This window comes from Acetobacter sp. ESL1128, from assembly GCF_058505085.1.
Genome location: NZ_CP196369.1, coordinates 1,257,672 through 1,315,342 on the forward strand (window position 1 = coordinate 1,257,672; position 57,671 = coordinate 1,315,342).

The window sequence follows — 57,671 nt, forward strand, 5'->3', positions numbered from 1 at the left end:
GGCTCGTTAACCGGGCAGGCTAACCTGACCGCCGCGTCTCTCCTCAATATAGGCAGATTGGTAGCGGCCCAACAGGTCAATGCAACTCTGACTGGTTCTGCCGTGAACACGGGGCTGATTTACGGCACGCAGGGCATAAACCTGAAGAGTGGGGAGCAGATTGATAATACGAATGGTCGTATCGGGGCCAATGGCACCATTGCGGTATCAGGGGCCAGCCTGACCAACACGAGTGGGGACATTATTACCGGGGTCGGAGCTCTGCTGGTGTCAGCGGCAGGCGGCGTGAGTAATGAAGAAGGGGTTATTCAGGCAGCAGGTGATGTTACGCTGACTGCCGCCTCGCTTGATAATGAGAACGCAGGGAAAATCATCAGTAATGCTGGCACCCTGAATATCCAGAACATAGGTGGTCAGGCAATGACGCTGATCGCCAATAACAACGGCGCACTGCAGGCAGAGAACAATATTGTTCTCGTGGCCAATAATCTCAATAACGGATCCGGTGCATTAATTAATGCAGTAAGCGGTGGCCTGACTATCTCCGCAGGAGGCCCGACTGCAACTGCCAAAATCAATAATGCCAAAGGCACTTTGCAGTCATTGAATGATCTGGGCCTGACGGTGGCTGGCCTGGACAATGACGGTGGCAGTATCATCGAACGCTCAGGAACACGAACGCTTTTACTGACAAATGGAAGTGGGAGTGCGGTTAATGATTTTAGCGACGCTGGTGGTATTTTGCAGGCTGCAGGTGACCTGAAAATTGATACCACTTCCCTTGATGGGGCATCCAGACTGGTTGCGGGACGCAATCTTGACGTCACTGTCAGCAGCGATCTGAGCAGTGATACTCTGTTCCAGTCTGGCGGTGATGCCCGTCTGACAGTCGCCGGGAATTATACAGCCGCTTCCGGTGGCGGGCTATCCGCTGGAGGTAATGCCAGCATTCTTGCCTCGGCAGTGACAAATAATGGCGCATTGATGGCTAATGGTGGCGTTCTCGATGTAGCATCGGGCAGTGCGATCTTTAACACAGGCCTGATTGATGGTGCTGCTGGTGTTACGCTGGAGCTGCCTGGAACATTGACTAACCAGTTGGGAGCCATTCTTTCCCAGAATGGATCAATCGGGATCGGTGCAAACAATAATGGTCCAGCAAGCGCCGTTATCAACCGCTCTGGTGAGATTGCTGCCGATAGTGCCGATGGTGACGTTCGGATTAATGCTGGCTCTGTCACCAATGATGTGTTGAGCGGGGTCTCTGTCGCCAACAACAAGGTTTTATGGAGCCAGAGCTACGGCGGAAGCAGCAATGTCAATATCATCGTCCCTCTGGGACTGTTGAACACAACGACTGGACTACAGGGAACAGGCCAGCTTGTCGGTCATGCCAACGGCGGTACAATCTATGTGGAAGAAGATGGGGGGCTCGCCACCCTCAATAATGCTGCTTCCCTGATTTCGGCTGGACGGGACATTGATATCACGACCACAGGCGGGATCGTCAACGATGCCAGCCATATCTCTGCGGGGCGAGATATTAACCTGAGAGGCGGTAGTCTCAATAATGTTGGCTATGTAGTTCAGCATGTTTTTTATGTTACCTGCAGGAATTTCTGGGGGTGTTCCTGGAGTAGCCAGTCTGACCCCGCATTTACTGGTGGGGCAACTGCCGCAAAACGGCACAAAAAGAAATTTGGTCCGATCACGACCGGTCATTACTATACAGCCGCTCCTCAGCCCAAGGAACAATGGGGTTCGACAGAAACCTATTATGGCCCGACAGGGACTATTGTTGCCAAAGACAATATCGTTGGTGACTTCACAGGAGCGATCAATAACCAGACAAAAATCGTTAACGCCAGTCCGAGTGAATATACGACCTACACGGGTGAAGCCCCCGGCGGTCTTTCGCCGGTTGCCTCCACGTCAGGCGCAAACAACGTTGCAACGAATACAACATTGGAAGGAGCGGGTACGGAAGCTCTTGCAACGGCCACTGGCGTTCTGGCTTATCAGGGAGTAGAGACGGCTCAGGTGAAGGCATCCTCTTCCGCGCAGGAAGCGAGCATGACGCTGCCGGGTTTTGCTGGCAGTAGTGACCCGACCGTTCCCAATGTCATTGCATCTATTCCCGGTGGCAGTGCGCTATTTATTCCTGATCCCAATCCTGCCGCACATTATCTGATTGAGACCAACCCGAATTATGCGGCTCTCTCGGGACTTTATGGTTCGCAGTATCTGCTGAACCGTCTGGGTAATAATACGGCAGATTATCAGTTTTTGGGTGATGCGAATTTTGATACCGAATTCATCCAGCAGCAGATTGTCGCGGCTACGGGGCAAACTTTCCTGGGAAGCAGTTACGAGACAAGCAATCAGCAGATGGCTCTTCTGCTCGATAATGCAGCCTCAGAGTCCAATACGCTTGGTCTGACATTCGGAACGGCGCTGACAACTGCGCAGCAGGCGGCGCTAACGCAGAATATTGTCTGGTATGTGCCCGAGACTGTGAATGGGAAGACCGTTCTCACTCCCAGGCTCTATCTTGCCCCCGGGCAGGCAACGCTTTCTGACGGAGCGGAAATTACTGCAGCCAATGTGACCCTGACCGGTTCAGATATCAATAATACCGGAACGCTGAACGCGACTACAGCACTTGCAGCGACCGCGAACAGTGGCGATATCGTCAATGCAGGTGGGTCCATTTCCGGCGGGAGTGTGACGCTCGCTGCGCTGAACGGCTCCGTGATCAATGAAGACCAGTTGAATACGTTCATGGTGAATGGTGGCTCAGCACAGTCCATTGGTGCGCAGGGCAACATTTCATCAGGTGGAAATGCGCAGATATCTGCGGCGCAGCGCATTACTTTTAATGGTGGTTCACTGAATGCTCTGGGTAACGCTTCTCTGGTAGCTGGTCAGGGAATTACGCTTAATTCGGTTGCGGCACAGGCGTCTGAGGATATCGAAGGGCATGACTACAGCCATCGGGCTAGCCAGACGGAGAACTTTGGCTCTTCCGTCACCGCCGGGGGCAACCTGACGGCCGCAGCTCTTGGTGGTGATCTCACGCTTGCAGGTGCAAATGTGTCAGCAGGGAAGTCTGCAACCCTGTTGGCAACGGGCAATGTGGCCCTCAATGCGGTAACAGACAGCCAATCGTCTTATACGCATACAGTTGAACATGGATTCCTGAACAAGACTTCTACAACCCGGAGCGAGAGCTCAACCGATCAGGTCGGGAGTACTGTAGCAGCAAATGATAATGTCACTGTGGTTTCAGGCAAAGATCTGTCGATAACAGGGACTATCGCAGGCGGGGGGGATGTCGCTCTTCAGGCCGGTAGCAAATTTACTGAAAATGCACTTCAGAATACTGTCAGCGCGTTTTACGAAAAGAAATCGTCTGGACTGTTCCTTGGAACCAGTGGAGCAGAAGCCAAGATCGGGTTTGGCAAAACCAAAGATACGGATACTTATTCTCAAACGACATGGAGCCCCAGTGAGATTGCATCAACTGGCGGCAATCTGAGTATCACAGCGAATGGCGCAGTCACGATTAACGCGTCTGATCTGGGTGCCGCGAAAGAAGCAGTCATTACCGGGTCTTCGGTCGCATTCAATGCCCTGAATGACGTAACAACCCAGACCCAGACTCATAAGTCGATGTTTATCGGGAACACGACTGGTCTCGATCCGAACTCTATTGTCGGTCAGATGGTGGACATGGCGCTTGCCGCGTCTCAGGCATCTGGGAAAGATAGCGGCAAGCTGGCGGCCGCAGATGGCGCACAGGCCGCCATGACCGGTGTAATGACAGGCATTCAGGCCAGTACCGCAGGAAGCATATCGCAAGTTACATCCCTGTCGAACTTATTCAAAAAAGGTGATACCCCCGACGGCAACATTGATCTGATTGCAGTCAGGTCAAATGTCGGATTTGACCTTGAAAAATCGAAAACAACGCTGACGACCAGCAAAGTCGAGGGTTCATCGGCGGAAGCCGGGAATACCCTGTCCGTGACGGCTACGGGAGGCACACCAACGGACGCTCAATCAGGCGACATTATTGCGACAGCTTCGAAGCTGTCCGGACAGAATGTGATTTTGACCGCTCCTGGGAATGTAACGCTTCAGGCGGGGTATGACACGACGCATGAGGTTGCGAACTCCAAGTCGCTTTCTGCCAGTGTTGGAGCTTCCGCTAGTATTGGTACACAAGGAGCTGGTGTCAGCGTTGAGGGACAGTTCGGTTTTTCCAAAACCAAGACCAACGCATCATCCAGCACAGCAGTAGATACGACCGTTGTTGGCACTGATAACGTCACTATTGCCAATGCTGCGGGCACGACAACACTGGACGGAGCTGAGGTCAACGGGAACTCTATTGATGTTGCAGCTAAAGATCTGACGATCACTACAGCGCAGGATACGTCTCGCTACAACTCCAAAACCACTGGTGTGAATGCAAGCTTTTCTGTTCCCGTGTGGGGAGCAGGAGATATAGGCGGGAGTGCGAGTTTCAGCCACAGCAAGACGACAGACAGTTACGCGTCAACGGAAGCGACCCAGTCCGGGTTTTATGCGGGTGCAGGAGGCCTGACTGTTTCTGTGGCGGATACGACGACGCTGAACGGGAGCGTTATCGAAAGCACGGCCGATGCGGCACTGAACCATGTGACAACCGGTTTGCTGATCGCCAACGACATTGCCAATTATGCCGATGCAAGTGCGAAGACGATGGGGTATCAGGCCAATGTCATGAATCCCGGTGGTGCAACGGGTGGTGGCACAGGCGGCATGCTGACGGCGATTGGTACGGGTATGGCGTCCAACGCGGGAGGTCTTCTGGGCGCTGCGGTGCATCAGGATGCCAGTTCTGTAACCCAGTCAGCAATCGGGGCAAACGTGGTGGTCACGGCGGGGAGTGTAAGCGGCACACTCTCGCGTGACCCTTCGAGTGCCAATCATCCGCTGACGAACAGCTTTGATGCGCAGAAGATGCAGAACGACCTGCAGATCCAGCAGGTCGGATCACAGGTCGTAGGTGAAGTCGGCGGGGTTATTTCCGATGCGCTGGATCATGCCGGGATTTCCGGTTTTGGTACAACAGATGTCGGTAATGCCTGGGGGCGCATCGGGTTAGAAACCGCAGGGAGCGCTCTGGTCGCCGGGCTGTCTGGTGGGAATATCGGAGCAACGGCTGCCGGTACGGCAGCGGGAGATGCGGCTGCGATAGCAACGCGTGAGTGGGCAGGCTCAGTCGCACAAGCCATCACGACTGATGGAAATGCCCAGCGTGTGATTGAGAACATGCTGAGTAATGCAATAGGGGCCAGCGCTGGAGCTGCGGGGGGAGCCGCTGCGGGTGGTTCTGGGCACACCATGCTCAATGCATTGGCGGGTGCTGGTTACGCGTCAGCCATACAGCAGTTCAATCAGGCAAACGAAAATGATGAAAAAGAAGCGAATAAGGGGCCTCGTAATACGAGAGAGGCTCTGGACTGGGTGTTAGGCCCCAGTTCAAGAGACGTCACGGAAGAATTCAGAGAACAGACTTACGATACTGATGCACATGAACTGGCAAGACTGGATCCATCTAACCCCGAACTACAAACATTAACAGATCCCAATCAGCCGCGGGTTATTAGTGACAATGACGTTTCAAGGATGGAGAATGCACTTTTAGAGGCTCGTGAAGTCAACCGACTGTTGACGACACCAGAGGGAAGAAAGGAACTTTTCGAAAAGGCACCAGTCGGAACGGAAAATCTGCGAGATGTCGCAAAAAATCTCGTAAAAAGCGAGAGGGCTACTGATGTAGGTGCAAAAGCAGCAGGAAATGCTACTTCTCACGCGGCTGGTGATATTCGCTTCTCACAGAATACAGTGTCGTTCAATAAGACGGATCGAGGTAATGGCGCTAAATATACCTACGGCGACCTAGTTCAAAGTATGCGAACCAGTGGTTGGAAAGGTGACCCTGTCGATGTAGTGAAAATGCCCGATGGAAAGTTGACGAGTATGGATAACACCCGTATTGCAGCAGCTAGAGAGGCCGAAATTGACGTGAAAGCAACTGTGCGAGGTTTTGACGATCCTTTAACTCCGGCTGTTCAGGAGACCAGAGGTTGGCAACAGTACAGTACTTGGGGTGAGGCCATCATGGGGCGTATAAATAAGCAAAGTGGTGGATTTGCTAGTAGTAACGCTTATGGGGCTTCAGAGGTTCCGCGAATTACAGGGAGCAAGAAGTGAAAGCATATCTGTATGACTCTTCCATCTTACCTGATGGTTTCAAATTGCCACAAGAATATATTGATTTTGCTGTTAGTGGCTGCTCTCGAGATTTGTATCCTTGGAGGGTTCTGGCGGCAGATATGGCTGTCTCTCTGTGTTATTTTGGCTCGATGCTTTTGAAGTTTCCTAATAACCCCTTGGTGCCCTTTGCAATAATTGATGATGAGTCGGGCTTGTATAATGACGGGTGGGTTGTTTTGGCGTGTTTTGATGGGGCGGATTTCTCGGGTAATCCGCCGGTAAGAATATATGACTACTCCAATCCCACAGCGTCGCCTTGGGAGAATAGGTCTTATCAGAGTTTCTCAGATTGGCTTGAGGCGGCCAAGAAGGAGTCGTCAGATTATAGGTCATCGCTATGTTGACTTATGAACCCAGCGTGTACATGTGTGGTTAACCAGACTCCATTCTCTGCCTGAAAAAACTTGAAGCCCTGTTGGTGCATCCGCAGGGCTTCAATTTTTAGTACCACAGGTTTGCCATAGCGTTGCCCGACAGCAGTAGCCGTAGTTATGTCTTGCGACAGGTGTACATGGTGGCGAGCGCCTGCGATCAAGCCTTGCTGGCGGATCGATTCCAAGAAGCGCGTGGCGGTGCCGTGGTAGAGAAACTCTGGCGGCTCTTTCTCTACGTGCTGAAGGCTCACACTGGCAGTTGAGTGGCCCTGTACGGCGCGAATACGCAGGCCATCTTCCGAGAGACTGAAGCGTTTTTTATCGCTGCTGCTGACAACAGCCTGAATCAGGGCAATATCTAAAATTCGCCCATCTTTAGCTGCACCGGCTACCAAGGATTCGACATTTGCCCAGCCCTCGCTGTCTAGCTGCAAGCCGATGGCGTGTGGTTCATGCCTGAGAACATAGCTAAGAAATTTGCTGGTCTCGTTGAGTTTCTTGGTATTCATCCCGCTTAACGCCTCAAAATCATTCATTGATTGACAGCAGTTTACATCATTCTTGCCTCATGTCTGCATCACGTCGGCTGGTGGTACAGGCGGCATGCTGACGGCGATTGGTGCGGGCATGGCGTCCAACGCGGGAGGTCTTCTGGGCGCTGCGGTGCATCAGGATGCCAGTTCTGTAACCCGGTCAGCAATCGGGGCAAACGTGGTGGTCACGGCGGGGAGTGTAAGCGGCACACTCTCGCGTGATCCTTCGAGTGCCAATCATCCGCTGACGAACAGCTTTGATGCACAGAAGATGCAGAACGACCTGCAGATCCAGCAGGTCGGATCCACAGGTCGTGGGCGAAGTCGGCGGGGTTATTTCCGATACGCTGGATCATGCCGGAATTTCCGGTTTTGGTACAACAGATGTCGGCAATTCCTGGGGGCGCATAGGGCTGGAAACCGCAGGAAGCGCTCTGGTCGCCGGGCTGTCTGGTGGGAATATCGGAGCAACGGCTGCCGGTACGGCAGCGGGAGATGCGGCTGCGATAGCAACGCGTGAGTGGGCAGGCTCAGTCGCACAAGCCATCACGAATGATGGGAATGTTCAGCTTGTGATTGAGAACATGCTGAGCAATGCGATTGGGACCGGTGCCGGAGCTGCGGGGGGAGCCGCTGCGGGTGGTTCTGGGCACACCATGCTTAATGCATTGGCTGGCTCTGGCTACGCATCAGCCATACAGCAGTTTAATCAGGCAAACGAAAATGAAAAAACCATTAAGGAGAAAGACTTACCTGAAGGGTGGATTGGCGCATATCCTAATAACCAGAAAGATCAACTTATAACTGTTGTTTATAGCGAAGGTTATAAAAAAGAATACAATTTGGTGCGAGACGGCACTTTTCCGGTTCATGATGACAATGGAAAAGCGATATTCCGTGAAAAAGCAACTGGAGATTATTATGTTTTTGTTGATGGAAAGCTACAGATACCATCGCTCCCACAAAGAATTAAGGGCAGTTACAGCGGTTTACAACAGACAGACGATGCCAGAGAGCAGGTTGACCCAGAAACAGGCAGGGATATTTTAAGACAGGTTGAAAAACAGGCAGCGTTAAATGATTTGCGAAATTCGCATTTATCCTATCTGATCAATCCAAATGGCAGCTTTATAGGCACAAAAGGTACAGGTAATGCCCAGGTAATGCCGGCAAGTAGCGACCCTAATGTTACGGCAGAAGCCTTTGCAAAGCAGGCTTTTGGGAATAAGGTTCCTTTAAAAATCATACCTTTGACAGTTAAGGGACAAACAGGAGCGTGGTACGCAACATTTGCCAATGGGAGTGTTGTAACATATAGACCTGCTGGAGCGGCAGGTATTCGCACACCAAGCGATATGGCAACTGTGGAAGTAAAATCAGATGATATAGATAAAATAAACAACAGCAAAAATTTGAAATTAAAATTTCCAAAGGAGTAGAAAATGGAAATATTAATTCAATACAAAGATTTTTTTGAGCTATGTCAACATGATGTTTATACTCTATTATATTTTTTTGGATATAAAAGAGTTCAGCTTCGGGAAATATATGGAATTGAATATAACAAAATATGGTGCCAAGAAGCGCTGGATTTTGCCTTCAGAGTAATAAAAATAGGTTTTATGGGAATTGATTACCCTGATGATGGTCCAACACCTGAAGAGCTGAATAATATTTTTGAACAGATGTCTCAAAATTCTCCTAGTGAAGCTGAAGGTGGTGCACTCTGGTCATCATATCAGCTGTATTTAACGGAACAAGGGCAGCATTTTTTAGACGCGTGGCAGCGTTCTGGCGATGATAATTTTTATAGTCAGAAACTGATTGATATATTCAATGCCCATAACGTTGGTTTCGATAAACATGCTTTCTATCCTGTAAAATATTAATGACGAAAAGACGGTTCTGCGGGACAGACAGATGGAGGGATCGAAGAACCGTTGATTGGTTTCCCTTTTGCCTGATTTCGGGTTTTTGGTGTGTTGATTGCTGGTTCCTGGACCTGATTTTCACTCTGCATTTTGAGCAGAGAGAGGGTCTCATACCCTGGATTTCTACGCGGCGGCGTTAATCCGCTCCAGAAGGAGAAAGCGACGCATATTATAGATAATATTGGCCAGCCCGACCCTCATGGTGGCTCGCGTTATGCCTACGGTTCGTATGAACAGTCCTGTCTACGATTTCTGATCGGCAAAAACATGCCCGACACGCGACCGGATAACGAACTTTCCTGCATTCGATTTCTGGATATGTCGTGGCATGGGCTTGAGATGCGGCTTTTTCCTGTGAACCTTCGAGACAAAGCCATGCTTTTCCATGAGGTCCTCATTGGCTTTTGAGCGGTAGGCTGTATCTGCCCAGACTGCTGATGCCATATTGGTTTTATCCAACAGACCCTCGCGTAGTCTGGCGCCATCGCTGGCGGCAGCATCCGTCGTCTTCCATTTGCGGATCAGTCAAAACTTTCGGTCGATGGAGACTTGGGATTTGTAGCCAAAGAACGGGATGGCGAGATCCGTTGCGGGCATACTCCCGTCATCCTGACGCTTTGCCTTGGTAAACTTCAGTGTCCATCGCGCATGACGGTCTTTGTGGGACAGCTTTGACGGCTTGTCCTGCCAGTCTTCAGGAATACGCCCAGCCCGGAGATCCGCCTTCTCCGCATTGGTATTGCGCTGTTTGGGAGCCACCACGAGTGTAGCATCCAGGATCTGGCCCGACATCGGCAGATAGCCTGCGTCGCACAGGGTGGCATCGAAGCGATTGAATAGTCTTTCAATCGCCCCAGCCTATGTCAGACGCTCACGAAACAGCCAGACGGTTTTGGCATCCGGCACGCGGTCTGACGCCCCAGACCAAGAAAGCGCATGAAGGAGAGACGGTCGTTGATCAAATACTCCGTCCGCTCATCGGAAAGATTGTTCAGCGTCTAGATCACCAGAATTTTGAACATCAGCACTGGATCAAACGGGAGGACGCCCGCCTTTGCTTCCGTCTGAATACACCAGTGATTTGTTCAGCTCCGGACGGAACACCTCAAAATTCACAGTCCGGGAAAAGGCTTCAAGTTGGTCACCAAGCCCGCTCAGACGCGCCAGCCGCTCCTCAACATCAAAGAAACCCGGCTGTTTCATATCACCAGTCCTCCAGTCATCACACAAGAGAGTGAATCACAGAGAAATATCCAAAACCAGAGGGGTTTGCGAACCCTCCATGTGACTATTGAGAACCGAACAGGCACCACCACACTGGATGGTGCGAAAATATCTGGTGGTTCTGTGGATGTTACGGCGGGAAATCTGAATATTACTTCGGCCCAGAATACGGCCAGCTATCTCAGCACGCAGGAGAGTGCGGGGGTCAGTTTCGCCGTTCCTGTTTATGGCACGGGCGGGGAGATGGGCTTTTCGGTGAATGCAGCATCGGGATTTTTGTATCACACTTGTGCTTCGACGGAAGCAAGTGGCCTGTCAGGCCTGTATGCCGGCGGGAATGGACTTAATGTGACTGTTGCACACAATACGACGCTGAATGCTGGTGTGATGGAAAGTACGGCTGCATCTGGCAATACGGTTACTACAGGTAGCCTGACGGCTCATGGTGAGCAGAACAAATCGGAATATGCCGGAGCATCGGCTAGTATCTCCTATGGAAATCTAGGAAGCGGAGGCAATACAGGGCCAGGTAAAGGAATAGAAGGCACAAAGAGAAAGACTTTTGATGGAAATTTAAACGTAAATGGTGTGGCGTCCGCCCTCATAGACCTGCAGAGCTCAACAAGCCAGTCTGCTATTGGTTCGAATATTGCAGTTCATTCCGGTTCAACATCAGGCACTCTGCTCCATGATCCCGCATCAGCAAATCACGCACTAGACAATGATTTCGAGGCAAACGAAGCAGGAGAAATTCTGTCCTTAACAAATAGTTTCGAAAACTCAGCCAGAGATGCATACCATGAGCCACAAGGGATACAAAAAATGATAACCAATAAAAGTTTAACAGATGAAGAAAGAGCAAAAAATGACGCAAAATAAAAGTGTCAAAAGACTATTCTTTACCTTATCTCCTTTGTTGCTGCTGACAGGCTGCGTGCATCCAACGCCCCCTAAAATACCATTCAATAGTGTTGAAGTCGCATGGGCCCAAAAACCGGGTCGTGCTACCATTAAAGGATGCGTCAGTGGCGGCGAATTTACAAAATATTATACTTACCAAGTACCTGATGGAAACTATGATTCTTACCCAATAGAAAGTTCATATCGTGAAAATCCGTCCAGAAATTTCACAATAGACCTCCTCCCTGAAAGTGACTATATGTGGATCCTCGCACAAAAAATGGAGCAATATTATTTATTAAATAGCTACCATACATTAAATGATTCCCGATGGGTTGAACCTTCGGTTATTCCTTTTATTCCTCATATTTCTTGTCCTGCAGATGGGCCCGATATTTGTACATCGAGAGGACATTTTATTTTCAATAATCTTCCTGCAGGAAATTGGTATATAGTAGCTGGATATAATGCGACAAAAGAAGATAACGCTGTGGCAGTTACCGTGCAAAAAATAACCACTATTGAGGGGCAGACTGTTCCTTATGTGTCATGGGTAGGGGCGCGCAGTATTAAGAAATGTTCCCCATAATCCAGGCTCAGTCCCCATTGATATGTGCGACAGGATGTGATTCAGGCTCCTTGAGGAGATTGAAGATGAATGACCTGTATTGGCTAGCGGAAGAGCAGATGGATTGTCTGCGGTCCTTTTTCCCGAAGAGCCATGGTAAACCTCGCGTTGATGTCCGTCGTGTGTTGAGCGGGATCATCTTCGTGAACAGAAATGGTCTGCGCTGGCGTGATGCCCCCGGGAATACGGCCCAAGCAAGACGCTCTACAACCGCTGGAAGCGTTGGGACAACATTGGCATTTTTGTGCGGATGATGGATGGCCTGTCTGCCGCGAAAACCGAACCTCAGACGATTATGATTGATGCGATGTATCTCAAGATGCACCGCATGGCTTCGAGCCTGCAGCTATAAAAGGGGATTCAGGCCGCCTGATCGGTCACACCAAAGGCGGTATGAATACCAAACTGCATGCGGCCGCCGATCAGAACAGATGACCGCTGAGCTTTTTCATGACTGTGGGGCTGATCAGCGATTATACCGGTGCCGCTGCTTCGCTGGACAGTCTTCCTGCAGCACAACAGGTGCAGGGAGATCGCAGGTATGACACCGACTGGTTCAGGGACACCCTGAAAGAAAAAGATATAAAGCCCTGCATTCCAGGACGCAAATCTCGCGGAAAATCGGTCAAATGCAATAAGAGAAAATATAAACGCCGCAATCGCAGCAAGATCATGTTCTGACGAATCAAGAACTGGCGGTAGGTCGTAACCCGCTACGACAGACGTCCGACTGTCTTCTTTTCAGTCATCTGTCTCGCCGCAACCTTCATCTTCTGGCTATATGCCTTGAGTCTAGCATTTATCCATAATACAAATTAATTTAGTACATCCCAAGGGGGAGAGAACGTCAAATCGAAAATTTTTGCTTTGCTGTAGGTGAAAATTCCAAATATACGCAGGGGCAAATTAATCGCGTAATATATCTTATGACAACAAAATAGGGCGTATTACTTAAACATGCTCGTCGGTTAACAGATAGATGGTTTAGCGTCTTACCTGTTGGGGCCAGTTTGATGCTTGATTTGAAGCATTTTTAGCAATGGTACATTTTGAGTGTGCTCCCTCTTCAGGCTAAGCTAACGATCAGAAAACTACCAAAAAAATATTTAGTTAAAAGTTCTTCGGTTCCCTGCTCTGTAAAGCTGAGATGCTGTTTCAGTTCGGATTGGCCGTGACATTCCACCGAACAGCCCAGGACGGTTGGTGGAACTCACGCAGGAAAGCACGCCGCATCCGCTCATGATCGTGAAAGTCGGTCATGGCAGCAATGGCGTTGATCTTTCAACACGCTTCCCTGCGGCCTCCAGACGCAGTCTTTCCACTGGTCTGGCTGGCTCGACGACTGTAGTATGCCGTTCGATATCCTGAGACACCTGTGCCGTAACCGAACTAAGCGTAATTCCCTGACCAGATACCAGAGAGGCATCACCCAGAGCATTCAATGAACCACCATTAAAAGTGATGTTCTGCGCCACAGATATGCGCCAGCACTTTCAGAACGGTGCGCTGGCACTGACGGGAAAGCCGGGATGTTCAGGCGCGGTAATCCCGTGCCTAGATCTGGAAACATGGCATAGCCTCTCGATTGGTCATTCATGCCTATGTCTGTGGATGAAGGCGAACCTCACTGCTTCAGCGCGGCATTACACGAAGGCCAATTTGTCGTGCGGTAGATCGGCGATGGCGGCTTGCTCATCACTCACAGCTAACAAACTGGATTCAAACAGGGAAACCCTTGCCAGTATTTCTGCAACAAAGCCGGGAAACCTCCAATATCGCAATAAAATTACTGAACTCTTTTGACTTGGCACGTAAAACCCAAGATACGATTTAACTGCTCACTCGGGTTCCAATGGAGCGGACGCAGTTTCCCAACAGAGTTCCACGGCATACCCGCCTGTATCCAAGTCGTGCGCCATTGATCATCGCTGACCCCTTCATCCTCATCAGATATTCCGAATTGAAAACCGCAGGATGGGCATATTTTATATGAGCCACCTGTCTCTTCGCTCCGAGGCAACTCATTCAGAGTTGGATAGTCCACTTCGCTGGTTGCGCCGAAGTCAGCACCGTGCCGTGCAAAGTGATCCGCCAGCGTGCTCGGATTACCCCAACTCTCAGCGGTATCAAGTTCGAGAGCGTCTACACCTTCTGCGGTAGCACCTTCCCCGATACTGGAGGAGACCAGATCTACCGCTTCAGTTCCAATCCCTTCGGCCACTTCTGCCGCAACTGCAGCCGCTTCGTCATAAAAGGGCGCCAAAGCCAGAACGTCCGCCAGTGGGTCCTCTGGCCGGCCCAACAGTAGCATCAATCCCAACGCATCGAGTATTGGCTTATCGTCTAACCACTTCGGCCACCAGAGCATTCCCGACGGGTCCGTTGCCCCTAGGCTCAGGACTCATAGTCAGAACATGACGGTTGCTACGAGGCAGATGGCCGAGAAAATACATTCGGGCATCTGTCATAGCGTGTTGCGACACGCCGCCAGTCCTTGAGACGTCCAAACATAATTTCGATGCGGTTGCGGCGTTTGTATTTCCGCCTGTCGTATCTGATGGGCCTTGCTCGGGATTTCCGTCCTGGAATGCAGGGTTTGATATCCTTCTCTTCCAGGGCATCCCTGAACCAGTCAGCATCATAACCCCGGTCTGCCAGAAGCCGTTCTGCCTTGGGGAGGCTGTTCAGCAAGGCCGGCCGCCATGCCGAAAGCTCTATCAGTTGAGCTCCGAACTCGTGTGCTGGCGGCGGGTGGCGACACGATACGACCGCTGCGCTCATACACTCATGTCAGCAATCCACATCGTAGCGAGCCTCATCTTTTACCTCAAAGAATGAGCCCTGACCCTAGAGCCATCCACTTCTGAATAATTTTTATCTGAGATGACAGCCCCTATCAAGCGATGTCGCAAGAACCTGCCATCTCTTAAGCATTGCTTCTTCACCAATCTTCATCCCCGGCGCTGCAGGCATCCATCTAATCAGACCGTTTAAAGCAGCAGGATGATCAAATGCCTCCCATAGCTCTTCGATAGCTAGCCATGGATCATTGAGGGCATGACGATTTTGATATAACCATGCAACGGCTAACAACATCCATCGTTCTCGTACAGTTTCATCGGGTGCTGTATAACTCTGCAATTGTTGATTGATTAAAACCTTTAAGGTTTTCTCATCACCATTTATCCCAGCAATAGCTAATGAACTTTTTAGATTTTCGTCTTTGACAGCAATACCTTCTGCTAAATCTGCTATTACTCTTACGTCAAGCCAGTGGTTAGACAAGACCCATGCTAAATCCCACCAATTGACTTTAATCTTTTCTTCGATGAATTCTTTTTTAAGTTTCGGAGTAGGTTTGTAATCCAACTATTTTCTCCTTGCGCTATGTCTTGATAGACACACCATTGATCGTACCGTTCGGCACAAATAACTGATGACTTATTGTGGACGTGTCACGGTTTAGTTCCGGACCTTTAAGACCGAAGATGGTCATGAAGGAGACGTGGAATGGGACGAGTTTATAAAGCTGAGTTCAGGCACGAAGCGGTGTGTTTAGCTCTGAGCAGCGGTCTATCGCGTGAGCGTATTGCCCAGGATCTGGGTATTGGGTCTTCGACCTTGAAGAAATGGATCCGTGATACGCAGAAGCACGACACTGTGGTTGCTGACGCAACGGATCATACGGCGCTATTGCGTGAGAATGAAAGATTACGCCGTGAGAATCTTCTGCTGTGGGAGGAGAGGGAGCTCCTAAAAAAGGCGACGCAGTTCTTCGCGAGTCAAAGGTCGTGAGGTTTGCCTTTATCGCTCGGTATCATGGGCCACTTTCACGCGAAAGGGTCTACCGCCTTTTTGGCGTCAGCGACCGGGGTTTCAGGGCCTGGCGACGACGTCCGGTCTGTACCCGCGGAAGACAGGATGATAGTCTGATTGCACATATCCGCGCCATTCACGCGCAGAGCAGACGAAGCTACGGTAGAGGATAGTGACCTCTTTGAATCTGGAACACGTGTTGCAATTTACGGCGGCGGCCAATTAGGGATCACGGAAGACGGTTTGCAACAGGAATATGTGTCCGTCAAAAACAGCCAGGTCTTCGAATTACCTGACACGATCAGTTTGGACGAAGGCGCGGCGCTCCCTATCAATTATGTGACTGCGTATCAGGCCTTAACCCGCGTCGGACGCATTGAATCGGGGCAGACAATCCTGATTTCAGGAGCAGCCGGAGCAGTCGGTCACGCCTTGATCCAGCTTTCGCGAGCTTTGGGGGCGAGGCCTGTTGCAGTCGTTTCCAGTCCCCTGAAGGCAGAAGCTGCCCGTAAGAGTGGAGCGGCGGCAGTTGTAGACCTCTCAACTGAGATTCTGTCAGATGTTGTATCTTCCCTTACGGCTGGTCAGGGAGCTGCTGTTCGCCCAGTCATTGATAGTGCATGGACACTGAAGGAATTTGAGCAAGCTTATAAGCGTCTCGCATCCCGGCAGGCTATGGGAGCTATTCTTCTCAAAGCGTAAAAGTAAAGTTCTCTAGGGGCTTCGAAATCAAATTTATTTTCTCATCAGAATAATTGAAACACGTCGGCTATGTGGAAAGCTAATCAGAGACATGTATGTCTGAGATGAGGCGGAATCTGACGTGGCTTTGGATGCATAAATTCTACGTTTTATGAGGGCAGGGGCGATTTATTTTCAGTAAGAGTTCATGCATGGGCAGAAAAAAGTTCATTAAAACAGAATTTTAATCCCGCTTTGCTCTCAATTTGTGATCGCTGCAAGCTGAGAAGCAATCCAGCCCCCACAACCACTTGCAGTTTTTGAAACCCCGCTAAGTCAACTGCTTAGCGGGGTTTTGCTATGCGCAAATTGAGGCCATCTCCTCGAGAACTGTTTAATTCCAGAGACTTACGGAGGTAGGTTCAAATCGAGGGTATCATACCTCGCAACCACTTGCGATTATCCGCATTGACGTGAGCCGCTGTTACAATCAGGCTCAGAAGCAAATGTAATTTTAGCTTCTGGATTGATGATGGACCTTATTCGAGACCTTATCCTTCGCTGGAGGGACGATCCCGCAGGTACCTATCAGAGCTGGTTTCTTTGGGACGAGCGTATCAAGAACTTCCGGTCTATCCGTTGTGGCTCGCAGCAGGTCGTTGCGGAGATCACCGCTGGCACATTCGGGGTCGCCTATCGTGGCTCCTCCCTGGAAACGGTTGTTCATTCGATTGCTGAGCAGCGCCAGATATTCAAGGGGGCGGATCATGCATTCCTGTGGAAGCCGAAGCTACGCATTCCCGATATCTATGAAAATCCTGCCAACCAGAAAACATTCGGGCAGCTTCTCGATACCTGCCTGTGTTGCAATACAGAAGAGCACGTGGTCTCGGCCATTTATGCGATTGATGCCCGTAAGATCAAGGGACTGGGACCAGCCGTCGCCAATCTGCTGTATTTCCTGCATCCCACGATCATGCCACCTTTCAATACGGCGATCGTGAAAGGTTATAATGCCCTGACCGGATCAAAGGTGAAGCTGGGGCGATGGGAGGAATATCTTGCCATGCGGCAGGGCATTCTGAAGCTGAATGTGACCTATCGTTCGCTGCTTTCCAATGATCTTGGCGCTATCGGAGGACTGCTGTTTGATCTCGGAAGCGGACGCTATTCAGCGCCACCTCTCGAGGATGACGAAACAGCGCGAAAACTCTGGGAAGCCGATCTTCACCAGGTGAGCGAGCAGAGCGTAAAAGAGGCGCGGATCTTCGCTGCGGAGCAGGAGACGGATCATACCCATACCGAAATTCAGGGATGGCTTCGCGATCTGGGGCTTTCTCTGGGGTATAATGTCTGGATTGCGGCCAATGATCGCAGTCGTCCATGGCAGGACGGTAAATTGGGGGATGGCTGCTTGTCGGTGTTGCCTGGGTTCACGACGAAAACGCAGGGAGCAGATCCGTGCGTCTGATTGATGTCCTGTGGCCGGACCGGGAAAGCCACCGGATTGTTGCTGCATTCGAGGTCGAGCATTCAACGACCATCTATTCCGGCATTGTGCGGATGCCGGATCGTGCTCTCGGGTCAGAGGCGCAGGCTCTGGAGGGACTATTCCTTGTTGCGCCGGATAAGAGAGAAGCCGATGTGCGGGAACAGTTGAAGCGACCGGCCTTCAGTAGGATCGTCGATCTGAAAGTCCGATATCTACCTTATGGAGCGCTTGAGACGGATCGTAAGGCAATTGAGCGCTTTGGTCACGGACTGAAGCCTATTCAGGAAATATCTCATCTCCTGGAGGTAGTGTAATAAAATTACAAATAAGCCATGTGAAGGCAGTATATAAAATAGCGTGAGGGTGTTTTTTATTATCCGTGTGTAATTTATCAAAAGAGAGTTCAGGAGAGCATAATGAGCATAGTTCTTAAAAAAAATGGTCAATTTTACAAAAAATTCAAAGAAAAAAACCCAAAATTCAGCAAAGAAACTTTTCGTTGTGCGGAAGATGCGGTTGAGGCGCTTCTAAATAAACCTACAACATCTGATCGACCAGGAATGCTTCTTGGTAAAGTCCAAAGTGGAAAAACGCGTACTTTTATTAGTGTTCTCGCACTGGCGTTCGATAATGATTTTGATATTGCTATTGTTCTGAGTAAAAATTCTAAAGCATTAATTCAGCAGACTTATAAACGATTACGTAAAGATTTTGAGACTTTTGTTGATGAAAAAGAACTCGAAATATACGATATCATGAGTGCCCCCAGAAAATTTAGCAAGTTTGAGCTGGAGTCAAAATTAATATTTGTTTCTAAAAAGCAAGATGATAACTTGCAACGTTTGATTGATTTGTTCGAATTCCATAAGAGTATGGCTGATAAGAGGGTCATTATTGTTGATGATGAGGCCGATAGTGCATCAATAGGTTACTCAAGAAAAGGAGATATCAAAAATGCAAACAAGATCGCAATGCAAATTAGTGAACTACGCTCTCTAATTTCTCAAGTCTCTTTTCTTCAGGTTACAGCAACTCCATACTCACTATATTTGCAGCCAACAGAGGTAGAAGTTAGCAACGTGCTTGAATTCAAGCCCGTGCGGCCCGTTTTTACAAAGCTAGTTCCTGTACCGAAGGAGTATGTGGGCGGTGATACGTATTTTGGTGAACTATCTCAGAGAGCGGATGACACGCTGGAAAGCCTTATTCATTATCGCGTGGATCACTATGAATTCGATCGTCTAAAAAAATTTGATGGGCGGGTATTTAAACTAGAGGATTCTTTGGTTTCTCCAAAAATTAAAGGGTACCGCACAGCAGTGATCACATTTATCGTCGGGAGTTGTATCCAGCGGATTAATGGCAGCAATGCCGGTAAAAATTCGAAGAAACTACTTTATTCCTTTCTGCTACATTCAGAGGCTGGAAAGAGTGCCCATGACTGGCAGGAACAGTTGACCAATGAACTTGTCCGACAACTCGTAGAGGCCGCTAAGGCCGGAAACGTGGTATTGCGGGACTTGATACAAACCTCATATAATGATTTGTCGCGATCACTTAAATTAGATGATAAGCCCGTACCAAGTTTTGAAGATGTATTTTGTGAGGTAGTTAAAGCACTTTCTGATGATTATATAACTATAACTAAGGTTAATTCGGAAGAAAATGTCATCGATATGCTTGATGATGCCGGACAACTTAAGCTTCGAAGTCCGTTGAATATCTTCTTGGGAGGCCAGGTTCTTGATCGCGGCATTACTTTGACTAATCTAATAGGCTTTTATTATGGACGTCGTCCTAATAGATTCCAGCAAGATACGGTGCTACAGCATTCGCGTATGTACGGATATCGCCGGGATAATTTGGCCGTTACGAGATTTTATACTTCGCAGTCAATTCGTGCAGCTATGCAGCAAATGGAAGAATTTGATTCTACGTTACGTAAGGCTATTGAAACAGGTGCTGACAAGTCGGTGCAGTTTATCCGGCAAGGAAAGGACGGTACGATCGTACCATGTAGTCCTAATAAAATTTTAGTTTCCACTACGCAAACATTACGTCCGTACAAGCGTCTACTTCCGATAGGCTTCCAAACTGGTTATCGTACTGGCGCCAAAGGTATTGGCAAAACTATCGAACATTTAGATGCCGAGATGGAGAAAATCGTGCAATTCGGTGCACCTAAGCCAGTACTAGTCTCGGTAGAGGTGGCGCAGGGATTGCTACGTCAGATAGCATCGACATTGCTGTTCGAGGATGCAGATGACGTGTCTCCATTTGATTGGGAAGCCGCATGCGCTGCGATCGCTCATTTGAGCGCTCAGAACCCTGAAAAAAAACAGCGGGGAAAAATATGGTTATGGGCAGCCACAGGACGTAATTCGGCGCGTCTGGCAAGCTCCAGTTCGCACGCAAAGTATATTGAAACTCCAGACTCAGAGAAAACAGAAGGTCGACTTGCTAAGACGTACGCCATTGATACTCCAATTCTGTTTTTGTTGCGGCAGGAGGGAAAGGCCGACAAAGGCTGGCGAGACACGCCATTTTATTGGCCTGTGATCCGTGCGCAGGCTAATACGCCAACAGCGATCTTTGCTACTGATACCGTTGGCTAGAGCAGATGCCGTTTGAATACGTGTATTCAAACAGGTGAAAATGCCCGTAAAAGTAATAAACGAGAGCATTTTCACCGAACCGGTTTTCGGTAGAAATGCTCTTGATATGGCGGTGGAATTTAAGAAAGGGGTGCATGATTTAGAAAACGGGTTATGCAGAGGCATTGAAAATTCGATTAAAGCAAGCATCTAAAATTGATTGGTTTTCAAATTGGGATTGTCGCAATTTGAGAATTAATTCTGCCCCCGCAACCAGATGAACTTGCGATGCTAACGCATCACGAACCCCAGTCCCGTAAGGGGCTGGGGTTTTCTCTTGGAGGGTTCTCAGAACCGTTAATTGGTGTGCCTTGCTTGTGATTTTGAGTCTTTGGCCTGTCAACGGCGGAGTAAAAGTAGGCCATTAGGCGGCGCAAAAGTAGGCCGTCTGGTGCCGCATTCGGGGAGCGTCGGGAGGGCGTAGCCCGACCAGAGTTCCCCGAATGCGGCGTCGGCGTTCTTATGGGGTGGCGTCGGCGGCTTTTCGTGCCCGGCTTTGGGCGAGGCGATAGCTGTCGCCATTTACCTCGAGGATGCTGACGTGGTGGGTCAGACGGTCGAGGAGTGCGCCTGTGAGGCGCTCGGACCCGAAGGTTTCGGTCCATTCATCGAAGGGCAGATTGCTGGTGATCAGGGTGGAGCCTCGCTCGTAACGCTGCGAGATCAGCTCAAACAGCAACTCTGCCCCGGTCTTTGACAGCGGCACGAAGCCTAACTCGTCGATGATGAGCAGCTTGTAGCCGGCCATCTGTTTCTGGAAACGTAGCAGACGACGTTCATCGCGGGCCTCCATCATCTCGCTGACGAGCGCAGCCGCCGTGGTGAAGCCGACGGACAATCCCTTCTGGCAGGCTGCCAGGCCGAGACCGATCGCGACATGGGTCTTGCCCGTGCCGCTGGGGCCGAGCGCGATGACGTTCTCGCGCCTTTCGATCCACTCGCAGCGCGCCAGTTCCAGCACCAACATCTTGTTGAGCTTCGGGATGGCGGTGAAGTTGAAGCTGTCGAGGCTCTTGGCGGCCGGGAACTTCGCAGCCCTGATGCGGCGCTCGACTGTCCTGCGCTCCCGGTCGATCAGTTCCAGTTCGACCAACCGGGCAAGGTAGCGAACATGATCCACGCCCTCGACCGCGCATTGCCGGGCAAGCTTCTGATGCTCGCGCAGGAAGGTCGGCAGCTTCAGGGTCTTCAGGTGATGAGCCAGCAGGATCTCGGGAACATCGCTGCTCATGCTGGCTCCTCCTCACGATCCAGCAGGCGCATATAGGCTTTGGCCGAGGTCGTCTCCACGGTGGCTCTGGGCAAATAGGGATAAATGTCGAGGTCCAGTCTGGGCGGCCTGCGCTCGGCCCGGCACAGGACGAGGTGCTTCACGGCGTCGAAGCTGATAGCGCCCAGATGCAGAGCCTGCTTCACGGCCACATGCAGATCGGCCAGATCGAAGTTTTCCAGCAGGCGCAGCAACTGCACGTAGGCGCGTCTGCCCTGTTTGCCCATCCGTGCTTCCATGAGGCGGCGCATTGTCGGGAACGCCTCTGGTAGTTCCCAGCCTTGCAAGGGTGCCGCCTGGTCGAGCGCGTTGATCTTGTGTTCGATCAGCGGCAGGTAATGCAGTGGATCGAAGATCACCTCTTCGCGCTCATAACTGCGCGAATGACGGGCAATGATCCCCCCGCCGCAGCCGATCACCACCGCATCGACATAGCCACGGATCCAGACGTCCTGGTGGCCGAAGGCGACCGGAACGGAGTAGTCGTTGGTCTTGAAGCGCACTAGCGCCTGCGAGGAGACCCGACCGCTGGCATGGTCGCAGGCATCGAAGGGAGAGGCTGGCAGCGGCCGCATCGCCGCCAGATCGCGTTGCAGCCGGTCGCAGATCGTCTCAGTCTCGCCGCGCAGCCGGTCCCCCTGGCGCTTACGACACTGAGCCTCGAGCCACAGGTTGAACGCATCCCACGTCGTAAAGTGCGGGATCGGCACCATGAAGTTGCGCCGGGCATAGCCGACCAGTCCTTCGACGCTGCCCTTGTCATTGCCCTTGCCAGGTCGGCCATAGCGGTCCTGGACCAGGTAGTGGGACAGAAAGCCGCTGAACAGCGCTGCCCGCTTGCGTGTGCCGTCGGGCAGAATCTTCGCCACCAGGCAGCGGTCATTGTCGTAGACGATCGACTGCGGCACGGCCTCAAAGAAGGAAAACGCATGGATATGACCGTCCACCCATGCTTCGGCCACCGCCGCAGGATAGGCGCGAACATAGCAGGCGTCGCTGTGCGGCAGATCAAGCACGAAGAAGTACGCCTTCTGCTCAACGCCACCGATGACAACCACAGCCTCCCCGAAGTCCGCCTGTGCGTGCCCGGCCGGGTGCGCCAGCGGCACGAACATCTCCTGGCCGCGCCGTAACCGATCGCGCATGTAATCCTTGATGATCGTGTAGCCGCCGGTAAATCCTTGCTCGTCCCGTAGCCGATCGAACACCCGTTTGGCCGTATGGCGCTGCTTGCGCGGGACCGTCCGGTCCTCATCAAGCCACCGATCAATGACAGCGATGAACGCGTCCAGTTTCGGGCGTCGCACAGGCGCCTGCCGCCGATAGCCCAGTGGGGCCGAATACGCCATCATCTTGCGAACCGTATCGCGCGAGATGCCAAAATGCCTGGATGCCTCGCGCTGGCTCATGCCCCCATCGCAAGCCATGCGAACCTTCAGATATAATTCCACGGTGTAGATCCCTCGTCCCTCCCTGCGCCGCGCAGAAAAGGGAAAAAGTGGACGACTTTTACGCCGCCCGCAGCAGGACTATCCCGCCGCTGCCGTGGTCGACTTTTCCACCGCCGTTCTCATTGGCCTGCTGATTGACGTTTCTTTGGGTCACTTTTGATCTGCGTTTTGAGCAGATTGGGAGCTGTTACCGTTTGATAGCTACGCTGTGGTGCTGATCCGTTCCAGGAAGAGGAAGCGGCGCATGTTGTAGACGATATTAGCGAACCCGATCCTCATGGTGGCCCGGGTGATACCAACAGTTCGGATGGCTGTCGGACCGCGTGACTGATGCCAACCAAAACAATCTGGCTGTTCCGTGAACGCCTGACCCAGGCTGGTGCGATTGATGGCCTGTTCAATTGCTTTGACGCGATCCTGCGGAACGCAGGTTATCTCCCGATGTCGGGCCAGATCCTGGATGCAACGCTGGTGGCGGATCCAAAGCAACGTAACACCAATGCTGAGAAAGCGGATCTCCGGGCAAAACGTATTCCCGAAGACTGGCAGGACAGACCCGCAAAGCTGTCGCACCAAGATCGTCATGCACGCTGGACGCTGAAGTTCATGAAAGCGAAGCGGCAGGACGATGGAACCATGCCATCCAGCGATCTCGCCATCCCGTTCTTTGACTACAAATCCCACCTCTCCATCGACCGGAAGTTCCGGTTCATCCGGAAATGGAAGACGACGGATGCCGCCGCCAGTGATGGTGCGCGATTGAGAGAGTGGCTGCTAGATAAAACCAATACGACCTCAACAGCCTGGGCTGACACGACCTATCGCTCAAAAGCCAATGAGGACTTCATGGAAAAGCAGGGCTTTGTCTCAAAGGTTCACAGGAAAAAGCTGCATCTCAAGCCTATACCCGGTCATATCCAGCAATCGAATGCTGGAAAGTCCGTGATCCGATCCCGCGTCGAGCATGTCTTTGCCGACCAGAAATCGCAGACGGGATTGTTCCCAGACCACGGAAACGTATAAAAGACAGGCGATCGTTGATCAGGTATTCCGTCCGCACGTCTGACAAATTGTTCAGCGTCTGAATGACCAGAATTTTGAACACCAGCACCGGATCAAACGGGGGACGACCGCCTTTGCTTCCGTCTGAATCGGCTAGAGTTTTTTCCAGATCAGGGCGGCACACCTCAAAATCCACAGTCCGGGAAAACGCTTCGAGTTGGCCACTAAGCCCGCTCAAACGAGCAAAGCGCTCTTCAACATCCAAGAAACCCGGCTGCTTCATTATTCATCTACCCCATTACCATAGGAGGCATGGAAACACAGATACGAACACAGAACCATGGAGTTTTTACAACCCTTCATCTACGATATTTTTATATGCATTTACTAATTCGTCTTGATAATTTTGGTCGAAAACATTTCCTAAAACTGATGACAAATCGTTTTCAATCCAAACAAGAATCTGCTTTTCTGCAGGATCCAAAAAAAGATCATCGTTTCCCCATTTGCTTTTTTCCCAATTCCGAGAAAGCCATTCAAACAGGACTAAAGCCTCCTGCTTTGATAAATTTAAATGAATACCATCATTATCAGATGTCGCAGCAGTCATCTGAGCCCTCCATGAGTCATAACGTTATTAATCTGGTCAGGGCAGCAGCCTCACCTCCCTGGGCAGCATCAAGACCGACGGTCGCAATGGCCTGTCTCTTTCTTCAGATTCAGCACCACATTAAGCGCTGCGACATCCACCCCCATCAGATTCAGAGGTCCCTGTAACGCCGTCAGTAGCGCACCGGTTTTATCCCCTTCCCACAACCGCACTGCGATAAGTCTCGTGGAAAACACCGTGCCAGGAAACCCGGGAAACATGGTGCCCGCCGTTAGAAACAGCTTACCAACCTCAACCCACGAAATAGCCTCATTTGCGGTCCCGGGAGCCGGTAACGGGTGCCGATGTTCAATCGCAGCAACTTCCTCAGACTTACCCTCAGGCATAACGATCATACTACGAGAGATCCAGTCCCAATTACAACAGACTAAGCCTTTTGTAAGGCTCTCCCGGCTAGGTGATGTTCGTATATGGCAATATGAAAGTTCCCAACTTGATAGCTGATACTTTCTTGCTCGCGGTATGCCGAGCGTCTTCTTCGATCTTGCAATCTAGGAAAAATTTCTAGACAAAAATATTCTACACAAACAAAATTTCATTTTTTTCATCTATTCTAAGAATAATAGATGAAATATTCCATTCATATGGTATACTATCAATAACTCTCAAAGAATATGCTAATATTTCAGTTATCTATTAGAGATAATGCCTCCAAGGCGACATCTGTAGGCGCAGAGTGAAAACCATAAATCATTAAAAAATTTCTCTTATGCTTTTTTAAGATTGAGTATGAAATATTACTCACCTTCTCCAAAAAAAGTGCTCTTTCTACTCCTCGAGCAACCATACCAAAATCCCTATCCATTTTTTTCTCACCTCTGCACTGGATTTTCTGGCACAATATGAGTGCCTAGTTTTCCATTATGTATAATACCAAACGAAGCTACGGGACCTTTTTCTTCTCCAAATCGTTCTATTGGCTTACCAAAATCAACAATTGGCTTTCCTCTGGCATTTCGAATAATTTTATATTTCCCACTATGAATTCCTAATAAAATCTCTCTTGGATCAACGTCAAGGATACTTCTTACTTTATTAAGTTTATAATTGTTATGTCCTTCTATATGTTTACCTTGAGCACCGTCATGAATTTCTTTAGGTAAATTATCAAAACCTGTTGACGCAATTTCTTCTCCAGAAGCCTTTCCACCAGCAGTAATCTCTCTCTTACCCTGACTATCAGAAACAATCTTCCCCTCTGGCATTTTAATACCCAGATGGAAGGATCGAAGAACCGTTAGTTGATGCGCTTGGCGCGTGATTTCAGGCTTTTGACGATTTGATTGACGCTTCCTATGCGCCCAAAACGTTGATCACATCCTTGGTGTCAAACACGGCCACACCTATCTTATTGAGCTTGTCCGAAATCTGTCCGCCAACTTCACCAACAAGCTGGTTATTCAGCTTCTGTGCGTCAAACTCGTTTGTCCAGGTCTGGTTCGCCTGCCTGACATCCATCTCTGTCAGACTCCCGGCCCGGCATGTTCTGCAGGCTAGTGATACTCAGGGAGCCTACCGACACATCCACGCGGCATCCGGAGACTTCTACGCTGTTCCACGTCAGATAAAAATTGTATTTCTTGGTATATTGAAATTTTATCTCAACAAAATTGGATTTATTAAAACCAAAACAATACTTATTAAAAATATGGTTCAATTTTTGCCAGTAAAATCCATCATCTTCTGACGCCTTCCACTCATTCCAGAAGCCTTGTCCTACACCGGACAAATACAACAGAAACCTGTCCGCCGATGACGTTGTTGGTGCTCGCCCCTCCAACAACCGACATCGCCTCGCCCAGCCCGGTCTGAATCCCCGTAAGCGCGGACTGCACGCCACGCCGGATTGTTTCGTTTCGCCCCAAGCGCTCCGTTGATCGCCAGCCCGACTAACGAGCCAGACGAGACACCGCCCGTGGCCCCGATGTTCTTGTCCTTGTGCATGACCGTCTGCGTCGTGCTGTTCTGCTCCAGAGTCGCAAATCAGGAACCGCTGCGCCTACATCTTATGCACACTTCTTACTTGCAAAACCTTTTTCAAGAAGTACTTTCAACCTCTCAGCCCATTCATAGCCCGTGATTCCATCAGATTTATAATAATATTCACATGATATTTTATCAAAATAACTATCTATTCCACTTTTATTGTTACTATAAAATTCAATAAACAAATAAAAACTCTCAATAACACTAGATATAATATCACACCCTTCCGATTTGCAAAAAAAATTTACAATATCTTCATCAGAATTTCCATCTTCATCCCAATCTTGATGAAAATATCCTTGAATGAAATAATCAAACATTTTAAATTTACGTGTCATTTTTAAGTATACCCTGCCTGTATACGATGGCTAAATAGCGTAGATGCGTCTCTTTTGATTAAAATAATCACTTTTGATGTGCCTATTGGCGTTGTTTGTCTTTTAGAAATAATATTACCTACATAGTGAACAGTATCATACTTAAGCACAAGTGTTTTACCTTTTCCAGGCAAAAACTGTGGAATCTGCACCTGATTTGCATCAATAATCTCAAAGACTGCTCTTTCCGCTGTAGCCCGATCAGGAAATGAGGAAGATCCTGTTATCTTTGCCTCTCGAGGCAACCTGTTTACAAACTCATCATCCGTTTTCCCAACGTGTTTTTTCTATCAGATGACCTCCAGCACTCTCATGTGTCTGAAGCCCCCCTAAAACGATAGGACTACTCGGCAGTTGATCTTCACATGCAATAATCTCTCTCTCTTACTCTGGCTATCAGAACGACCTTCTCCTCTGGTGTTTTAATACCCAGATCGCCCTTAGCATTTTTAACCCAGCTATAGCCTTCAGGCAGGGGTGGCTGAGCCGTTCCGGCAGATCCGTTTTCATACGCTTTCCATGTGTTCGATACACTTGTCGGGACCGCAACCTGAAGGGTTGTAAAAACTCCATGGTTCTGTGTTCGTATCTGTGTTTCCATGCCTCCTATGGTAATGGGGTAGATGAATAATGAAGCAGCCGGGTTTCTTGGATGTTGAAGAGCGCTTTGCTCGTTTGAGCGGGCTTAGTGGCCAACTCGAAGCGTTTTCCCGGACTGTGGATTTTGAGGTGTGCCGCCCTGATCTGGAAAAAACTCTAGCCGATTCAGACGGAAGCAAAGGCGGTCGTCCCCCGTTTGATCCGGTGCTGGTGTTCAAAATTCTGGTCATTCAGACGCTGAACAATTTGTCAGACGTGCGGACGGAATACCTGATCAACGATCGCCTGTCTTTTATACGTTTCCGTGGTCTGGGAACAATCCCGTCTGCGATTTCTGGTCGGCAAAGACATGCTCGACGCGGGATCGGATCACGGACTTTCCAGCATTCGATTGCTGGATATGACCGGGTATAGGCTTGAGATGCAGCTTTTTCCTGTGAACCTTTGAGACAAAGCCCTGCTTTTCCATGAAGTCCTCATTGGCTTTTGAGCGATAGGTCGTGTCAGCCCAGGCTGTTGAGGTCGTATTGGTTTTATCTAGCAGCCACTCTCTCAATCGCGCACCGTTGCTGGTTCTGGATATTTAAGCTCGGGTACCTGCTGTGCGGAAAAAATATCCATTGCAGAGCCAATCAGCGAAGATCACCCGACATGACCTTTCGGCGTAAATGGCTGTTTTCTCTGCCAAAGGCGCTTCATAACATTTATACATCGCCCAGGAGGAGGCGGGCTACCATGCCTGCGCGAGCCGCCGGACCTGGTGGCACAAAGGCCTGTCCCGCGACAAATACACCTTCCATGAGCAACACCAGACCGGCGGTCAGTGACTCAGGCTCTCGTGCGCCCAGAAGTGCAACGCGAGAGGCAATCCAGTCGGCCATCGCCTGTTTCAGTCGCGCGGCCTCCCTGCGAACAGGGTGGTCGTGATCGGGGAACTCCAGAATTGCGTTTGTCAGCCCACAGCCGCGATAGGCCGGACGGGAGGCCCGCTCAGCCAGACCGTCGAAATAGGCGAGGAGCTGGCCGCGTGGATCGTCAGGGTAGGCGGCCTCAGCGTCCTCGAAGCGAGTGCGACAGGTTTGGTAAAATTCATCAAGATAGACCGCCGCCAAGCCGTCCTTGGACTCATAAGCGCGGTAGAGCGATGGCTTGGTGACGCCCGCGTTCTGCACGATCTCCTCAACACCAACGCCGCGTATTCCATTGCTGTAGAACAGTTCGCGTGCTGAGGCCCGAATGCGTTCGGCGGCACTAACGCCGGTGATGGGTCGCTTCATGACATATTTTCCGCTTGACGATGTTACCGACCGGTACCTACGCTGCACGCATTGTAACTTACCGGTCAGTCATATGAGCAGAAACCTTCATATCCGCAAGGGTACCGTCTTTACAGCGGTCGTGGCACTCACCTTTCTTTCCTTGCTGGCATCGGCTGGCGTGCGCTCAACACCCGGTGTTCTGATGATGCCCCTGCAAATGGAGTTGGGGTGGAGCAGGGCCATGGTTTCGTCAGTCGCCGCATTCGGTATTTTCCTTTACGGTTTTGTGGGGCCGTTCTCGGCGGCACTGATGCAGTCGATCGGCATCCGGCGCACACTAATCGGGGCACTCCTGCTGATCGGTGCTGCGTCCGGGCTTTCGCTGTTTATGACAGCGCCGTGGCAATTTTTTCTCACCTGGGGCCTGCTGACCGGTTTTGGCACGGGGGCCGTTGCAATGGTGCTTGGCGCTACAGTTGTTAACCGCTGGTTCGTGGCGCGTCGCGGCATGGTCATGGGGCTGCTTGCTGCGAGTACGGCGACGGGGTCGCTGCTGTTCCTGCCTGTGCTGGCTTCCCTCGCGCAGACGTATGGCTGGCGAGGGCCAATTGTTGCTGTGACAGTTGTGTGTCTGGGTCTTGTGCCGCTCGTCGCACTATTCCTGCCAGAGCATCCCGAGCGTCTGGGGCTGGTGCCGCACGGGGCGCAGGAAGGATATGTCCCTCCCGCGCGTCCGTCGGGTCATCCGTTGCGCATTGCGGTGTTGGCGCTGCGTGAGGCGATGGGCACGCGGGATTTCTGGCTGTTGTTCCTGACGTTCTTCGTGTGCGGATTCACGACAAACGGGTTGATCGGCACGCATTTTATCGCGATCTGCGCTGATCACGGCATCGGCGCGGTTCCGGCGGCAGGGTGCCTTGCGCTTATGGGGTTCTTTGACCTGTTCGGCACCACTGCCTCGGGCTGGCTCACTGATCGAGTGGATGCGCGGCGGCTGCTTTTTGCCTATTACGGACTGCGCGGCCTGTCGTTGATGGCGCTGCCGTTCGTAGACTTTCACGGTGCAAGCCTGACGCTGTTCGGCGTTTTCTACGGCCTGGACTGGATCGCTACGGTACCACCAACGTTGCGTCTCGCCAACGCCGCATTCGGCGAGGCACGAGCACCGGTTGTATTCGGGTGGATCGTGTTCGGCCATCAAATCGGCGCGGCCATCGCGGCATCGCTTGCAGGTGTGTTGCGGCAGGCACAGGGAAACTATCGTGACATGCTGGTGATGGCCGGGTTTGTCGGGGTAGCCGCCGCGCTCATGGCGCTGCGGATCGGGCGGTCCCCAACGCAGGGCGCCGTTGTCGCTGCGGAGTGAGTTGATAGCTCTTTCTCTCAAAAGCAGGGGAGGGGCTTTTCATGCATGCTTTTGCTCCATGCCACGATTGAGACAGGGAAATAGAAATGGATCCCGTCTGCATCTTCCCATGCGCCCATGCCCAGACTATCCTGCCCTTCTGCAATATCCTTGGCAAACATCGCTTCCAGAGCACTCCAGTCCTCCGGGGCGACTTGGTCCTGCAGGCGGGACTCAAGGCGATATTGATGTACCACAACAGGTTCGAGGCCTGCATCCGCTCCCAGCGAGAGTAACTGATGCAGTGTCAGGGCGCTTGTATGCGAAGGATCACGGAGCGTTTCCGCACGGTCATAGTCTTTCTGGCATTCCGGAGTAGGGGTGGCGTCAATCACAATGACCCGGCCTCCGGGACGGCAGACGCGCACCATTTCCGCCAGAACTTTCTCGGGTTTTTGCATGTGGTGAAAGCTGTAGCGTGTCACGACCCGGTCGAAGCTGTTGGCCTGAAACGGTAAATGCAGCGCATTGCCAATATGATACGCCACCCTCACGTTCTCCCTGTCTGCACGCAGGCGTGCCTGTTTGATCATAGCGGGGGTCAGGTCGATGCCTGTGACCTCTGCGCCAACGCGGGCCAGTTCACACGCGACAATCCCTGGGCCGCAGGCGACATCAAGCACCTTCATGTCTTTGGTAACTGCGCAGGCAGCAAGCGTCTGGGCCATGCTTTCCGTCTCTGCGTGAATAGCCAACTCGGCAAATGGTTTTGCCCAGCGTGTAAACTGGTCAACGATCCGGGTATCATGCGGTGTGCGTGAAGCAGACATCTCTATTCCTTTCCTAGGCGTTTCAGGATAAGGAAAGGACAGGTGGCCGTCTAACGCCATCCGGCCATAAATGAGCGGATACCGGCCAATGAAAAATCTGACCTCCAGAGAGACACAAAGTGTTCTTGTCGAGAACAGGCTGGATGGCCCGGGCCAGCCCGGCTTTGCATTCCGTAATCCATCTTCCGCCATCTTTTATGACTGGCACGCGCATCCATGCCACCAGATTACATATGCAAGACGCGGCACGACACAGATCGAAGGTCCGGACGGACATCATCTGTTACCCGCGGCGCATGCCGTATGGATTCCGGCAGAAACACGCCATCGGACCATGATCCGAGATCTGGACGGTGTTTCCGTCTATTTTGATCCGGCGTATTTCCCGCATGGCCACATGGAGCATATCCACACATTCCCCATAACGACCATGTTGCAGGAGATGTTGCTCCACACTGTGCGTTGGCAGTCCGGCTCAGCCGAACATGATCCCATTGCCCGAAGTTTTTTTCAAACCGTTGGTTTGCTCTGTATGGAGCAAATGCAGGCGAAAACAACACGGGTTTTCACGCTACCGCGTGCCACCCACCCGTCTATCGTGCGGGCTATGGACGCAGCCCTTGCCAGCCCCGGACAGGCAAATCTGAGCTTGATGTTGCATCATGCTGGAATGTCGGAGCGTAGTTTCCGCCGCCATTTCCATGCAGAAACTGGCATGACATGGCAGGAGTGGATCGCCCAGGCCCGTCTCTTCCACGCAGCAAACCTGCTTGCCGAAGGGCAACGGGTAACGGATGTGGCAGCTGGTGTCGGTTACGCATCGCTTAGTGCATTCGCAAAAGCGTTTACGAACCTGATGGGGATGTCGCCGGTCCGTTTTCGGAGCTTATAAACAAATACCCGGACTGTAGGCGACTGCCTCCTGTCTGCTTCAGGGTTGTTGGAAATTATGAGGTAAGGTTTGTTTGTTAAAACAATCGACTACCATTGGGGACTTGACGTTCAGGTTCAATCAGCACGACGTTCTTCTGGGTATCATAAAACCCAAGCGTCAAGACTTCCGAAATAAACGGCCCAATCTGTCGAGGTGCGAGATTCACAACACAGGTCACTTGTCGGCCAATTAAATCAACAGAAGTATATAAATCCGTAATTTGAGCACTAGATTTTTTTAATCCAATGTCAGGGCCAAAATCAATCTTCAGTTTCCATGCCGGTTTCCGTGCTTCTGGAAAAGGGTCAACTTCAATTATGGTACCTACGCGAATATCAGTCTTCTGAAAAACATCGAAAGAAATGAGTGTCACAATTTTATACTCCACTTTTGTGTGATGCTGTTGCAGCGTTATTGAGATCGCGATGATGTTTTCGATGCACTGATACGCATGTCATTACACTACAAACAACGAATGTAAATGCGGCCACTTCAATGGGACGCGGCCACCGATGTTCCCAGAGAAAACCGTAGATAAGGGCAAAAAGCGTTTCAAAAAGAATCATCTGTCCCGTCATGGTCAAAGGAAGTAAACGGCTCATTTGGTTCCATAAAACATTGCCAAAAAAGGAGGCAATGATTGCAACTGCCGTAGAGACCTCCACAAACCTACCCCATGAGGTGAGATCGTGCTTTAAGTAGCCAATAAGGAACGCAACGGGGATAAGACAAATGACCTGAGCGCCAGTTACAAGACCCACAAGAAGGTTCCAATCATGAATTGATACTGTGCTTAGGCGGGCAAGACTGCGACTATTGCCGACGGCATAGGTGGTCCAAGACAAAAGTGCAGCAACGGACCATAACAACCCCATACTCGTCTGATGTGTCGCCTCAGGCGCGACCAGCCAATACAAACTGCACCTGCGCAACACAGAAGAAGCGATGGGAAGAGAGCTATAAGAGGGATGGCCTCTGTGTCGGAGAGACAGGATCGGTGTGGAGGCGCTTTGGCGACCGCTCTTGCTCGCGCTATAATTGAAGCTACTGATGGTCGCTAGCGCAATGAGACCGTATGGCAGATAAATAAGACTCTAGTGAAAATGGTGCCGTTATGATGTTGCGAGTGTGTGCCATTTTTCAAGCATTGTTTCTTCACCTACTTTTCTATCCGACGGAATAGGCATCCATCTAATCAGGCAGTTCAAAGAAGAAGGGTAACCAAATGCCGCCCATAATTCTTCAATCACTAGCCATGGATTATCGAAAGTATTTCGATGTTGATACAACCATCTTACAGCTAATAACATCCAGCGTTCGCGCACCAATTCATCGGGAACCGTATATTTCTGCGCTTGCTGAAAGACCAATGCCTTTAGGGCTGGTACATCATTGTTTATTCTAGCGATAGCTAATGAAGTATATAAATATTCATTTTTCAGAGCGAGAACCTCAGCTAATTCTGCAATTGAGCTCACATCAAGCCAGTGGTTAGTCAAGGCCCATGCCAAGTCTCCCCAATCGACTTTAATATTCTGTTCGACGAACTCTTTGGTGAACTTGGGGAAAGGCTTATAATCCAATTTATTCATCCTACCGCCATGGCTTGATTAAGTTCTAATAGCGTCTAATCTGGTCTGTAGTCAGACGAGAGGGGCAGAGTTGCTTCTAATTTTCTATAGGTAAACATAAAGAGTGCTTTTGGGACACTTCCCGGCATTAATAAACATTCAATTCCACTAGGATTTCCGGAATCCCGTTTTTTATAGGAGTTAATGTGAAGTTAAGTGAATTGCATGATTCTAGCTTAATCCAGTTAACGTTGGATTGGCGATCGGGTTTGTTGTCTTGTCGTCTCAATACTGGAGAGGGGCCAGTAATCTTGGTGGCAGATAGAGTCAAAAAACTGACCTGCCCCAGAAAACACCCATGGGGTGCAAGTGTCTCGATAAATGAAGTTAAAGCGTATGACATCGATGGGGGATTGTGCATACAAATGGAAATACAAAGTGGTGATAAAATCGAGATTATTTGTGAAGGCTTTAATCTACAGCAATATTATTGATTAAGCAGAATTATGGTCTCATCGCAATGAGAGTGTATTGCTTTTGATCTTAATTTAACCAGACAATTATGAACCAAAATACGATTTTTGACATGCCCACAACTCTCTCGACTTGTGAGCATGTCTTGCGTTGTTAGTGGTGAGACGGCCTGACCGCGGTAACCTCAATTTCTACCAGCCACCCTGGGTTGGCGAGTTGCGCAACACCAAAAGCAGAGCGAACCGGCAGGTTGGGCTGTGACGCGGTGCCAAAAAACTTCGTGTAGCCTTTCATCATGCCTTCAAAATCAAGCTTTTTGGTTTTTGCGTCCGCCACCATGAAAACATGCATCTGCACTACGTCGCCCATGGTCAGCCCCATGCCTGCAAGTGTCTCCTCTATTCGTTTGAGAGCCCCTTCCGTCTGTGTGGCCATGTCACCATACGCTTCCAGACTTTTCTGGGGTGCTTTCGTATTGACGACAGGGGCGCCCATGCCGCTCAGGTAGATGGTGGAAGAACCAGCAGGCACTTCAATTGCTGAGGCAATAGGAAAAGTGGCTTCGTTATGCCTTACAATGTCACTTTGAGCATGCGCTTGTGCAAAGGATACGGACGCCGCCAGAACAGTTGTTGCAAAAAGGGCAGAAACCCTTCCGGCCTTGAATACACGCATAGTCTTATTGCTCCTCGGCTGTCAGGTGCGGGCGCATAAGAGCGACCTCTGACGGGTTAAGTTTATCTGTGTAATGGTTGCCAAAATGTGTACGAATATAGTCCACCACATCCGCAATCTGTTTGTCATTCAACAAACCGGAAAACCACGGCATGGCTCCATAACCGTTAAGGATAACGGTTGCAGGGTAGCTGGCAACCTGCAAGCGCGGATTATGGGCCAAAGCAGGGATTTGCGCCCCGGCACCAACAGCGCCTTGACCCTCTGCCATATGGCAGCTCTGGCAGATGTGGCGGTAGACTGCCTCGCCCGATGGCAAGGCTTCCATTTTACCAGAAATTGCACTCGCGCTATCTGCCTGTGCAAAACCGGCTGGTGTCGTAGCAGCCACGAGCGTCGACAAAAGAAGAAATTTTCGCATCAGGCCGCTCCCAAGGCTCGTTTATGCAAACGCGTGACCGCATCCAGTGCGGATAGGATGGCGCCTTCCTGCCAGCACCCGACATACGATGCATGCTCGCCCGCCAGAACAACCCTCTGATCAATGGAACACAGCGTTTTATAGTGTGTTTTGCGTGCTTCCTCGCTCCACATCGAGCAGCACCCTAAAGTCCACGGCACCCGGCTCCATGCGAAACTCACGCCATTGAGGAATTCCTTCCGGTATTGAGGATGAAAAGCCAGCCCCTGTTTTATACCCTGTTCCAGCCGCTCCTGAGGCGACATTCCTGCAAAGTCATATGCCGCAGGGCCAAACATATAGCCGCCAAGCAGCACCGCCGGTCCCTTGGAAAAAATGCCGTGGCTCGGGTAGGAAATCTGACTGATAGGTTGATCCGTAAAGCTGATGCCACCGTAAATCTGGTCATCTTCCTCCCAAAAACGGCGTTTGAATTCTAGGCCAAGCTTAACAGAAGAGGCATAGGGCACTGCACCAATGGCGGCTTTCATGCCGTCGCTCACCTGCACATCCAGCTGTGACAGAATGGACAGGGGAATTGTGCAAACGCAATAATCAGCCTTTGCCTGACGAACCACACCACCATGCTGCATGTCGTTATAGGTAACACTGACGCCATGATCATCCTGATGAATGGCCGTGACCTTGCAGTTGAGTTGCAGCAGGTCCTTTACCTGTCTGGTAAAAGCCTTACCAATATTGTCCATCCCCCCTACGGGTTGGAACATCGTTGTCTGCATATCCAGCCGCTCGTGGAATGCCATCCAGTTCCATAGACCGGATTTCCAGACTTCTCCCCGGTTCATCAGGTCAGAAGGGATCGGGGCTCCGTTCAGTCCGCCGCCTTGTGGCTTTTCAAATCCGCGGCGTAACGAGCTGATGTTACCCTTTGTGTAAGCCAGTTCCGGGGTGAGGGCGCCCCAGCCCTGCATGGCATCTTTCAGATGCGCCACCTCATCTGGGGTAACCAGATCATCGAGTTTATGCTGGTCCACGGCTTTGGCCAGAAGCTCTGCCGTAAAACCGGTAAAATCCGCAGCCAGCTCCCGGTAGCGCACGGCTTTGCCACCGAAAGAACCCGTCGAATGGAGCCAGCTATTATGGTTCAGCTCAATAAAGGGTTCCAGTTGCACACCAAACTCACGGCAGTAGTACAAAAGCCCCTGATGATGGTAAGGAATACGCCACGGGCCAGGATTTATGTAATTCCCCGGTGCAAAGCCAACCTTTTGAGTTGCACCACCCAGTTCTGTTACTGTGTCTCCTCCGCGCAGGCTGATGTTGCGGCCACCGCTGCGTGTCTGGAATTCAATGATTTTGACATTATAGCCCGCTTTGCGCAGTTCGTACGCACTCAGCATACCTGCAAGGCCAGCACCCAGCACCAGAACTGATGTTCCTTTTTTTGCGCCAGATAATTTGGGAGGGCCTGCAAAATCCGTGCCCATTGCATGGCCCATGCTGGTCATGGCCTGATACAGTGCCACACTTCCCGCCAACTTACCTATGCGGCTCAAAAGTTGCCGCCGTGTTTGTGAATGGGTGTTTGATGGGCTTGCCATTGAGTATCCCTGCTTTTTCTTTTACTCACGGTTCAACAAAAGCCAAACCGACAAATATGGATGACGTTTGAAAAAACAGACGTCATCCATAATATGTTTTAGAAATCCGCGTTCAGGCGGCCGTAGTAGTAGGCACCGGTGATTGGCACCTGAAGGGAAAACTGGTCGTAAGGTTGCGCGCCACGGGAGTTGTTGATCTGCGCAACCATGCGGGGTTTGACATCGGAAATGTTGTTGACACCAACCGCCATGTGCCAGTTTTTGTTAAAGCGGTAGCCAATTTCAATATCTGTCATCCAGCGCGGTGTGTTCTTGAACTGGTTGAAGCAGGTATTCGAGTAAGCCAGCTTTCCTCCACTTGCGCAGGGTGTGTTCTGGTTCTGCCAGTCATAGTAGGTCAGCATGGACGTTGTTTCGCCATACCGGGTTTCACGCACGTTAAAGTCCCAGTTTTTGTAACGGTAGAATGCGTTCAGGATAATCTTGCTACGTGGGTAGGCCGTTGTGATGTAGGAAATGTTCTGTGCATTGAGCAAAGGATTACCATTTGTATCCAGTGCATTGTGGTGCAGACGGGTGCGGTTGAGATCAAGCGCCAGTGTCAGCGCCAGAGTGCCGGCCGTGCGGAAGCGGAAGGTATAATCGGCTTTAATATCCAACCCCTGTGTGCGGGTGCTGGCGCCGTTGGTCATGAAGTATGCAGATACGTTGTCGGCAATCAGACCATTGGAAGGGAGCAGATAACCAAGCTGCTCAATGGCCGAAATAGCGCTGTTACCATTGACCGTGCCCCCACCAACAATACGGTCACGCAGGTTGATCTGGTAAACGTCTGCTTCAACATGGAGGCCGCGGATAGGTTCAATCACAACACCACCGCTGGCGCTGACGGAACGTTCCGGTTTAAGCTTGCTGGCGCCCAGTGTGCGGGCTGCCGCTGAATCAACAGGCAACAGGCCGGAAGCACCGTTGGGGTCCACGTTCATGGCGGAATAATGCTGTTCCGGCAGGGTAGGGGCGCGGAAACCCGTGCTAATGGTTCCACGGAAGGCAATGCGCCGCGTCACATCATAACGGGTGGAAACCTTGCCGTTTTCCGCATTGCCGACGTCCGTATAGTGCTCAAAGCGCCCGGCAAAATCCAGGTCCCAGTTTTTAAGCGGATGAAAGTCTCCATCCACGTAGCCGGCCCAGATGTCACGGCTCCAGCTTCCAGCGCTCTGCGGGCCAATGCCTGCATAGCCCTGCGTGCCGCCCAGAAGGTAGGAAGCCGCGTCACCCGCTGTCAGGTCGTATGTTTCCAACCGGTGTTCCGCGCCAAAAGCCAGCAGCATTGGCACTTTTTGAGCGATGTTGAAGTGCCGCCGGAAGTCGAGGTTATTGGTCCATTGCGCAAGCCTGTATGTTTCTGCGCGCACGTTGGTCGGTGTCCAGCCGCAGCCGAGGGATGAATAATTGGCAGATGTGCTATCCAGCGAACAGTCGGACGACAGCATGCCGGTATTGGCGGTGTTTTTATTGCCGATTTTGGTTTCGTCAGCACCGTAAGTGGTGCTCAGATCCCAGTCAAAGCCAAAAAAATCATCGCCCTTAAGGCCGATTGTTGCGGCGTAGTCGTTCTCGCGGATGGTTTCGAGCGGTGAAAAACCGGAAGGGTAATAAGTCGGGGCAATGGTGGGAATACGGTAGTTTTCGTATGCCTCGCCATAACGATGCGCGTAAGTGATCAGGCCATAGAACTGAATGTCGTCGTTAATTTTTTTGCCAAAATCAATAGCAAGGTTTTCCCGCGTTTCTTCCGGGGTGCTCATGATTTTGTTGGAATCAAGCGGCAACTTCATGGCGTTGGCCACTACACCATTATAATAACCTGTGGTGGTCGCACCATCGGGCCAATACCCCAAGAGCCGGTGGTCTTTGGTTTTGACAACGTAATGATCTGTGTGTGTGATCTGGCCTGAAAGGTGAATATAACCATCCTCACCCAGCTTCAAACCGCCATCTGCGTTCAGCTGATACTGCCAACCATCACCATTATAGGCATTGGCTCCGGTCTGGGCTGACATATGCAGGCCGTGGTCATCTTTTTTGGTAATAATGTTCACAACGCCCGCTATGGCATCTGAACCGTACATAGCGGCAGCGCCATCTTCCAGTACTTCAATATGATCAATGGCATTTGCCGGGATCATATTTAAGTCCACACCGGTAGAACCAAACTGGGGGCCAGCGTCCGCAACAATGTTTGCCGTGGAATGGCGGCGCTTGCCATCGACAAGAACCAGCACTTCGTTCGGGTTAAGGCCACGCATCTGGATGGAGGATGTTAGCGCAGCACTATCTGCCGCCATGGCCTGCACATTGATTGATGCGTATGTGCGCACCAATGAATCAGCCAGATTAACCTGACCGGAACGGCGCAATGTTGCGGCCGTTAATACGGTTACAGGAGATGAGCTTTGTCTTGCCTTGCGGTTGGTGGAATGCGTGCCGGTTGAAACATTAACGGTTTCAACGTCCGCGGCGTACAATGCCTTGGTGTTATCCTTTTTACGGGCAGAAGATGTTGACGTTGGCGTAGTAACGCGAGCGGTCGATTCGTTCGTTATTTTAGCGGAATGTTCGTGTGAAGCTTTCCGATGCGTCGTAGCCGTTCCGGTCGTTTCTGCCACAGAAAGCGAAGGCAAAACGGTGCAGAGTGTGGAGGCAAGCAGAGAAAAGCGGCGTGCTAATCGCATATTTCATGTCCCACTTGTAAAGAATTATTACTCGTCCTCCGTATTACATTTCGACATAGAAATGACATAAAAAAACATATCAGCCTTGCCTATTTTGCACACCGTTGCGGAATCGCAACACACGGCTTTCTGCATTGGGCGGGGAACCTTATTGCAGCCATACGGCGTAGTACGTAGCAGTTTGGTTCAGTCGGACCTGCTAATGCTGCATTTCGCTAAGAGTGTTGGGGATCGTCTAAAGGAAGGGGGCATTGCCGCAAAAAGCTATGCTGTTGTGTTTACCGGTATTTACATCGTAACCGCAGGCAATTGGCTCAGGTACAACAAGCTGAGAGCAGGATGCTTACCCTATGTGTTTTCTTTATCGACTTCAATTTTATGGGTGTATTTCTAAATACCCAAGAACCTCAGTTAAGGAGTGTTCAACAAGATCATCGCAAAACGTCACTCCTACAATCTCTGAACTATATTCTTTTTGATAAACAACCTTGGTTTTTTCACCGTCAGAAACAGAATATACTCTACAACGCAATATGGACTGTACGTTTACGCATATGGAAAAATCAGATGGGAATATAGCTTCGTCAATATATTTGAATATATCTTCGCCATCTCTATAAATAGCTTTGTCAATTATTTTAAAAATATTTTTGTAATCCATTTGGAATATGGTTTTGCTTATCCTGCTTTGTTTTCTATATGCAATGGAATTTAATATATAATAAGCCTCTCTTAGAGAGTTATCTTCTTGAGGGTCGCCAATATTATTTCCGGAAATTCTGAAAAAGAGTGTTCCATTTAACCATACACCGCAGTAATCGGTATCGAGTTGTGTCACTATGCAAAATCTATCCCAGTCCCCGAATATTTGCATTTTCCTAGATCCATACGTAAATAGTTTAGTCGTCTTAAATGGTTATGGGGGTATATAATCCTAAAAACCGCGATTTTCTGACATTATCTGCAAAAAGTTGGTCGTATCGATCTCTTCCTTATCACGATGATTTTGTGTTGCACTGTCATCAGTGCGTTTTATTGCTTTGTTTTTTATAACCATACCGCATTTCATCTCAAGGATATTCCCGGCAGGGTGGGCGCGAGGCGAATAAGCCTGATTTTGATCTCAGTGGCTATGATTGATGAATTTGCCTCATCATCATGTTCGAAAAAAACCTACTAGTCTCATTATGCGGTTTATGAATATTCTGTGCCTCTAATTGTTCCATAAATGTGCAGTGTACATTCCAAGATGATTGATTGTCTTCAGGACAAAATCATTATGGCTGCGTGCGCTCTCGGTTAAAAACAGGATTTTCAGACGACATGGGCATTGTTGGTCTTGCGCTGCGGAAGCCCTATACATTTATTGTTGCTGCCATACTTGTTCTTCTTCTGGGTATTTCTTCCATATTCCGCACACCGACCGATATCTTCCCCAATATTGATATTCCGGTCGTGACTGTTGTCTGGTACTACGATGGCCTTTCGGCACCGGAAACCGAAAAACGCATCAGTACTTATACAGAGTTCTCGCACAGCTTTTTTGTCAATAATCTGCGGACGATCGAAAGCCAGACCACACCGGGTCTTGTGTTGCAGAAGCTGTATTTCCAGCCAGGAGTGGACATCGGGGTTGCTCTTGGGCAGACCGTTGCGGCCACGCAATCTATCCGCGCGCAGTTGCCGCCAGGTGTTCAGCCGCCCATTATCATGCAGTACAGTGCGTCCAGCGTGGCGGTCCTCCAGCTCTCCCTCTCTTCTGACAAGCTGACGGAAAGCGAGTTGTATGATTACGGCGTGTATCGTCTGCGGCAGCAGATGGCGCCTGTCCCCGGTACGCTTCTGCCTCCGCCACATGGCGGCAAGATCCGGCAGATCATGGTTGATATTGACCCGACCAAATTGCAGGCAATGAAAATTAGCCCGCTGGATGTCTCCAACGCCATTAACGCCCAGAACCTGACACTCCCGGGTGGGACGGTAAAATTCGGGCCATCCCAATACAACATCCAGATGAACGGTATTCCGTATTTCTCAAAGCAGCTTAACAACATTCCGCTGCGCAAAGACCCGAATACGGGGGCTATCATCCGTATCCGTGACGTTGCGCAGGTCCGTGATGGCTGGGAGGTGCAGCATAATGTGGTCCGCCGGGAAGGGCAGCGCTCGGTTTTGTTGCGGATCATGAAAGCCGGGAACGCGTCCACGCTCGCGGTTGTCAACGCCATGCGCGACACGGTTCTGCCCATTTCGCGCGCTGCAGCGCCTCCGGGCATGAAGATTGATGAGCTGTTTGATCAATCCCTGTTCGTAAAAGCGGCTATCAAGGGCGTGGCATCGGAAGCTGTAATCGCTGGTCTGCTTACGGCGGCCATGATCCTTGCTTTTCTGGCAAGCTGGCGCTCCACGCTAATTGTGGCGGTCTCCATTCCACTTGCCATTCTGTCATCCATTGCCATTCTCTCCGCCACGGGAGAGACGCTGAATCTGATGACATTGGGCGGTCTTGCGCTGGCCGTGGGTATTCTGGTCGATGATGCGACGGTGACGATTGAGAACATCCACCGCCTGCATCATGACGGAGCCGACTTGCGTAAAGCCGTGCTGGATGGTGCGGCGGGCATTGCGTTGCCCACGCTTGTGTCCACACTGGCTATCTCCTGTGTGTTCGTCTCCGTGGAGTTTCTGACGGGGCCATCGCGCTTCCTGTTTACCCCCATGGCGCTTGCCGTGGTGTATGCCATGCTGGCGTCCTACGCCATTAGTCGGACGCTTGTGCCAATCTTTGCTGCCCTACTTCTCCGTTCGGAAGATCAGGCTACAAAGCGCCGTCAGGCAGCGGGAAAGCCCCCCACCATCTTTGAGCGTTTTGGCACGCAATTTGATTCCCGGTTTGAACGCCTGCGCCACCGTTATGAGAAAACATTGTCCGGCCTCATGCACAGCGCGTGGAAAATCCCGGCCATAGGCGGCGCTTTTGTTCTGGGCGCGGTGCTTCTTGCAACGCAGGTGGGGCAGGACTTTTTTCCAAGCATTGATGCGGGGGAGTTCAAGCTTCATGTCCGCGCGCCTGCCGGAACGCGGATTGAAACGACAGAACGGATTTTTGATCAGGTCGAGGACACCATTCGGGAGGTGGTTCCCCAAAACGAGCGGGAAATGGTGCTTGATGATATCGGCATTCCCTTTCGTTATTCCATGCCGTTTGATGATGGTTCGACCATTGGCCCGAATGATGGGCAGATCATGGTGGCATTGAAGGAAAACCATCGGCCCACAGCACAGTATGTCAACCGTTTACGCACGGTTCTGGCCAAGCGTTTCCCCGATGTTGTGTTCTATTTCCAGCCTGCTGACATGGTGACGCAGATCCTGAACTTTGGGCTGACATCCCAGATTGACGTGCGGATCACTGGGTATGATCAGGCGAACAACCGTGTGGTCATGGGCCGGATTATGGAGGACATGCGCCATGTAAGCGGCCTGGTGGATGTGCACCTGCACCAGCAGTTAGCCGCCCCGGCGCTGAACATTGCGATCGACCGCGAACGCGCACAGGACCTTAATCTGGTGCTGAACGATGTGGCGCGTAGCGTCATGGTCTCGCAGGCGTCATCCAACACGGTTACACCCAACTTCTGGCCTGACCCGCAGATGGGCACACTTTACCCGGTTGCCGTGCAGACGCCGCAGTATCAGGTCAACACGGTTGATGATCTGGGCAAACTGGTCGTGGCAGGCAATGCGTCACAGGCCACTGCCATTCCAACCCTGTTGAGGAATGTGGCAACCATTGAGCGCACGGTTGCGCCAGACGTGATCTCTCACAGCAATATCCAGCCGGTTCTGGACATAGACGCCAGTGCGGAGGACCGTGACCTTGGCAGTATTGCCCGGGATATTGGGAAGATTATCGAGCGCCATAAAAAAGAACTGAAAACCGGCAACAGCATTGAGGTGGCAGGGCAGATTGATAGCATGAACACATCGTTCACGCGTCTTGAAATCGGCCTGCTGGTGGCGGCGGTTGTGGTTTATCTGCTGATGGTCGTGAACTTCCAGTCTTTCATGGACCCGCTGGTGGTCATACTGGGGCTGCCGGGTGCCATGTGCGGCATTGTGCTCATGCTTTTCGTTACGGGAACAACCTTCTCCGTGCCCTCACTTATGGGGGCAATCATGAGCGTTGGCGTGGCGAGTGCGAATTCCATCCTGCTTGTCACGTTTGCCAAGGAAAGCCGTGCCCATGGCATGAACGCCATGGAGGCCGCCATGGAAGCCGGGCGGGAGCGCCTGAGGCCCATTTTGATGACATCGCTGGCCATGGTCATTGGCATGCTGCCGATGTCCCTCGGTCTGGGGGATGGTGGTGAGCAGAACGCACCTCTGGGCCGCGCCGTAATTGGTGGGTTGATGATTGGCACCTGCACCACGCTTTTTGTTGTCCCGTGGCTCTATAGCCGTCTGCGCCGCCGTGAAAGCCGCATGCTTGAGGAATACGAGAATGTCTGATTCCACTCTCTCCCGTTCCGGCGCAGGCCGTCGCCCTCTTTCTGCGGGGCTGGTGGCAGGGCTGGGTGTTATGGTTGCCGTTGGCTATGGCGTTTACGCCCATATCGAGCGTGCGCATGCGGTTACGGCAACAGCAGAGGAACGCGCCCGGCAGGTTCCGGATGTGCGAACCATGATCGCGCGAGCCTCCACACAACCTCTGCCCCTGGACCTGCCGGGCGAGACAGTAGGGATTGAAACCACACCCATTGGTGCCCGTGCTTCGGGCTATATTGAGAAGCGGTTTGTCGATATTGGAACACCTGTGCGCGCAGGGCAGGTGCTGGCTATTATTCGGGCGCCTGAGCTTGATCATCGCGTTGAGCAGGCACAGGCCACGCTGGCGCAGGCGCGCGCCAATCTGGCTCTGGCGCAGATTACCGCCCACCGCTCTAGTGGTCTGGTTGGGGGAGGGGCAGTTAGCCGGCAGAATTTCGATGTCGATCGATTGACACAAAATGCCCGGCAGGCCGAGCAGAAAGCCGCCGATGCTGTTCTGGCGGAAAGCGCACAACGTCAGGCCTACACAACAGTAACGGCACCTTATGACGGTGTGGTGACGGCCAGGAATATTGAAGCAGGCGATCTGGTCAGTGCCGATAACGCCACTGCACGCCCCCTGTTTGTGGTTACCCGCACCGACCGGTTGCGCGTACGTGTCCATGTTCCACAAGATGCTGCACTGACTGTTAAAGTGGGTGAGCCGGCCTCCATTGTGGTGCCGGAGCGTCCGGGCCAGACCTTTACAGGCACAGTAACGCGCACAGGCCATGCCTTGGAACCGGGGAGCCGTATGCTGCCTGTTGAAATCGAAATTGATAATCATGACAGCCGCCTGACAGCCGGATTGTATGCGGAAATCCATTTTGACCTGCCACGGGCAGCCCCCGTTATTATGGTGCCCTCAGAAGCACTCAACTACGAGGCCGATGGCCTGTCTGTGGAAACTGTTGAGGCAGATAACAAGGTTGTGGTCCGCAAGGTCAGGATTGGTCGGGATTATGGCGATCACCTGGAAATTCTGGATGGTTTGCCCGATGGCAGCCAGCTTGTAGTCCATCCGCCTTCTGCCTTGCATGAGGGAAGCATTGTGGCCCCTCAACTCGACAAATCGCTGAAGGTGCTCTGATCGTGCGGGGTTCTTCTGTGTGTGGAGCGCTGCTGCTGACTCTTCTTGGTGGCTGCACCATGATCCCGAACTATCACAAACCGGAGGCTCCTGTTGCCGATGGCTGGCCACAGGGGCCGGGGAAGGGCGTTGCCGGGCAGGATGCCTCTGCGCTCCTGCAAGACTGGCGGTCTTTTTATCGGGACCCAGTGATGCAAACCCTGATTGCGAGCGCGTTGGAGAATAACCGCGACCTGCGTATAGCCCAGCAGCAGGCTGCGGCTGCCAGTTCCCAGTTTGATATAGAAAACGCGGCTCTCTTTCCAACACTCAATGGCACTGCCGGTGCCAATATCCAGAAAATGAACTCTCATATCTGGAGCCTCTCACAGACAAATGAGCCGATTTACATGCGGCAATACGCTGTGGGGTTTGGTGTTTCCGCCTACGAGGTAGACCTGTGGGGGCGCATACGCAGTGCCTCCCGGGCTTCGTTTGATCACTATATGGCCAGTGCGCTGAAGCAGCAGGCCATGCGCCTGAGCATTATTTCCAGTGTAGCAACGGCCATGCTGAACTGGGTGGCTAATACGCAAGCATTGGCTTTAACACAGGCGGTTCTTGCCAACAGGCAGCACACTTACGATCTGGTCAGGCAGACGGTGGATGTTGGCACCGGAACGCAACTGGATGTTGCAGAGGCTGAATCTGCCCTGCATGATGTGGAAACGAATGTTGAGATTTACACCCGCCAGAAGGCCGAAGCGTTTAACCAGTTGACCCTCCTTGTGGGGATGCCGTTATCGGATGCGACCGTGCAATCTCTCAACACACGAGCATCCCTTGATTCTGTCAGTGCTTTTCCTGATGTGCCCGCGGGTTTACCTTCGGAGATGATTGCACGTCGGCCGGATATTCGTGCTGCGGAAGCTGAACTGCGTGCTGCCAATGATGACATTGGTGCGGCCCGTGCCGAATTTTTCCCGAAAATTCAAATTACTGCTGCTAATGGCACGGCAAGCAACAATATCACGCGCCTGTTCCAGAGCGGTATGGGGGCGTGGAACGTAGCGCCGCAGATTACCGTGCCTTTGTTTGATGCAGGCCGCTTAATGGCTCAGTTAAAGCAGGCCCATAGCCGCAAACGTGAGGAAATAGCGCGGTATGAAAAAGCTATTCAGCAGAGCTTCCGGGAGGTGGCGGATGCCCTGATCGGGCGGGAAACATATGTGCGGCAGACAACCGCACAGCAAAATGCCGTTGCCGCCAACAAGCGGCAGTATGCTCTGGCGTTGCAGCGCTACAAAGCCGGGTATGACCCTTATCTGGAGACGCTTGTGGCACAGAGAGCGCTCTATACGGCGCAATTAAGCGCGATTACGACGCAGCTTCAGGCTCTCTCTAACAATGTGACCTTGTACAAGACCTTAGGGGGCGGTTGGGGCCAGATCATACGGCCCCCTAAAACGCGGCTCGCAGATCATATTCTCTGATCATGCGTTACGGATAAGGGGAGCGGAGCACTGCTCTGCCCACCCTTATGGAGCTGTATCAACCAGAACCACTTCTGCGTCTGTGAGTGCCCGCACCTTTAGGATATCCGTATCCGCAATTGCAGCGCCATCACGCTCGTGCACGGTCTGGCCCTCTATCTCGACAGCGCCTTTGGCAACGACAAGATAAGCCAGCCTTTCGATACCCAGATGGTATTCGGTGGCCTCGTCCTTCCTCAACGTTGCACCCAGCACACGTGCATCGGTGTGAATGGGAAGGGCGTCACCGTCATTCTGGTAACCCGATGCCAGAGTAACGAACCTGCCTGCACGGTCGTCTTTTGGAAAAGCGCGGGTGCCCCATGATGGGGCATGCCCGGCCCGGTTCGGCATGATCCAGATCTGGAAGATACGGGTGGTTTCATCCTCCAGATTATGTTCGCTGTGCCGGATCCCGGTGCCTGCGGACATAACCTGCACATCCCCTGCAACAGTGCGCCCTTTGTTGCCCAGACTATCCTGATGAGTAATCGCACCTTCCCGCACATAGGTAATGATTTCCATGTTCTCATGCGGGTGAGTGCCAAAGCCCGTGCCCGGGGCAATGGTATCATCATTCCAGACGCGTAGAGCGCCCCAGTTCATGCGTGCGGGATCATAATAATTGGCGAAGGAAAAGTGGTGTTTTGCATCCAGCCAGCCATGGTTGGCGTGGCCGAGTTTGTTATAGGGACGGACTTCAATCATGGTCTGTTTTCTCCTGATCAATCGTGTGATGTTTTTCTGGGATCAGGTTATTCGCAGTGCAGGATATTAGATATGGCAATCATGGAAAGGTATTGTTTCTGATTTTGGCATACAGCATGGCGACAGGCGACTGAAAACAAGATATGGAAACTGTAACCATCAACTGTTTCTCAGGGCAATATCATGCGCCTTCCTGACTTTGAAGCATGGGCTATTTTTGCAAAAGTGGCTGAACTGGGGTCGTTTGCCAGAGCGGCAGAAGACATCCAGCTTTCAAAACCCACCGTCTCCAAAGCCATAGGGCGCTTGGAGCAGGCTCTTGGGGTAGCACTTTTCAGCCGTAATTCCCGCCATATCTCCCTGACAGAAACAGGGCGGACGCTACTGGGGCATGCCAACCGTATTCTGGCAGAAGCAGAGGCAGCGGAAACAGAGGCCAGAGGGGGCACACAGCGCCCATCCGGTCTTATCAGGATTGCAGCCCCCATGACATTTGGCATCCGCCATCTGTCCCCCGTTCTGCCTGCTTTTCTTGCACAGTATCCGGATATTGATATTACGGTTGATTTTAGTGATGCACTCGTGGACCTTGTGGCCGATGGGTATGATGTTGCATTGCGTATTGCCTCCCTTGCAGATTCATCCCTGCGGGCCCGCAAACTGTGTGAAGTCCGGCTGCTGCTGGCGGCGAGCCCCGAGTATCTGGACCGGGTAGGGCGTCCTACTCACCCGCGTGATCTGGAGGGGCAGAAGAGTTTTGTTTACACCAATACTTCCGCCCCCGGAAAAGTTCGGCTTCGGCAGATTAAAAGCGGGAACGAGTTTGTTCTAACGCAGACATCCCGCTTCCGGGCGGATAATGCCGTGGCTTTTCTGCCTGCTCTTGCCGCAGGTCTGGGGTTTGGTGTGTTCCCTGAATTTATGGTGGGGGAAGGGTTGGCGTCCGGCCAGTTTGAACGGGTATTACCCGATTGGGAGGCTCCAGCTATTGCGCTGTATCTGGTCACACCGTCCAGTTCGCTCAGGCCCGTGCGGGTGACAGCGCTACTTGACTATCTGGTGGAATGCTTTGGTCAGGCTGAATGGGTCGGGTGCGTTTAATCGCCCAGTGTCCCTATTAATCTGTGTGAGTTCAAAAAACGATAAATAACGTCATATCAATAAAACTCCCCGTATCAGCATGGAACCGATACGGGGAGAGGTGGCAGGCCCGTGGCCTGCCAATGTGTTGTCAGCTCAGTTTTTTTGCAATTCCCGCAACGTGCTGACCGAGGAATCTGGCCCCGTCCAGTTCGTTAGCACTTGGCTGGCGTGACCCGTCACCCGCGGCAATCGTCGTGGCACCGTAAGGTGAACCACCAGTTACTTCATCCAGCTTGAGCTGGCCCTGAAAGCTGTAGGGCAGACCACTAATGAGCATGCCGTGGTGGATCAGGTTGGACATCAGGGAATACAGAGTTGTCTCCTGCCCGCCATGCTGGGATGCGGTTGAGGTAAAGACAGCGCCAACCTTGCCGATCAGTGCCCCTTTGAGCCACAGCCCGCCAGTCTGGTCCCAAAAATTTGCCATTTGGGCCGGAAGACGCCCAAACCGCGTGGGGGCACCAATAATGATCGCGTCATAATTGGGCAGGTCGTCCGTTGTTGCAACCGGTGCGCCCTGCTCCGTTTTAAAGTGGTGTGCCCTGGCAACATCTTCAGGCACCAGTTCCGGAACCCGCTTGATATCGACCTCAAGGCCCGCGGCCCGGACCCCTTCGGCCACGGCATTGGCCATGGTTTCGATGTGTCCGTAAGAGGAGTAATAAAGAACAAGAACTTTAGCCACCTTGGAATCCTCCGTTGGTGTTGAAAACAGTTTCCGTAACGTGTTCAGAAACGCCATGACGATACGTCCTGTGTAAGGGATGGATAGGTCAAAGCTGGAAACTCTCAGTTTCCGATTTTGGCATGGAGTAGTTTCAGGATTTTATGCGTGAAGTGCCCGCAGAGGCGTTTTTCATCACGGCATCAAGCGAAAAACGGCCGGGACCCGCCGCTGCAAGGGCCAGAAACCCACCAGAAATACTGAAATTTTTATAAAAATGAATCCACATGTCGTACCGCTCCATGCCTGAAAATGTCCAGTAATGGTGGCCGATAAACGCCGTGACGATCGTGTAGAGCGCGAAAAGAATAGCAATGGGTGAGGTCAGGCGCCCCAGTGCGACAAACAGGCCTAAACCCAGTTCAACCAGAATGGCCATAATGGAAGACAGGTAAGGCAAAGGCGCGCCTGTTGCCGTCATGTAAGCGACTGTGCCTGAAAAACCAGTCAGTTTTCCCCAGCCCATCAAGACAAAAAGCGTGGCAAGGAGCAGGCGGGATGCAAGGAGGATCAGATCACGCAGGAGAGGTGAAGTCATGGCGGCATATCTTTCATCAAAAGAAAAGCAGCGGGTTCTGTGCTGCCGGTGCCTGTTTTTAAGAGCCTTTAAAGGTGCAATAAATAGAAATGGAACAAACACAATGTTTCCATTTATTGTCTTTTGTGGGTGTGGGCTGGCCCAGCCACCAAAGAGATGGTGTGCATGGGAGGCTGGCAAATGGGGTGGTTTCAGGTGGGCTGATTATGGGCCAAGCGGTCTAAAAAATAGCTATATAGTCATCTGCCTCTTCCCGCAGCTCTGTTCTGCCTGAAGGGAGTAGGTCTGACCGCGAGGCTAGAGTTCTGCCGGTAATGGGAACGTGAGACAGCCCCCAGACACAGAAGAACCGGCAGGCGAGGCAAAAAGCCCGCTGCTGGTTTCTGAGCCGCGATGTGAGGGCAGGGATGTCATGAACCTGCTATCGTCGCAGCAGGGCGGATGTTCAACCAGATGGGCGTGCGAAGAACATCTGGTGTTTCAGCCGCCATGCGCCGTAACATCAACATCTACGCCTACTTCGAGTGCCACCCACTGGCCCGTGGTCCAGGGACCAATACCCACATTGAACACGGAGCGGACGAGCTGAAGATGGCCTTTGGCATGCAGGGCAGAGCCTGCAATGTCGATGGTGAGGGGAAGGGTAACGGGTTTGCTGACCCCTTTGATGGTCAATGTGCCTTCGGCGTCATAAGTATTGCCGCCTTTGGCCTTGAAGTCTTTTACTTCAAAAAGTGCTGACGGAAATTCTTTGGTGTCAAACCAGTCATGTCCGGGCAAGGCGCCATCACGCTGGCTGTCCCCTGTTATGGCGCTTGCCATGTCGATGCTGATCTTTGCGTGACCCGCTTCAGGGTGGGCCGGATCAAACGAGATCGTGCCATCATACTTCCCGAAATGCCCTTCGAATGCCCGGCCGGTCTGGGTCCCGGCAAAGCCCAGCGTGCCGTTGCCCGAAGCAAGTGTCCAGTCGGCAGCAAAGGTCGGGGCTGAGAGCAGGAGACCAGCTACAGTAGCGACTGGTAGAAACTTGTGAAAGGCCTTCATGGGGTTTCTCCCTTGTGGCGAGGTGTGGAGGATGCACGAAAGGACGGCAGAATCTGACGAAGAACATGGTCGTGCAGCACGAACTGATGCCTGAGAGCGGCTGCAATATGCAGCATGATCAGAGCCAGCAATCCCCACGAGGCCCAGTGGTGGATCATCTTCAGCGCGGTTTCGACCGGTGCCTTGTCAGGCAAGGTCGACAGCACGGGAAGGTCGGGCCATGGCACCGTGCCGAACAGCACGGTCGGAATACCCAGCACTGAGACAGAGACCATTGCCCAGCCACTCAGGGGTAGCAGCACCTGCAGGCCATAAAGTGCGGTATGGGCAAGACGCGCGGCTGTTTTTTCAATCGGCGGCATGTCGCCCGGCAAAGGTGGGGCTTGGTGCGTCAGGCGCCAGCCGATACGCAGCAGGATCAGGAACATCACGCTAATGCCGATGGATTTGTGCAGCTGATAGAGCTGGAACACACGCATCGTATCGAGGTGGAGATGGTCCATGACCAGACCCATCGCGATCAGGGTCAGTATTCCCAGCGCGATCAACCAGTGAAGGATGATCGCGACTGTGGAATACCGCGTGGTCCCGCTCGCTGCGCGTGCGGGCGTTGGCATGGTATTTAGCCCTGTTTTTCAAACGCGCCGGCAATGCGCAGCTGCACTTCATCCGACACGTAGGGCACGTACATTTTTACGCCAAAATCGCTGCGCTGGATGGTGCCGGTGGCTTCAAACCCGGTGGTGTATTTCTTGTCCAGTGCGTTTACGCCCGCACCGATAAAATGCACTTTCAGGGTTTCAGGCTGTGTGACGCCGTGCAGGGTCAGGTTGCCGGTCACAACCGCATCATTCCGGCCGGTAATGCGGACAGACGTGGATTCAAACGTGGCATTGGGGAACTTTGCAGCATCGAACCACTGGTCACCCTTGAGCTCATCATTGAGCTTGGCGCTGGTTGTCTGCACGGAATCAACCGGAATAGTCACGGACAGCCTGGAAGCGGATGGGGTCTTGGTGTTCAGTGTCAGTGTGCCCGAAACGTTGGAGAACACACCAAGATAATTGGTGAAACCAAAATGCAGAACGGAAAAACCGACCTGTGTGTGCCCCGGTTCAACATCATACGTGCCGGACTGTGCCTGCGTGGCGTTGGTAACAACCTGCGCAAAGGCCGGATTGCCTGCGAGCAGGCCAAAGGCAAGAGCAGCGGCGGGGAGAGAAAGAAGGCTGTATTTCATGGGATCATACTCCGGTTGGTCATAACAAACTCGTTTGAAAAACAGTGCGGTCATGCTCGGAGGGGCATGGCGTGCGCTGTTCCGCTGAGTTCTTCATTACCGTCGAAAATATGGGCAAGAAATAACAACAATGGAAACGTATGGTTTCCATATTTTCGCTATGAGGCGGGGGAGGGGCCAAGATGGTTCATATCAGAGAGCCAGCAGATGTCTGCGTGTGATCTTGCCAGATACGGTTGTAGGTAAGTGCTGGACAAACCGCACTTCCTTCAGTCCAACCCACCGGCCCAGCGCCCGGTGAACCTGCCCGAGAATTTCGTCAGTCGCAGGTATGCTTTGTGTGGCGGTGTCGGGCACCACATAGGCAACAGGTCGCTGCCCCCTCAGCCCATCGGGCACGGCAACAACGGCGCAGGCATGAACAGCAGGGTGTGCGGCAATGATTTTTTCGATCTGCACGCCTGAAATCCGGCGCCCCGCGACCTTGATAACATCATCAGAGCGACCGAGCATGTGAACGGCACGTCCGGTGCCAATCATACCTTCGTCAAATGTGCGGTAAAACCGTCCTGTTTCATCAATGCAGGCTGTGGGTGGCTGGATGGCCCTGTTCTGCCACACTCCTGCCAGACAACCGGGGGGCAGGGGGAGTGCAAGAACAATCTCCCCGCAGGGTTCACCCGGCACGGAGGGCACAATAGCTGGATGAAACCCCGGTGCGGGGCGTCCTATGTCGTTCATGAGCGTTATGGGCTCGCATTCCGGCAGGCCGAAAAAATGGGCTGTAATGCTCCACCCGGTTTCAGTCTGCCACCAGTGGTTGACCACGGGTTTTTGAAAATATGCGCGTGCCCAGTCCAGCAATGTTGGGTCGGCATATTCCCCCGCCACAAAAACACGGGCCAGTGCTGCTGGTGGGGGTGCGGGCAGGTTACGGTTTTCCTGCCGCAGGAGCCGCATCTGTGTCGGGGTCGTAAACAGGCATGTCACTGCGTGCTCGTGGCAAAGCGTGCGCAATGCGGCAGAGGTTGTAGCACCTTCCACAATCACACTGGTGCAACCGTTGATCAATGGCGCGTAAACACCGTAAGAATGGCCAACCACCCACCCCAGATCAGACGTTGTAAAAAACGTATCTCCGCTCCTGCAACCATAGATCAGCTCCATGGACAGGGCGAGGGCCACGGCATGCCCGCCATTGTCCCGCACAATGCCCTTCGATGTTCCCGTTGTGCCTGATGTATGCAGGATATAGAGCGGGTCTTCAGAACGCAGCATGACGGGTGCCACAGGTGGCGAGTGTTCCAGGGTGTGGAAGTCATGGTCCCGCGCGGGAATAAGTGCCGCGGGGCAGGCGTTGCGCTGCACGATAATACATGCCTGCGGCTCGTGCGTGGCGTGCGTGAGTGCAACGTTAAGGGCCGGGACGGACGGAATGGCGGTTTGCCCCTGAAAGCTGCAACTGGCGATAATCACGACCTTGGGGGCTACATCGTCGATCCGGCGGGCCAGTTCGGGGCCTGCGTAACCGGCAAATACCACAACATGCACGGCGCCTATCCGTGCGCAGGCCAGCATGGCTATGGTTGTTTCAATCATGGTTGGCATGGCGATCAGGACACGGTCGCCTTTTTCCACCCCTAGTGCACGCAGGCCGCCAGCAAACCCGGCCACCCTGCCGAGCAATTCCTTGTAGGTGATGGTTTGCCGTTCTTTTGTGGCGCAGGAGTGCCAGACCAAGGCTGCCTGCGCGCCGTGGCCCTGCTCCACGTGCCTGTCCACGGCATTGTAACAGGTATTGAGCGTAGCATTGGGGAACCAGTCATGCCAGCCATCCGCCCGTGCCCGGCAAGCCATGCCGGGCTGTTGCTGCCATGTAATGCGTTGGGCTGCTTCCAGCCAGAATGCTTCTGGCTGGTTCAGGGCCGCATCATACATTGCCTCATAAGTGGTCCATGGCAGCATGGGGCTTTTCCTTTCCTCAGGCTACAGGCACGTCTTTGCCGGTAATCTGGCTGGCCAGCCACGCCGCATCGCGCGAGATACCGGAAAACCGGCCGGAGCCCCATGTATGCAGCCACGGCAGCCCAAGGAAGTAGAAGCCGGGTGCATCTGTTACCCCCCGATGCCAGAGCGGCTTGTTGGCACCATTAAACACGGGTACGTCGATCCAGCGATAATTCGGGCGAAAACCAATGCACCAGATGATTGAGGTAATGCCCGCAGCCTTCAGGTCCAGTGGCGTATTGCTGCCATCGGGTTCCCAGGCTGGCACGTAAGGTGCTTCGGTTGGGGCGGTAATACCTTCACGGGCAATGTAGGCGTCAATGGATTTTTTGATGTCGGCATTGGTCTTGTCGGCATCATCCAGATTGTCCCGCAGGTCCGGTGCAAAATGGGCTACCTCGTCCCGAATGGTTTCCAGCGTGCCGTGCAGGCCCACACCGTCTTTGGCAAACAGCCGTAGATCAAGGTCATGCCCACCATTCCGGCCGGTGACATAATGGTTGGTTTTGTCACGCGCACCATCACGCAGCGGATGGTTGTCTACTGTCAGGTCGTAAAACTGCATGTCTGCAAGCCAGTCCACAACATCCCGCCCACGATAAAAGCGTGAGACACGAGGGGCAGAACCGACACATAGATGAATTTTGCGGTTTTCAATAAACAGGTCTTCTACAATCTGTGCGCCGGACTGGCCACTCCCCACCACCAGCACGGCACCATCAGGCAGTTGGGCCGCGTTGCGATAATCCTGGGAGTGAACCTGATAAATGGAAGGATCAATGGCGCTGGCGTAACCGGGAATAACGGCGTCATGGTACGCGCCCGAAGCAATCACAACATGCTGTGCGTGCCAGAGTTCCGCCCCGGCCACTACGCGGTAGCCACCGTTTTCATGGCGTGTAATGGACGTGACTGGCGTATGTTCGCGCAAAGGGGCGGTGAAGGAGTCCGTAAACCCTTTTACGTAGTCAATAATTTCCTGCTTTACCATAAAGCCGTGCGGGTCGCTCCCCCTGTAGGGGTGCCCGGGCAGTTCGCACTGCCAGTTGGGTGTCACCAGACAGAAGTTGTCCCAGCGCTCATCATCCCACGAATGGCAGGCGGTTTTGGCCTCGAACACCACGTGGTCCACGTTCTCACGGCAGAGATACCAGCTCATGGACAGGCCAGCCTGACCACCACCCACGATAATGACGGGGATGCTTTTTTCATTCTGTGTCATGGTCGTTCTTTCGTTTCAGAGGCTGAAAGACAGGATACGCACCTGCGCATCAGGTTGATTGAGGAAGGGCGTGCAGGTCTGGCGGATCGCCTGGAGCTGGCCAAGGGCACGGCTACAGGCAAAGCCGTAGCGTGCACGCACCCGCTCGCTGGCCTGTGTCAGGGCTGTATCGGCCTGTTCCAGAAAAGTGCGAACCGGGTAATCCTCACCCGGTGTAAAGTGGTCCTTGATGACCAGCGATGGAGAGTAGCAATCGCTCTCTTGCCCATCGGGCCAGCGCACACGAAAAATCATTTCGGGCATGATGACAAAGCTCCAGAAGCCGGAATGCCAGCGTGCGACAAGGCCGCCAGCCGCCGGTATGCGGGGAGGTGCCGACTGGCAACGCCGTGCCAATCGAAACGACGGGCCGTTGCGGGGCCGCTGAGCCGGAAGTGCTCGCGGTTTTTGGCGCTAAGGGCGTCACGCAAGGCTAAAAACAGGGTGTCCGGGTGCTTGGGGTTGCACCAGAGCACGTCTGACGCCTGAAGGTGCTCGGTAAAGGGGGCAACCTTCGGCACAATGGCTGGCGTGCCGCAGGAGAGGGCTTCCAGCGGGCACAGACCAAACCCCTCGGTTACGGACGGGTAGGCCAGCACGGCTGCCTGCCGGTAAAATGCAGGCATATCCTCATCCGCCACCGCCCCGGTGAGGGTGACATGCTCGGCTGCATCGCTCTGGCGCAACCGCATATCAAACAGCGCGCGGTAGGCCGAATGATCCAGCAATGAAGCCCCGCCTACCACAACCAGATGCACATCGGGCTGGTCACGCCGCAGGGCCAGAAAAGCTTCCAGCAGGTGCAGCGTATTCTTGCGGCGCTCAACCCCACCGACCGCCAGAATCAGGCGGCGGCCAACCGGCAGGTGGTAACGGGCCCGCAGTGAGCTGTCCTGCGGGCCCGGTGCGGGTGAAAAATGTTCAGGATCAACGCCGTTGCCAACAACAGGTGCTTCACGACCATGCTCGCCGCGCAGGATGCCCTCCCACATGGTGCTGACAGTGAACAGCTCGGCCGCGGCCATGAACCCGCGTTCCTGCCGCATTGCAAGGCCCGGGTGGGCAAAACGGTCGAGGTGGTGAACCGTGCGGGCAAAGCCCGGTATCCGGCCTTGCGCTACCAGTTCAGCCAGCGCGTTAGCACTTATGGGGTCTTGCGCATGAAGAACGTCAAATGGTGCTTCATTCCTGAGCGCGTCCGTGATCTCGCATATACGGCGTTCCACCAGAGCAGGCAGGTTCTGCTCCGCTCGGGCTGCAATGTAACGCGTAGCGCAGCGGGGTTGGCGGAAAAAGCCTGCACCTGTCACATCCGGGGCGATCAGGGTTGCTTTATGCCCTGCGTCACACAACGCCTCTGCCAGCGCCATGCCATGCACCACGCCACCGCGCGGAAGGGTCGAGTGCGTCAGAATGCCAATGGACAGGCTCATGGCGCAAACCCCATGAGCGGCGTTTGTGCAAGATCCCAGAAAGTGTCTGTCTCGTCTCCCCAGGTAACATCCAGCCTGCGGGTATTGTTGCACTGGCCGATAACGGCCGCAGCAATGTCCCGCCCATGAAAGCGCGCCATAACGGCCTGTGCATCCTCTGGCCGGGCGCTCAGCAAATAGCCATAGCTGGGGAAAGCCACCAGCCAGCGGGCCATGGGGGCATGTTCTGGGCGTGGAATATCATCCAGCGTGATGTGCATGCCCACGCCAGAACACTCGGCCAGCATAAGGGCTGTACCCAGCACGCCAGCCATGCTGATGTCCTTGGCTGCACGGCTCAGCCCGTCCTCGGCTATTTGTGGCAGAAGGTCTATGTCGGCCTGTAACCGGGTAATCGCATCGGTGCCGCACAGCGCGGAACTACTGTCCCAGAACGGGTGTGGGTCATGCCAGCGGCCGCGCAGATCAATGGCGGCAATCAGCACCTCGCCGGGGCGGGCGTCAAAACTGGTGAGCAGATGGCGTGCCCGCCCCAGAATTGCGACCGAAAGCGAGTTGTGAGTGCTGCGCATGTTGGTATGCCCGCCAGCAACGGGTACGCCATAGGTCAGTGCT

46 protein-coding genes and 8 pseudogenes (2 of these 54 cut by a window edge) are annotated in these 57,671 nt (G+C 52.3%); 18 read left to right on the plus strand and 36 right to left on the minus strand.

Annotation, left to right across the window (positions count from 1 at the left end; translation table 11 throughout):
- On the plus strand, window positions 1-6,264 hold the 3' portion of the coding sequence (locus ACSYTG_RS05830; RefSeq protein WP_491706450.1) for a two-partner secretion domain-containing protein. It extends 2,634 nt beyond the left edge of the window; the window shows 6,264 of its 8,898 coding nt (coding positions 2,635-8,898); its start codon lies off the left edge, out of view; its stop codon occupies window positions 6,262-6,264.
- A 385-nt stretch (window positions 6,265-6,649) separates the two neighbouring features.
- On the opposite strand, the gene ACSYTG_RS05835 is transcribed toward ACSYTG_RS05830, so the two are convergent.
- Entirely contained in the window at window positions 6,650-7,237 is a 588-nt protein-coding gene (locus ACSYTG_RS05835; protein WP_415437068.1) for an RNA 2'-phosphotransferase, read from the minus strand.
- 311 nt (window positions 7,238-7,548) lie between these two features.
- Here ACSYTG_RS05835 and ACSYTG_RS05840 point away from each other — a divergent pair, with 311 nt between their 5' ends.
- Together ACSYTG_RS05840 and ACSYTG_RS05845 are read left to right on the plus strand one after the other, a co-directional pair.
- On the plus strand, window positions 7,549-8,673 hold the full coding sequence (locus ACSYTG_RS05840; protein ID WP_489784203.1) for a hypothetical protein: 1,125 nt from the start codon (window positions 7,549-7,551) through the stop codon (window positions 8,671-8,673).
- Window positions 8,674-8,676: 3 nt separating this feature from the next.
- Entirely contained in the window at window positions 8,677-9,123 is a 447-nt protein-coding gene (locus tag ACSYTG_RS05845; protein ID WP_489784202.1) for a hypothetical protein, read from the plus strand.
- Window positions 9,124-9,288: 165 nt separating this feature from the next.
- On the opposite strand, the pseudogene ACSYTG_RS05850 reads toward ACSYTG_RS05845, so the two are convergent.
- Window positions 9,289-10,368: pseudogene (locus ACSYTG_RS05850) on the minus strand (IS5 family transposase).
- A gap of 81 nt (window positions 10,369-10,449) precedes the next feature.
- Here ACSYTG_RS05850 and ACSYTG_RS05855 point away from each other — a divergent pair.
- The 3 genes and pseudogenes from ACSYTG_RS05855 to ACSYTG_RS05865 all read left to right on the plus strand — a co-directional run bounded on the left by ACSYTG_RS05855 (window position 10,450) and on the right by ACSYTG_RS05865 (window position 12,736).
- The gene (locus ACSYTG_RS05855) at window positions 10,450-11,268 is read left to right on the plus strand and encodes a hemagglutinin repeat-containing protein (RefSeq protein WP_491706451.1); all 819 of its coding nucleotides are present in this window, start codon (window positions 10,450-10,452) and stop codon (window positions 11,266-11,268) included.
- Window positions 11,237-11,878, plus strand: coding sequence for a hypothetical protein (locus tag ACSYTG_RS05860; RefSeq protein ID WP_489784200.1), 642 nt, complete (start codon window positions 11,237-11,239; stop codon window positions 11,876-11,878). Before ACSYTG_RS05855 ends, ACSYTG_RS05860 begins: the two co-directional genes overlap by 32 nt.
- Window positions 11,879-11,943: 65 nt before the next feature.
- Window positions 11,944-12,736 (plus strand): annotated as a pseudogene (locus tag ACSYTG_RS05865) (IS5 family transposase).
- Window positions 12,737-13,173: 437 nt separating this feature from the next.
- Here ACSYTG_RS05865 and ACSYTG_RS05870 read toward each other — a convergent pair.
- The 4 genes and pseudogenes from ACSYTG_RS05870 to ACSYTG_RS05885 all read right to left on the minus strand — a co-directional run bounded on the left by ACSYTG_RS05870 (window position 13,174) and on the right by ACSYTG_RS05885 (window position 15,286).
- On the minus strand, window positions 13,174-13,392 hold the full coding sequence (locus ACSYTG_RS05870; RefSeq protein ID WP_489784199.1) for a hypothetical protein: 219 nt from the start codon (window positions 13,390-13,392) through the stop codon (window positions 13,174-13,176).
- 311 nt (window positions 13,393-13,703) lie between these two features.
- On the minus strand, window positions 13,704-14,285 hold the full coding sequence (locus ACSYTG_RS05875) for a hypothetical protein (RefSeq protein WP_489784198.1): 582 nt from the start codon (window positions 14,283-14,285) through the stop codon (window positions 13,704-13,706).
- 39 nt (window positions 14,286-14,324) lie between these two features.
- A pseudogene (locus ACSYTG_RS05880) lies at window positions 14,325-14,611 on the minus strand (transposase); the annotation flags it as partial.
- Between the two features lie 180 nt (window positions 14,612-14,791).
- Complete coding sequence (locus ACSYTG_RS05885) at window positions 14,792-15,286, minus strand: DUF2247 family protein (protein ID WP_489784197.1); 495 nt, start codon at window positions 15,284-15,286, stop codon at window positions 14,792-14,794.
- A 141-nt stretch (window positions 15,287-15,427) separates the two neighbouring features.
- Here ACSYTG_RS05885 and ACSYTG_RS05890 point away from each other — a divergent pair, with 141 nt between their 5' ends.
- The 4 genes and pseudogenes from ACSYTG_RS05890 (at window position 15,428) to ACSYTG_RS05905 (ending at window position 20,521) form a co-directional block, all read left to right on the plus strand.
- Entirely contained in the window at window positions 15,428-15,712 is a 285-nt protein-coding gene (locus tag ACSYTG_RS05890; protein ID WP_489784196.1) for a transposase, read from the plus strand.
- Window positions 15,713-15,850: 138 nt separating this feature from the next.
- On the plus strand, window positions 15,851-16,435 hold the full coding sequence (locus tag ACSYTG_RS05895) for a quinone oxidoreductase family protein (protein WP_489784195.1): 585 nt from the start codon (window positions 15,851-15,853) through the stop codon (window positions 16,433-16,435).
- Between the two features lie 508 nt (window positions 16,436-16,943).
- Window positions 16,944-18,220: pseudogene (locus ACSYTG_RS05900) on the plus strand (type II restriction enzyme NmeDI-related protein).
- Between the two features lie 102 nt (window positions 18,221-18,322).
- The gene (locus ACSYTG_RS05905) at window positions 18,323-20,521 is read left to right on the plus strand and encodes a Z1 domain-containing protein (protein WP_489784194.1); all 2,199 of its coding nucleotides are present in this window, start codon (window positions 18,323-18,325) and stop codon (window positions 20,519-20,521) included.
- Window positions 20,522-21,020: 499 nt separating this feature from the next.
- On the opposite strand, the gene istB is transcribed toward ACSYTG_RS05905, so the two are convergent.
- Together istB and istA are read right to left on the minus strand one after the other, a co-directional pair.
- Window positions 21,021-21,791 carry an IS21-like element helper ATPase IstB gene (istB, locus tag ACSYTG_RS05910; protein ID WP_415421200.1) on the minus strand — a complete coding sequence of 257 codons (771 nt, stop codon included), beginning with the start codon at window positions 21,789-21,791 and terminating at the stop codon, window positions 21,021-21,023.
- Window positions 21,788-23,281 (minus strand): IS21 family transposase, encoded by a 1,494-nt coding sequence (istA, locus tag ACSYTG_RS05915; RefSeq protein ID WP_462897561.1) that lies wholly within the window; start codon window positions 23,279-23,281, stop codon window positions 21,788-21,790. Before istA ends, istB begins: the two co-directional genes overlap by 4 nt.
- Before the next feature lie 339 nt (window positions 23,282-23,620).
- Here istA and ACSYTG_RS05920 point away from each other — a divergent pair.
- Window positions 23,621-24,283, plus strand: a pseudogene (locus tag ACSYTG_RS05920) (transposase); the annotation flags it as partial.
- On the opposite strand, the pseudogene ACSYTG_RS05925 reads toward ACSYTG_RS05920, so the two are convergent.
- The 6 genes and pseudogenes from ACSYTG_RS05925 to ACSYTG_RS05950 all read right to left on the minus strand — a co-directional run.
- Window positions 24,282-24,569 (minus strand): annotated as a pseudogene (locus tag ACSYTG_RS05925) (transposase); the annotation flags it as partial. The pseudogenes ACSYTG_RS05920 and ACSYTG_RS05925 overlap by 2 nt on opposite strands.
- A gap of 63 nt (window positions 24,570-24,632) precedes the next feature.
- Window positions 24,633-24,893 carry a hypothetical protein gene (locus tag ACSYTG_RS05930; protein ID WP_491706452.1) on the minus strand — a complete coding sequence of 87 codons (261 nt, stop codon included), beginning with the start codon at window positions 24,891-24,893 and terminating at the stop codon, window positions 24,633-24,635.
- A gap of 872 nt (window positions 24,894-25,765) precedes the next feature.
- Entirely contained in the window at window positions 25,766-26,158 is a 393-nt protein-coding gene (locus ACSYTG_RS05935; RefSeq protein ID WP_489784237.1) for a polymorphic toxin type 50 domain-containing protein, read from the minus strand.
- Window positions 26,159-26,246: 88 nt separating this feature from the next.
- On the minus strand, window positions 26,247-26,411 hold the full coding sequence (locus ACSYTG_RS05940; protein WP_489784238.1) for a hypothetical protein: 165 nt from the start codon (window positions 26,409-26,411) through the stop codon (window positions 26,247-26,249).
- 548 nt (window positions 26,412-26,959) lie between these two features.
- Window positions 26,960-27,277, minus strand: coding sequence for a contact-dependent growth inhibition system immunity protein (locus ACSYTG_RS05945; protein ID WP_489784239.1), 318 nt, complete (start codon window positions 27,275-27,277; stop codon window positions 26,960-26,962).
- Between the two features lie 2 nt (window positions 27,278-27,279).
- Entirely contained in the window at window positions 27,280-27,561 is a 282-nt protein-coding gene (locus ACSYTG_RS05950) for an RNase A-like domain-containing protein (protein ID WP_491706453.1), read from the minus strand.
- 382 nt (window positions 27,562-27,943) lie between these two features.
- Between ACSYTG_RS05950 and ACSYTG_RS05955 the strand changes: the two are divergent.
- Window positions 27,944-28,231, plus strand: a pseudogene (locus ACSYTG_RS05955) (transposase); the annotation flags it as partial.
- Here ACSYTG_RS05955 and ACSYTG_RS05960 read toward each other — a convergent pair.
- A pseudogene (locus ACSYTG_RS05960) lies at window positions 28,230-28,487 on the minus strand (IS5/IS1182 family transposase); the annotation flags it as partial. The pseudogenes ACSYTG_RS05955 and ACSYTG_RS05960 sit on opposite strands and share 2 nt — an antisense overlap.
- Before the next feature lie 133 nt (window positions 28,488-28,620).
- Window positions 28,621-29,193 (minus strand): TetR/AcrR family transcriptional regulator, encoded by a 573-nt coding sequence (locus tag ACSYTG_RS05965; protein WP_489783854.1) that lies wholly within the window; start codon window positions 29,191-29,193, stop codon window positions 28,621-28,623.
- A 73-nt stretch (window positions 29,194-29,266) separates the two neighbouring features.
- Here ACSYTG_RS05965 and ACSYTG_RS05970 point away from each other — a divergent pair, with 73 nt between their 5' ends.
- The gene (locus ACSYTG_RS05970; protein ID WP_489783855.1) at window positions 29,267-30,541 is read left to right on the plus strand and encodes an MFS transporter; all 1,275 of its coding nucleotides are present in this window, start codon (window positions 29,267-29,269) and stop codon (window positions 30,539-30,541) included.
- Window positions 30,542-30,558: 17 nt separating this feature from the next.
- On the opposite strand, the gene ACSYTG_RS05975 is transcribed toward ACSYTG_RS05970, so the two are convergent.
- Entirely contained in the window at window positions 30,559-31,350 is a 792-nt protein-coding gene (locus ACSYTG_RS05975; protein WP_489783856.1) for a class I SAM-dependent methyltransferase, read from the minus strand.
- 334 nt (window positions 31,351-31,684) lie between these two features.
- Between ACSYTG_RS05975 and ACSYTG_RS05980 the strand changes: the two genes are divergently transcribed.
- Window positions 31,685-32,242, plus strand: a complete 558-nt coding sequence (locus ACSYTG_RS05980; RefSeq protein ID WP_489783857.1) for a helix-turn-helix transcriptional regulator — start codon at window positions 31,685-31,687, stop codon at window positions 32,240-32,242.
- A gap of 76 nt (window positions 32,243-32,318) precedes the next feature.
- Here the strand turns inward: ACSYTG_RS05980 and ACSYTG_RS05985 are convergent, their stop codons facing one another.
- The 8 genes from ACSYTG_RS05985 to ACSYTG_RS06020 all read right to left on the minus strand — a co-directional run bounded on the left by ACSYTG_RS05985 (window position 32,319) and on the right by ACSYTG_RS06020 (window position 40,602).
- Window positions 32,319-32,657, minus strand: a complete 339-nt coding sequence (locus ACSYTG_RS05985; protein ID WP_489783858.1) for a tRNA-binding protein — start codon at window positions 32,655-32,657, stop codon at window positions 32,319-32,321.
- A gap of 4 nt (window positions 32,658-32,661) precedes the next feature.
- Entirely contained in the window at window positions 32,662-33,159 is a 498-nt protein-coding gene (locus ACSYTG_RS05990; RefSeq protein WP_489783859.1) for an EamA family transporter, read from the minus strand.
- 237 nt (window positions 33,160-33,396) lie between these two features.
- Complete coding sequence (locus tag ACSYTG_RS05995; RefSeq protein ID WP_491706454.1) at window positions 33,397-33,867, minus strand: DUF2247 family protein; 471 nt, start codon at window positions 33,865-33,867, stop codon at window positions 33,397-33,399.
- A gap of 615 nt (window positions 33,868-34,482) precedes the next feature.
- On the minus strand, window positions 34,483-35,004 hold the full coding sequence (locus tag ACSYTG_RS06000) for a RidA family protein (protein ID WP_086647249.1): 522 nt from the start codon (window positions 35,002-35,004) through the stop codon (window positions 34,483-34,485).
- 4 nt (window positions 35,005-35,008) lie between these two features.
- Complete coding sequence (locus tag ACSYTG_RS06005; RefSeq protein ID WP_491706455.1) at window positions 35,009-35,275, minus strand: c-type cytochrome; 267 nt, start codon at window positions 35,273-35,275, stop codon at window positions 35,009-35,011.
- Between the two features lie 149 nt (window positions 35,276-35,424).
- Window positions 35,425-37,026, minus strand: a complete 1,602-nt coding sequence (locus ACSYTG_RS06010) for a flavin monoamine oxidase family protein (protein WP_489783863.1) — start codon at window positions 37,024-37,026, stop codon at window positions 35,425-35,427.
- Window positions 37,027-37,124: 98 nt separating this feature from the next.
- Window positions 37,125-39,764 (minus strand): TonB-dependent receptor plug domain-containing protein, encoded by a 2,640-nt coding sequence (locus tag ACSYTG_RS06015; RefSeq protein ID WP_095350545.1) that lies wholly within the window; start codon window positions 39,762-39,764, stop codon window positions 37,125-37,127.
- A gap of 376 nt (window positions 39,765-40,140) precedes the next feature.
- Window positions 40,141-40,602 (minus strand): Imm42 family immunity protein, encoded by a 462-nt coding sequence (locus ACSYTG_RS06020; RefSeq protein ID WP_491706456.1) that lies wholly within the window; start codon window positions 40,600-40,602, stop codon window positions 40,141-40,143.
- Between the two features lie 485 nt (window positions 40,603-41,087).
- On the opposite strand from ACSYTG_RS06020, the gene ACSYTG_RS06025 reads away from it, so the two are divergent.
- The 3 genes from ACSYTG_RS06025 to ACSYTG_RS06035 are packed head-to-tail and all read left to right on the plus strand — an operon-like array spanning window position 41,088 to window position 46,916.
- Window positions 41,088-44,276, plus strand: a complete 3,189-nt coding sequence (locus tag ACSYTG_RS06025; RefSeq protein WP_489783865.1) for an efflux RND transporter permease subunit — start codon at window positions 41,088-41,090, stop codon at window positions 44,274-44,276.
- Window positions 44,269-45,444 carry an efflux RND transporter periplasmic adaptor subunit gene (locus tag ACSYTG_RS06030; RefSeq protein ID WP_489783866.1) on the plus strand — a complete coding sequence of 392 codons (1,176 nt, stop codon included), beginning with the start codon at window positions 44,269-44,271 and terminating at the stop codon, window positions 45,442-45,444. Before ACSYTG_RS06025 ends, ACSYTG_RS06030 begins: the two co-directional genes overlap by 8 nt.
- 2 nt (window positions 45,445-45,446) lie before the next feature.
- Window positions 45,447-46,916, plus strand: a complete 1,470-nt coding sequence (locus tag ACSYTG_RS06035; protein WP_489783867.1) for an efflux transporter outer membrane subunit — start codon at window positions 45,447-45,449, stop codon at window positions 46,914-46,916.
- A gap of 45 nt (window positions 46,917-46,961) precedes the next feature.
- Here ACSYTG_RS06035 and ACSYTG_RS06040 read toward each other — a convergent pair whose 3' ends face one another.
- A complete protein-coding gene (locus ACSYTG_RS06040; RefSeq protein WP_489783868.1) occupies window positions 46,962-47,663 on the minus strand; it encodes a pirin family protein in 702 nt (233 codons plus the stop codon).
- A gap of 183 nt (window positions 47,664-47,846) precedes the next feature.
- Between ACSYTG_RS06040 and ACSYTG_RS06045 the strand changes: the two genes are divergently transcribed.
- The gene (locus tag ACSYTG_RS06045; protein WP_086646853.1) at window positions 47,847-48,764 is read left to right on the plus strand and encodes a LysR family transcriptional regulator; all 918 of its coding nucleotides are present in this window, start codon (window positions 47,847-47,849) and stop codon (window positions 48,762-48,764) included.
- Window positions 48,765-48,894: 130 nt separating this feature from the next.
- Here the strand turns inward: ACSYTG_RS06045 and wrbA are convergent, their stop codons facing one another.
- The 10 genes from wrbA to ACSYTG_RS06095 form a co-directional block, all read right to left on the minus strand.
- The gene (gene wrbA / locus ACSYTG_RS06050; RefSeq protein ID WP_253529641.1) at window positions 48,895-49,491 is read right to left on the minus strand and encodes an NAD(P)H:quinone oxidoreductase; all 597 of its coding nucleotides are present in this window, start codon (window positions 49,489-49,491) and stop codon (window positions 48,895-48,897) included.
- A gap of 133 nt (window positions 49,492-49,624) precedes the next feature.
- Complete coding sequence (locus tag ACSYTG_RS06055; protein ID WP_489783869.1) at window positions 49,625-50,068, minus strand: DoxX family protein; 444 nt, start codon at window positions 50,066-50,068, stop codon at window positions 49,625-49,627.
- 480 nt (window positions 50,069-50,548) lie between these two features.
- Complete coding sequence (locus ACSYTG_RS06060) at window positions 50,549-51,115, minus strand: YceI family protein (protein WP_489783870.1); 567 nt, start codon at window positions 51,113-51,115, stop codon at window positions 50,549-50,551.
- The gene (locus tag ACSYTG_RS06065; RefSeq protein ID WP_489783871.1) at window positions 51,112-51,732 is read right to left on the minus strand and encodes a cytochrome b; all 621 of its coding nucleotides are present in this window, start codon (window positions 51,730-51,732) and stop codon (window positions 51,112-51,114) included. Before ACSYTG_RS06065 ends, ACSYTG_RS06060 begins: the two co-directional genes overlap by 4 nt.
- A 5-nt stretch (window positions 51,733-51,737) precedes the next feature.
- Entirely contained in the window at window positions 51,738-52,355 is a 618-nt protein-coding gene (locus tag ACSYTG_RS06070) for a YceI family protein (protein ID WP_489783872.1), read from the minus strand.
- Between the two features lie 192 nt (window positions 52,356-52,547).
- Entirely contained in the window at window positions 52,548-54,320 is a 1,773-nt protein-coding gene (locus tag ACSYTG_RS06075) for an AMP-binding protein (protein WP_489783873.1), read from the minus strand.
- A 16-nt stretch (window positions 54,321-54,336) separates the two neighbouring features.
- Complete coding sequence (locus tag ACSYTG_RS06080) at window positions 54,337-55,584, minus strand: MSMEG_0569 family flavin-dependent oxidoreductase (RefSeq protein WP_489783874.1); 1,248 nt, start codon at window positions 55,582-55,584, stop codon at window positions 54,337-54,339.
- 15 nt (window positions 55,585-55,599) lie between these two features.
- A complete protein-coding gene (locus ACSYTG_RS06085; RefSeq protein WP_095350444.1) occupies window positions 55,600-55,887 on the minus strand; it encodes an MSMEG_0570 family nitrogen starvation response protein in 288 nt (95 codons plus the stop codon).
- On the minus strand, window positions 55,875-57,056 hold the full coding sequence (locus ACSYTG_RS06090) for an MSMEG_0565 family glycosyltransferase (protein ID WP_489783875.1): 1,182 nt from the start codon (window positions 57,054-57,056) through the stop codon (window positions 55,875-55,877). The genes ACSYTG_RS06085 and ACSYTG_RS06090 overlap by 13 nt, the downstream gene beginning before the upstream one ends.
- Window positions 57,053-57,671, minus strand: partial view of a sll0787 family AIR synthase-like protein gene (locus tag ACSYTG_RS06095; RefSeq protein ID WP_489783876.1) — the 3' portion only. 353 nt of this gene lie beyond the right edge of the window; 619 of the gene's 972 nt are visible here — the last part of the coding sequence; its start codon lies off the right edge, out of view; it ends in the stop codon at window positions 57,053-57,055. The genes ACSYTG_RS06090 and ACSYTG_RS06095 overlap by 4 nt, the downstream gene beginning before the upstream one ends.

Bases quoted from the DNA above. Each gene is read 5' to 3' on its own strand.
- ACSYTG_RS05835 (WP_415437068.1), bottom strand. From the start codon at position 7,237: ATGAATGATTTTGAGGCGTTAAGCGGGATGAATACCAAGAAACTCAAC.
- ACSYTG_RS06025 (WP_489783865.1), top strand. From the start codon at position 41,088: ATGGGCATTGTTGGTCTTGCGCTGCGGAAGCCCTATACATTTATTGTT.
- ACSYTG_RS05890 (WP_489784196.1), top strand. From the start codon at position 15,428: ATGGGACGAGTTTATAAAGCTGAGTTCAGGCACGAAGCGGTGTGTTTA.
- ACSYTG_RS05945 (WP_489784239.1), bottom strand. From the start codon at position 27,277: ATGACACGTAAATTTAAAATGTTTGATTATTTCATTCAAGGATATTTT.
- ACSYTG_RS06030 (WP_489783866.1), top strand. From the start codon at position 44,269: ATGTCTGATTCCACTCTCTCCCGTTCCGGCGCAGGCCGTCGCCCTCTT.
- ACSYTG_RS06070 (WP_489783872.1), bottom strand. From the start codon at position 52,355: ATGAAATACAGCCTTCTTTCTCTCCCCGCCGCTGCTCTTGCCTTTGGC.
- ACSYTG_RS05990 (WP_489783859.1), bottom strand. From the start codon at position 33,159: ATGGGGTTGTTATGGTCCGTTGCTGCACTTTTGTCTTGGACCACCTAT.
- ACSYTG_RS06090 (WP_489783875.1), bottom strand. From the start codon at position 57,056: ATGAGCCTGTCCATTGGCATTCTGACGCACTCGACCCTTCCGCGCGGT.
- istB (WP_415421200.1), bottom strand. From the start codon at position 21,791: ATGAGCAGCGATGTTCCCGAGATCCTGCTGGCTCATCACCTGAAGACC.
- ACSYTG_RS06010 (WP_489783863.1), bottom strand. From the start codon at position 37,026: ATGGCAAGCCCATCAAACACCCATTCACAAACACGGCGGCAACTTTTG.
- ACSYTG_RS05970 (WP_489783855.1), top strand. From the start codon at position 29,267: ATGAGCAGAAACCTTCATATCCGCAAGGGTACCGTCTTTACAGCGGTC.
- ACSYTG_RS06075 (WP_489783873.1), bottom strand. From the start codon at position 54,320: ATGCTGCCATGGACCACTTATGAGGCAATGTATGATGCGGCCCTGAAC.
- ACSYTG_RS05935 (WP_489784237.1), bottom strand. From the start codon at position 26,158: ATGCCAGAGGGGAAGATTGTTTCTGATAGTCAGGGTAAGAGAGAGATT.
- ACSYTG_RS06015 (WP_095350545.1), bottom strand. From the start codon at position 39,764: ATGCGATTAGCACGCCGCTTTTCTCTGCTTGCCTCCACACTCTGCACC.
- ACSYTG_RS05875 (WP_489784198.1), bottom strand. From the start codon at position 14,285: ATGCTCTGGTGGCCGAAGTGGTTAGACGATAAGCCAATACTCGATGCG.
- ACSYTG_RS06080 (WP_489783874.1), bottom strand. From the start codon at position 55,584: ATGACACAGAATGAAAAAAGCATCCCCGTCATTATCGTGGGTGGTGGT.
- ACSYTG_RS05905 (WP_489784194.1), top strand. From the start codon at position 18,323: ATGAGCATAGTTCTTAAAAAAAATGGTCAATTTTACAAAAAATTCAAA.
- ACSYTG_RS06055 (WP_489783869.1), bottom strand. From the start codon at position 50,068: ATGACTTCACCTCTCCTGCGTGATCTGATCCTCCTTGCATCCCGCCTG.
- ACSYTG_RS06060 (WP_489783870.1), bottom strand. From the start codon at position 51,115: ATGAAGGCCTTTCACAAGTTTCTACCAGTCGCTACTGTAGCTGGTCTC.
- ACSYTG_RS05930 (WP_491706452.1), bottom strand. From the start codon at position 24,893: ATGACTGCTGCGACATCTGATAATGATGGTATTCATTTAAATTTATCA.
- ACSYTG_RS05940 (WP_489784238.1), bottom strand. From the start codon at position 26,411: ATGGATGTCAGGCAGGCGAACCAGACCTGGACAAACGAGTTTGACGCA.
- ACSYTG_RS05860 (WP_489784200.1), top strand. From the start codon at position 11,237: ATGAAGAAAGAGCAAAAAATGACGCAAAATAAAAGTGTCAAAAGACTA.
- ACSYTG_RS06065 (WP_489783871.1), bottom strand. From the start codon at position 51,732: ATGCCAACGCCCGCACGCGCAGCGAGCGGGACCACGCGGTATTCCACA.
- ACSYTG_RS06040 (WP_489783868.1), bottom strand. From the start codon at position 47,663: ATGATTGAAGTCCGTCCCTATAACAAACTCGGCCACGCCAACCATGGC.
- ACSYTG_RS06045 (WP_086646853.1), top strand. From the start codon at position 47,847: ATGCGCCTTCCTGACTTTGAAGCATGGGCTATTTTTGCAAAAGTGGCT.
- ACSYTG_RS06000 (WP_086647249.1), bottom strand. From the start codon at position 35,004: ATGCGTGTATTCAAGGCCGGAAGGGTTTCTGCCCTTTTTGCAACAACT.
- ACSYTG_RS05980 (WP_489783857.1), top strand. From the start codon at position 31,685: ATGATCCGAGATCTGGACGGTGTTTCCGTCTATTTTGATCCGGCGTAT.
- ACSYTG_RS06005 (WP_491706455.1), bottom strand. From the start codon at position 35,275: ATGGCAGAGGGTCAAGGCGCTGTTGGTGCCGGGGCGCAAATCCCTGCT.
- ACSYTG_RS05975 (WP_489783856.1), bottom strand. From the start codon at position 31,350: ATGTCTGCTTCACGCACACCGCATGATACCCGGATCGTTGACCAGTTT.
- ACSYTG_RS05965 (WP_489783854.1), bottom strand. From the start codon at position 29,193: ATGAAGCGACCCATCACCGGCGTTAGTGCCGCCGAACGCATTCGGGCC.
- ACSYTG_RS05845 (WP_489784202.1), top strand. From the start codon at position 8,677: ATGGAAATATTAATTCAATACAAAGATTTTTTTGAGCTATGTCAACAT.
- ACSYTG_RS06085 (WP_095350444.1), bottom strand. From the start codon at position 55,887: ATGCCCGAAATGATTTTTCGTGTGCGCTGGCCCGATGGGCAAGAGAGC.